Origin of the sequence: Paraburkholderia sp. GAS38 (assembly GCF_050434965.1) — a bacterium.
Lineage (GTDB): Bacteria > Pseudomonadota > Gammaproteobacteria > Burkholderiales > Burkholderiaceae > Paraburkholderia > Paraburkholderia phenazinium_A.
The window spans coordinates 344,162-396,728 of sequence record NZ_JBNDJO010000007.1 but is presented as its reverse complement, the minus strand read 5'-3'; the positions used below and the strand labels follow the sequence as shown (position 1 = coordinate 396,728).

Sequence of the window (52,567 nt, the reverse complement as noted above, 5' to 3'; positions counted from 1 at the left end):
TCCCGACGTGCCGCGAAGCCGATACAGAGCGTTTTGATAGGTCGACTTTCTCGCTCGATGTCGAAGTCGCACGTTTTGACACAGCCTCGGCCGATAGCAGCGACCGTTTGCGCCTTTCAGTAGCAGACTGGCCGGATCGGGCTGAGTTATGCCCAATGCATAGACAACGTCCTGGACAAACGGCGGGTGCGGTCGTGAGACGCCGTGCGGCCATGAGCGGTCGTTGGAACAGTGCTCATAAATCGGCGACAATCGGACATTCTGGAAAGCCATTCTTGCAACTGCGCTGATGTCCTGTCCACTGCGGGCTTAAAGTGCAGCCAGATTCGCGCCGCTCTTGTCCACCGTAACTATCTCGGGCTCGCCGTTCTGTTCGCCTTCTCGAAGTAACAGCGAGCTACTTGACCGCGCTAACGCGACAAAGCCTTCCAGATCTTCAAGGACGTACGGCCCGAGACACATCGAACCAGTTCGCCACATCATGACCACAACCAGAAGCCTGGCGCTCATTCTGGCATGCGTGTTTGCCTTTTCTCAGCACGGCCACGCGCAATGTGTCGACCTGGTCGCCAGTCTTGACGACGGTCAGTTGATGCAGTCGCGGATTGCGCTGGTCGACCGTGCCACGCCTACCGAGCAGATCAGCATCCTCGCCTACATCTTCGAAATCGATCAGACCGGCGGCCTGCTGTTGCGTCATCTGGTCGACGCCGCGCGCCGAGGCGTGCCGGTCAAGCTGCTGATCGACGGCATCGGCCCCGAGCCGCACTTCCCGTTCGAGGACGAGTTCATCGTCGCCCTGCACGAGGTGGCTCCCGGCATCGAACTCCGAATCTTCCATCCACGATCAGACCTCGTCGAGATTTCGCATCGCATGCACGACAAGCTGTTCCTGGTTGGCGACACGGCCGTAATCGGCAGTACCTCGATCTGGGATGCGAGCTTCCGCAACTGGCTCAGCGAGCGCGATCTGATGGTGTCGGGCGACGCCGGCCAGGATGCTTCCTCCCTGCACGCCATGTACCAGCATTTCGCCTTGTTCTGGAATAGCCCGGAAGTGGTTCGCCCCGAGCCGGAAAAATTCCTCAAAGTCGCAAGTCCTTATCGCGTCTCGCAGGGTTATGCGACGCTGGACCCGGCGCGCATCCGTCATTGGCGCGAATGGCTGCTGGCTCCGCTCGACGCTGCAGCCCGGGCGACGGACCTGGCCGCTACCGATACACCAACTGCCTCCGATACGCCCAATGATCCCGCCGCTCTGCCCGCACCCGAGGGGTATTTTGATCCCGCCTGGATGCCGATCGCCTGCGAGCGCCTGCGCTATGTCCACGACTGGCCCGACAAGCGCTCGCCAGGCACGTTGCAGGACATGCTACAAGCGTTCGATACGGCGCAGCACGAGATCCTGATCATCAACCCCTACCTGATCCTGGTGCCGGAACTGCGCGAGGCGCTTGAGCGCAAGCGGCGCGAAGGTGTCCACGTGATCCTGGTGAGCGCCTCGCTGGCGAGCATCACGCAGGAATTCCCAGCAGTCGGGCGCGCCTATGCCGACGATCTGCCCGGCCTGGTGAATGCCGGGATCGAGGTGCGCGAATATTCCGACCGAGAGAACCGCATGATGCACGCCAAGCTGGTCCTCATCGACGGCCATCGATATTATCTCGGCAGTTTCAATTTCGATTCGCTGTCGGCCCGCTTAAATACCGAAAACGGCCTGTGGATAGATATCCCTGAGGACGGGCTCGATCCCTTGCAAGACAGCGTGGCGTACTTCCTGCGCAACTCAAGTTCGGTGAGCGACCCCAATGGCCGCCTTCTGGCGGATCCCGATGCGCGCTGCCGGGCCGACGGCTGCGGCGGTGCCTGGCGATGGGTGACGATGCTGATCAGGAACTTCCTCTGAGCGCGGCGTGCCCTGTCGCTAAACTACGTGGCCAGTTCGGGTCGCCGAGCAAACCCGCGGAAGCGTGTAAGTTTGGATCAAGGCAGCGGGGCTCTTGCCTTCAGACTTCCTGTTTCCGGGCCGCATTCATGCGTCGCCCCATCTGTCGACGCGTCCGTACGCGCGGCTCGTGCATCGCTGGATACGGTCGATTGGACTGGACGACGCCGCGTACGGCACGCACACGATGCGCCGGACCAAAGCGTCGCTGATTTATCGCCGGACAAAAAACCTCCGGGCCGTCCAGCTGCTGCTTGGCCATACCAAACTTGAGAGCACAGTCCGGTACCTCGGCATCGAGGTCGACGACGCGCTCGAAATGGCGGAACGGACCGAGGTTTGAGCCGCGATCCCGCCGGACGGTAACAGACACTGTCCGGCCAGGAGCGGTCTTTGGACAGGCACCCACGAATCGTCGACAATCGTGGTTACCCATTTGCTCAAGTTGAATACCGATGAAAGTATCGAGAGACTTCGGAATCGTTGTCCGACGGGCTGCGCTTGTGTCCAAGGATGTCGACCTATCGACGGTCATGGCCGAATTCAATTTTCAGACATACTTTGACGAATCCAGCAATCTGATATCGCTCGGTCCGTTTTTTGGAGGCGATGCAGCCGACGAGTGCATGAGGTCATTGGAAAGGCTTGGTCTCGCATACGTCGACGACTTTTTTATCTTTGAGGGGTTTGTGCCCGACTGGTGTTCATTCGAAGTCTTTTGAGGCGCGACGGCTGACGAGCAGCTTCTGCTGTCGGCCACAACCTGCCGTTCAGCGAGTTGAGGAATTTGCAGTTTGAACGGCAGCCGCACTCCGGAACCCGATGCTCGCGCTATGCGCGCGATTCGACCATTGCGTATCCGTCAATCCAATGTCAGCTACTCTAAACGCACGATAACGGTTGAACTGTTCAGCGGCCCAACTCGCCGTTGCGGCCCCTCAATCTTCTATCGAGCGGGTAAGATTGGGTTCCACACTGCGGGCATATATGCGCGATGAGTATGTTTTCGAGGAGGCCGAGCCTGTGATCAATCATATAGACATAGAAAACTTTGGTAGCTTCCAAGGTTTGGAGTGGAAAAAGACAGTTCGAGACAACGGGAAGAACGTCAAGCCTTTCCAGCGCCTGAACATCCTCTACGGACGCAACTACTCTGGAAAGACGACCCTCTCTCGTGTTTTTCGTGCGCTGGAGACGCGCAAGCTCCCGCTGAACTATGTGGGCTCGTCGTTCACCGTGACGGGTGAAAAAGGTGCGGTCACTAATGCTGACCTTTTGACCCACAACTATGACGTGCGCGTCTACAACCGCGACTTTGTAACTGACAACCTGAGTTTTCTGGTCAACCAAGAGATCGGCGGCGTTATCAAGACCTTTGCCATCGTCGGTGAGCAGAACAGGGAGATCGACGACGCCATTGCTGCCATCGAAACCAAGCTTGGCAGTGTGGAGGCCAAGGCTGGACTGCGCTTTGACCTAGAGAACAAGAAGAAAGAACGCGATCGCACCAAGACTGCCCATAGCACGGCTTTGAGTGGATTAGAAGGCAAGCTGCGCTCGCATGCTGCTGAGAAGATAAAGAAGAATCCGCAGTACCTCGTGCCCGTCTACACCATAGAGCACATCAGACGCGACATTGCTTCTACCAGTAAGCCCGGCTTCATCGCGCTGACCACCGAGGAACAAGCAGGTAAGCTCACCTTGCTCAAGCAAGAAGCCTTACCCGACATTACAGGCACTCTGGCCGTCACCCTCAAGCTGGAGTCGCTGAAGGCCACTGCTGGCCCTCTTCTGTCCAAGGCGATAACGCCTACCAAAGCGATTGAAGAACTGCTTAAGGACAGCGCTTTGCAGCTTTGGGTCAAACAAGGTATCGGGCACCACCGGGACAAGCGGAACACCTGTGCTTTCTGCCGACAGGACTTGCCGTACGACATTTGGCAGGTGCTGGACGAACACTTCAGCAAAGAGTCGGATGACCTAGAAACGGCCTTGGATGCTGCTATCGCGTCAGTCACGAACGAGATCAAGTCCATTGCTAGACTCAATACCTTCACAGGAGCTCAGTTTTATGCGGATGAGCGTATCGCGTTTGAAGCGAGCAGCAAGGCACTATCGGAAGCACTTGGTGTCTACCAAGACGATTTGGATGCCCTGAAGAAATCGCTTGAGACTCGCAAGAGCAACCTGTTCCAGCCCGTGCTTCTGAAGGCCACTTCACATGACGCCAAGGAGATCGAGAAGCATGTTCAGGACATCAATTCGCTGATTGTCACGAGCAACGGAAAGACAAAAACCCTGGAAGACGACAAAAACACTGCTAGAGATGCACTTCGCTTGGCTGACGTGTTTGCGTTTGCTGAGGCGATCACCTATGAGAAGGAGGTTGCGCGCATAGCTAAGCTCAAGACCGACGCCAACACGGCAGATACGGCCCATACGGACACTGAAAGAGATATCCGTGAAGCTGAGGCAGAAGTCCAAGCCTTGAGAGCCAAGCAAAAAGATGAGCGGAAGGGGGCCGAGAGAGTCAACTCTTTGCTCAACAACTTCTTCGGCCATGACGGTATAAAGCTTGAGGCCCGTGACGGCGCAGACAAAGCCACGGTCAAGTTTGAAATCACACGAAACGGTACGGCCGCGTACAACCTCAGCGAAGGCGAGTGCAGCTTGATTGCCTTTTGCTATTTCATTGCCAAGCTAGACGACCCGGAGAGCAAAGGCAAAGAACTGATCATCTACATTGATGATCCAATTTCTAGCCTCGACGGAAACCATATCTTCTTCATGTTCAGCTTGATAGAGAGTTTAATTGCGAAGCCGATTAAGAATGCTGACGGTTCAAACGTCTACCGCTACAAGCAGCTTTTCATCTCGACCCATAACCTGGACTTCCTGAAGTACCTCAAGCGCCTGTCCATTCCGAAGAAGAAAATCCCTGCTGGTGAAGGCAAGACGAAAAGTGTCGATGACCATGAGCATTTCATGATTGAGCGCAACGGCGCTTCAAGCAACATCTTGCTCATGCCGTCTTATCTTAAAGACTACATAACTGAGTTTCACTACCTCTTTCATCAAATCTACAAGTGCAAAGATCAAGCTGCCGCAGCAGATAGCCATGAGCCATTTTTCGGCTTTGGCAACAACCTGCGAAAATTTCTAGAAGCCTTCTTGTTCTTCAAGTACCCTTATCATGATGATAGGAACGACGCCTTTGAACGGATCAAGAAATTCTTCGGGGAAGAGGAAGATGCAGCAGTTGCGCTGGTCAACCGCCTTAACAACGAGTTTTCGCACCTAGAATCTGCTCCAGACAGAGGCTTTAAGCCCGTGGAAATTCCTGAGATCGCCAAGGTGGCAAACTATGTCTTGGACAAGATTTACGCTGCTGACAAGGTGCAATACAACGCTCTGTTGAAGAGCATAGGAGAGCCTGAGCGAGCAGGCTAAAGGATCGCTTCCGATGTCGGATTGTTGGACGGAAGCCGCCACTTAACTCGATCTATACCGAATGGCCGTGCCGGGGCGCGTTGAGCCGGTCAACGGGTCCACGTGCCGACGTGCCAATGCAAAACGCATGAAGCCGTGCTCGACCAATTTCGGTCTTTCGACATAGGTGTTGCAAATCATTGGCAACCTATCCGGGGCAATTGCCCGTCTCCTAAGCGGCCTCGTCGGAGATAACACGTTTGATTAGCACCAGACAACAGACAGGTTAGGATATCAACCCGGCGAGGAGGCGCAATACGCTCGTTGTCCCATTCAAATAAGTGTTTCGGGTAAAGAGAATGCAACCGACCTACATTTCTGTTGGAAAGCTGTTTGGGGACCAAGTTCGCCACACGGTGCCGCTGTTTCAGCGGCCGTACGTCTGGGTTAGGGAGGATCAGTGGGAGCCATTATGGGAAGACATTGCCGGTCTGCTGGACCGCATCGAGCGCCGTGTCGACGGGCAGTCGGTCGCCGGCCATTTTCTCGGCACGGTAGTCCTCGAGCAAACACCGAACGCTACCGGCAGTCTGCCGCGTCGAGAAGTCATCGACGGGCAGCAACGCTTGACCACGCTGCAGCTTATGTTGAAAGCAGCCGAGCATGCGTTGTCGCACGCGCTCGACTCAGCCGATGAATCGCAGCGCCGGCCGATTGATGTCGCCCATCGACAGATTGCGCCGCTGACGATAAATCCAGGTTGGTCTACCGAAGATGAACAGTATAAGGTCTGGCCGACCAATGAAGATCGTGCACCGTTCACGTCAGTCATGGATTCCAAGGCGACCGACACGTGGGCGAAGCCCACAAACCGAATGGCCGAAGCTTACGCCTATTTCCGCGATATGTTTCAGACGTACCTGTCGGGCGCGGACGTCGGCCAGCGTGCACAACGTTTCGCAGCCGCTCTCAAGGACCACCTGCGTCTCATCGTTCTAGATCTCGATACGGAAGACGAGCCACAAGCCATCTTCGAGACGCTGAACGCGCACGGGACGCCACTGCTGCCGGCGGATCTGATCAAGAACTGGCTGCTGTGGGAAGCCAATCGCCAGCAAGTGAACATCGCGCCGCTCTACGACGCGTATTGGAAGCAGTTCGATCGCGACCACGGTTATTGGCGCGCGCGCGTCGGTGTTGGCCATGCGGCGCGCGCACGTATTGACACCTTCCTACAGAACTGGCTGTCGAAAGAAACACTCGAGCAGGTCTCGCCGAAGCATCTCTACGATCGCTTCCTACGATACATGGCGGTTTTGAAGAAACGATCGCTTGGTGAATTAATTGATGTTGCGCAGCTGATGTCGGCTGTCAAAGCGGATGCGCTTCGATACCAGCGAATCGCTAACGCCACTGGCACTACACGTTTCGATGCATTTCTGCGGCGCTTGGCGGTGCTGGATGTGACTGTATTCCAGCCGCTGCTGCTCTTTATCATGGGCCGACCGAACATCACGATCGCCGATCTCGACGACGTGGCGGTCGTGTTGGAGAGCTACTTCGTGCGCCGCATGGTCTGCGGCATGCAAACGCGTGGGGCTGGATCAATGGCACTGGCGTTGGTGAGGGTTGTTGCTCAGATTCCCGAAGGAATGGGCATCGCCGCGTCTTTGGAGAGCTATCTGCTGGCCGCGGCAGGGGCTGACCAATGGCCTAACGACAGCGTGTTCCAACTGGACTGGAGAACCCGGCGCTTTTATGGCGGGTTGAAGCGCGAACGCGTCAATATGATTCTGCAGGCTATCGAGGAGGCCTACCAGAAGTCGACGTCCAGCAAGGCCGAACCGCTATTGACATTCGATTTTTCCCAGCTCGAGATTGAACACATCATGCCGCAAAAATGGCGGGAACATTGGCCACTGGGCGACGGTCAAATTGCAGACGGTCGCGATATTGTTGTGCATGGAATCGGGAACTTGACGCTGGTGAGCAAGAAACTGAATCCGAACCTATCGAACGCTCCGTGGATATCGGAGAACGGTGGCAAGTCGAAGCGCGAAGGATTGGAAGAGCACAGCAAGCTCGAGCTAAATCGTTGGCTGCTTAAGCACAACGGGATATGGGACGAGACATCGATAGCAACCCGGGCCGATGAGCTGTTCAAACAGGCAATGATATTGTGGCCGATTCCGAGCAAATCTGCTCCCGATACAAGTACATCGGATACAGGTACCACACCGCCAATTGAAAGCAGCACGCGCAGCGCACCGATCATGACGAACACCGACCTGGCCACTGCGGTAAGTCGCGCCTCTAGTTCCGCGGGCGTGTCCGCGGCCGATTCCATCTCTAACTTCTACGTGACGTTGCAACCGACTTATTTCAACATGGGATTCTTCAACGTCACCGTCAAGGCGTCAGATCTGTTTCCGGCGGCCGGTGGCAGTATAAAAATCGTCTGCGGTTCCGAGAAACTGGTTGTCGACGGGCGCTTCGATCGGTCGACCAATACCAACGGTGCGCCGCGCGTGTTTGGCTATGCCCCGTTGAAAAATTGGTTTCAACAAAACCTAGCGCCGATGGAAGAATTTGTAGTCGAGATGATCGGCCCTTCCACGATAAGCGTGAACAAGTCTCAGCCCGGCGCCTCGACCTCTTCTCTTCGATGAACGACTGCTTTCGGCAAGAGCGACTGTCTCTTTGGGGTCGAGTACGGAAGTTCAGCGTCGGACCGGGTTCGGCCAGAAGCGGTCAGACGACAACCCGGCACGGATCGCTGACAATCGGATCGCAGTACCATCCGCTCGATAACGGCCGCCAGTAGATGATCTGGACGGCCGAACCGTCGGCCCATGCCGCCAGGAAGCGGAGTCCGAGTGTCCGATACAATCTCGTACTCCCATCGGTCCCTGACAGTGAGCCCAAATGGCAAATCGCCGAATAACTGAGTTGGTACAGGAGGCGCTCGCGATTCGTGCAAGAGCTTACGGCCTGGACAGTGATTCGACTTGGGCGGGGGTAAAAAAGCGAATGCACGAACTTAAAGGCCTCGCAGCGACAGTCGACAGCAACGAAGTTCGTCGGCACGTGATTGTTGCGTCGATTGCAACGCTTCAAACGTTCGTTCGCTTTTCAATCTCCGAACTCGTCAATTCCGAAGCGCAATATCGCGTACGTGCGGCGGAAAGGATTCCGGAGAAATATTCGGTGAAGGACGCGCTCACGCTGTTGGACGATCAGACCATCAGCTTTGGCGAGCTAGTGGCGCATATCGCTTCGTACAATTCGGTTACGGATGTAGTGTCTTGGCTCGGTGCGATCCTCGGACTTGATCTTAAAAGTGCGCTATCTAACGCCCGTAGTCATTACATGCTGCGCAGAGGTTCGAAGGGGGCACCTCTTCTGATTGCCGATGTCGATCAGTTGTTAGGTGACGTAGAAAACGCCTTCCGGCTCCGGCACATATTGGCCCACGAAATGGCCTACGGACTTTCTATCGAAACCGAAGAGTGCCGACGCTTGGTAGGAGCGGTGGACCGATTTATCGCCGCTCTCAACGCAGTTATCTGGAACACCGCTTACACGGAAGTGCCATTGGTTCCGGAGGAATACCGCGAGCGAGCAAGCGAAACGCGATGCGCTGCTAGGAGCGAACTCGCCAAGAGCCTATTCCGAGCAAGGGAGGTGGCGCGAATACTGGGATTTTCATCATGGCTCCGCAACAGTCACCTCCACTGGGTGCGGTTCGGACGAGCGTGGGCGGGAGGAGGACTGCAAGACCAGCTTGTGGGACCCATACCAGAATTTCTTCGATTTGGAGAAACAGACATGATCCTTCGACGATCTGCGCAGGTAGCAGAATGGGTCACCTTTTGGGGAGACCCACTTACGCTTCAGGATCGTTGGCGCAAATAGCGTCACAGAACTGGGGCGCGCTCGGCGACGGTGCGTTCGCGCGACAAGCCAATGTACTGAGAGATGCGTGTCGGGGTTAGATGTCCGCTATGTAGATACGGGTCCGACTGCTCAGGGTCGCGTGCCGACCATCGCCGTCGGGCAGTGACCGGCCTGTAGCCGCCCATCGTGAACGTCTTCTTTCGGGTATGCTGGGATCCCTACGATTTCAAGTCTTGCAGGGGCGATCGTCATCGGCCTGGTGGGTGCGATACGAATCATCGAAATCGCCCGCAACGTGTCGATTCGACAGCCCTTCGTTCGTCGTGGTTTTGAAGCACCATTCAACTCAGGAGAACGACGATGCGATTCATCATCACAGCCCAGGCAAGTGCAGACAATGTGAAGCCGGATGCCGGCAGCGGTTTGGACGAGGCCCTTCTCACGGCATACATGAGATTCAACGAAGAGATGTACAAGGCCGGTGTCCTGGTGGCTTCCGAAGGCTTGAACCCAGCAGCGCCCGGAGCGCGAATTGCGGTTAGCAAGGGGAAACGCTACATCGTTGATGGCCCATTTGCCGAGTCCAAGGAACTGGTCGGTGGCTTTTACATCGTCGAAGTTGGATCGCTCGAGGAAGCGATTTCCTGGGCATTGCGCGCGCCATCCGGTCTCGGCTCGGACGATGTACTGGAGGTGCGCCAACTCACCGGAGCGGGCGACGTCCCGCCCGACGTCCTCGACATCATCCGGGCAGCGGCACCGACCTGGAGCGAGTCGGTTTGGCAGGCGCGGAAGTGAAGGCCACAGACGGAACCGCCGAGTTGCCGCCCAGCCGCGTGCTCGAGTCGACGACCGCCGGCTTCAGGTCGGTGGCGTTACGTTCGGCCTGACCGATTTCAGGCTGGACTCGACCACAAAGGGACATCCACACATGCAAGTAGAATCGTCAACAATCGGCCCAGGCGATTTGATGGCCGTTCCTCTTTCGTGAGACACAGCGATGAAGGTAACGATTGCCTATATCGAGGAACCACCGTTCGGTTGGACGGAAGCGAACCGTACCGTTACCGGCGCTGACATCGAGTTGGCCGAAGCGGTTCTTCGGGAGATTGGCGCCACCCGGATCGAGCATCGTCTGACGATATTCAGCGAACTGCTCCCAGGCGTCGAAGCCGGCCGGTGGGACATGAACGTTCCGCTGTTCGTGACACCCGAACGCGCCGCCCGGGTGGCGTTCAGCCTGCCCGTCTGGGCGATCGGGGACGGCTTCCTGGTTCGGGCGGGCAATCCAAAGTCGCTCAAGAGCTATGCGTCACTTGCTGAACGCCAGGATGCGCGCCTTGGCATCATTGCCGGCCAGGTTCAGCACGACTCGGCAAGAGAATCGGGAGTAACCGAGAACCAAATAGTCATCTTCGAACATCAGAACGACGCTATCGCGGCAGTACGTTCGGGCGCGATCGACGCGTACGCAAGCACTGCGCTGGGAAATCGCATACTTGCGGATCGGATCGGCGGCTCTGTCCTCGAGGCCGTGGAGCACGAGAGGGGAACGAGTGAGAAGCAACAACATCTCCCTCTCGGAGCGTTCTCGTTTAGTAGACGAAATAGCGAATTGCTTAATGCGGTAAACGAGCGCCTGCGTTCATATCTGGGCTCATCAGACCATCGCGCTCGTATGGCGAGATTCGGCCTGACTCACAACGAGATCGATCCTGCTCTCCCACGTCGAGCATGAGACGGCCTTCGGCCGACGGGATACAAATTCTCCGGGTCGACAAAGGAAGTTCGCGTCGAGGTTACGTAAACGATTGACGGACGCTGACTAAACTTCCGGGTTCGGCCACGAAGAGACGGTCAAACGCGACGCGTAGGTCGTCAACAATTCACCGTTGCAGTGTTGGTGTGCCACCCATGTGGCAAACTTAGCAGCCCAGCATCTAAAGCGGAGTGATATGCGAGTCGTCGTACTCGGTGGTTACGGTAATTTTGGTGCGCGGATCTGCCGTGGGCTTGCAGAAGATGCGGCGATAGAGCTCGTGGTTGCCGGGCGGGACGAGGCGCAAGCTGCTGCCTTTGCGAGGACACTCGGGAAAAACGTATCGGCAATGTCACTCGACGCATGCGCTTTGGATTTCTCTGAACGTCTAGGCGTGCTCAAACCCGATTTGGTAATCCACACAGCGGGGCCGTTTCAGGGACAAGGTTACGATGCCGCTCGAGCGATCGCAGAGTGCGGAGCACACTACATCGATCTCGCAGACGGCCGGCGGTTTGTGTGTGACTTCTCCGAAGCACTGGACGCGTCGTTCAAGGCCGCCAAGCGCACAGCCTTCAGCGGCGTGAGCACGCTACCCACCCTGTCGGCGGCGGTCGTCGATGATTTGCGTCATCGTTTCGCCGAACTATCTTCGATTGAGATTTGCATCGCACCGGGGCAGCAGGCTCCGCGCGGCAAGGCGACTTTGGCAGCGGTGTTGTCATACTGTGGCGAGATCGTTCAAGTATGGCAAGGTGGCCGCTGGACATCGCAAACGGGGTGGTCGAACCCAATACGAATTTCGTTTGCGAAACTGAAGTCGCGCCTCGGAGCCTTATGCGACGTTCCAGACCTCGAGCTATTCCCGCAACGGTATCCGGGCGTGACCAACGTCATTTTCCATGCCGCGCTTGAAGTTGAGCTAACGCAGCGTGTGTTCGCCTTGATCGCATGGGCAAGGCGTCGACGATTAATTTCGCGTGCAAGTCTGCTGGCCCCTGTGCTATACCGCACGGGGACGTGGCTTGATCGTTTCGGCTCAGGGCTCGGCGGCATGGTAATTCGGCTCGATGGGCTTTCCTCGCAAAGGCAGCCTCTTCATCTTGAGTGGCACCTTACCGTAGACAATAACTACGGGCCGGAAATCCCTTGCATGGCGGCGATCTTGTTGGCACGAAGGTTGGCACATGGCGACACGTTCGCGTCTGGTGCGCAGACTAGCGCGGGCTCGCTACTCCTGCGGGAGTTTGAGCCGGAATTCGCACGGTGGGGCATCCAGACTGAGGTGATCGAACGCGTTGGTTGATGATTGCGCGCGGTATCGCAAAGGGCAGCCATGTCGAAACTGGGAGGGCGGCCTCGGGTCGCCCCGAAGCAATCGTCGCCGGCCCGCGTTCGACCAGTTCAGGTGGCATGTATTCCTGAAGATGGTTCCGGGTGGCTTGGCCTTCGTTTCCCACGAATTTGCAGAAAACGTGGTTTCAGTGACACCCATCTGCTATCGCTCTGTTCGTTGATTTTTGGGGCAATCAACGTATTTTTAGTGATCCTACGGACGTCTGGTGCGGTCTAACCTATGGCAACATAGTACGTCCGTGGCGACCGTCGAACGACTCCAAATTTCTATGGCGTTTTCAACATGCTAAAGCTTGTGCCGATGTCGAAAAGTGAGTTCGCTGAATACAAGTCCGTAGCGCTGTCTAACTACGCGTCCGATCTGCAGCGAGCGGATCGCTGTAATCCCGACACAGCGGCGGCACGCGCGAACGAAGCCTTCGACAAGATACTGTCAGAAGGTCAGGACACCCCGAATCAACATTTCTTCACGCTGTTCGAATCGGATGTGTCGGCAACCGTTGGTTGGCTATGGTTGAGCGAAGCCATATCGGAGCACAGGCGCTCGGCCTTTATCTACGACATTCTTGTTCGGCCAGAATATCGCGGTCAAGGCCATGGAACGCGGGCGTTGCAAGCCACCGAAGCATGGGCAAGCGCACTGGGGATGCAACACATCGACCTTCATGTGTTCGGGCATAACACCGGTGCGCAGCGTCTTTACGACAGAGCTGGATATCGCGCGACGAATATTCGTATGAGAAGGTTGCTTCCGGGAACATCGCAGTAGCGCAATCGCGTCTGGCCAATGCTAGCTGATGTGAACGTGCATCAGCGGCTACGGGTCGGGTGCAGCCGATCGCGGCTCGGGGTGACTTTGGTTGCGTATGCCTATCGCAGGACTTTGAATGTGACGCCCATGAAAAAACTCACAAAACGTGTGTTGATCACAGGCATGTCTGGGAGCGGAAAATCCGCCGTAACCCAGGAGCTGATCGCGCGGGGATTTTTGGCTATTGATCTGGACACCGCCGAATGGTCCGAGTGGGTCGACACCGATTCGGACGCGCTGACTCCGGGGCGAGGCAAGGATTGGATCTGGCGCGAGGGTCGCGTCCGCACGCTCCTGTCCGAGCCGAAAGATGTGCCGCTATTTGTTAGCGGCACTGCAGCGAACATGGGGCAATTCTATTCCTTGATCGATCTTGTGATTCTTCTCTCCGCTCCGGTCGCAACGATTATGGAACGACTCGAGGCGCGCCCCGCTGGGGTATATGGCCATTCAGTGGAGGATCGTCGAAAGGTCAACACGCTGATCTCCACCATCGAGCCCTTGCTCAGGAAATCTGCCGATCATGAGATCGACACCCGTTCACCCACTCACACCACTGTCGATGAAATCCTGCGGCTAGCAAATGTTTTCGGGGCGGGGGCCGCCAAAATGTGGCAAGAGGCCGCGCCGTAGAAGTTGACCACGCGTGCTACTTCAATAAACTTGCGTCGATACTATGGCCATGATGAGACGTTCGACATCAACGGGTAAATCATCGGCAATCGAGGAGATTGCGTTCCCACTCGTTATAAATGTTGACGAGACTGCAAGCGCGCAGATGCGCTCCGCTATCGCGGAGCAGTTTCCCGAGATCGTTCTTGATCCCATCGCAGACTACATTGTCCAGACCATCAATGCCGGCACCTAAGCACTCAGCGAGATGAACAGAAGAAAGAGACTGACTTTTTGGGGCGCTGACGAAAACGACGACAGTCTTCCGCGCGCTGTCATGGAGGGTCGAAAGACCGTCACCGCCGACACGGTCGCGGACTACCACACGCCGTACGGCGAATACGGCGACGGTGGCTATGTGCCTGGTGACATCATCGAGGTTTACGATTTGAAGCAGCGGCTTCGCTGCATCATCAAGGCGACCAAGGTGTATACGATCGAATTCGGAGACATCCCGGAGGAAGTCTGGCGCGGCGAAACGTTTTCCAGTGCGGAGGAGTTCCGCGAATGCCATATTCGGTGCATGCCGCACCTTGAACTGCATGATCACTTCGAACTGGTGACGCTGCACTTTGAATTGATTGAGATCATCGCGCGCGAAGTAGTGGACTGACGCTAAACGCGCGTCGCGATGAAGTTACTCGGCAGGCCCGCTTCTCCAGAGCGTCCTCGCGAACCTCAACAGCTCACGATTTCGTTCACTGAGCTAAAACAGGTTAGAACAGGTACTTCGCACGGAGGTAATAGAACCCACCGTCCATACCGATAGCAGACGTCGTGGGGTCGAAATCAGCCCCTGCGTATTGAGCTGCCGCAGGTAGTTTGTTCGGATACTCATTGAACAGGTTCTTCGCGCCCACCGCCACCTCAAAGCGCTTTGTCACGTCGTAACGTGCTTCGACATCCGTGGTGTATTCCACCTTGTTGGTGAACGGTATGAATACGGTGACCGAACCGGCATTCGGTCCGGTACGGTACGACTCCTCCGCCGAGGTGGTGCCGAAGCGCGTCTCGTGCAGAGATACGCCCCATTTGCCATAGTTCCAGACTCCCCCAGCAACGATCTTGCTCTTCGGTGTCCCACTGGTCAGATAGGCAATCTGCTGAGCATTGAGCAGCGGCTGGCCATTCGTTCCGGGAGCCAGATGCGTCAACGTCGTGTTGTTGAAGTTGACGCCGAGGTCCCAATCGATCGTGCCATATTGTCCAATGTACGTATGGTACGTCGCCGCCAGATCGATGCCGTCGGTTCGCGTGTTCGCGCCGTTGGTGAAATAACTGGCTGAGATCGCCGAGGCCGGAATGCCCAGCGGGGTCGAGAATCCCGCCAGGCCAATCGCGTTGATTGCGGCCTCGCCGGCCTGCGAGCCGCCTTCGACGATACGGTTGCGGATATCGATCTCATAGGCGTCGAGCGTGACGTTGATATCGTGCGTCGGCGTCAACACAAGACCCAGGTTGTAGCTGGTCGATTCCTCCGGCTTCAGCGGCTGCGCACCGAGCGCTCTGGCGGCCGCTGAATTCGCCGCAAGCAATGCGAACGCCGAGGTCGGCGTCGGACTAATCGTTGTGTAATATTGTTCGGCCAGCGTCGGCGCACGGAACCCCGTGCCGACACTCCCGCGCAACGCGATCCATGGAGTGAAGTCGTAGCGGGTCGATATCTTGCCGTTCGTGGTGTCGCCCACGTCGCTATAGTGCTCGAATCGTCCCGCGAGATCGAGCTGCCACTTTTGGGTTAGCCTGGTCGCCAGATCGATATACGTGCCGAGCACGTCACGCGTATTGTCGCTCGCGCTCGCCGGTGTCAGACCGACCAGTGCCGGCGTCCCTCCGTATAGATACGCATCCGGCTCGCCTGCGCCGACCGAATAGCCCTCGGTGCGCTGTTCGAAGCCGAACGACACAGTCACAGGCGCCGGCAAGCCAGGCAAACTGAACGGGCGCGTGAAATCAAGGTTATTGGTCCACTCGGTGTTCTCCTGATTGCCGATATAAAACTGCGTCGGCGTGTGACCCGTCGCGTCGTACAAGCCGATGTTCTCCGACGTCACCTGACTAAAGCCAGCGTAATCGCCGCCGTATGTCGTGCTCAGATCCCACTTCCAGCCCAACAGATCGTCCCCTTTCACGCCGACCGTCACCGAGAAGTCGTTTTCGTTAATGAGGTCCTGCGGAATGAAGCCGTTTGGATAAACCGCGGGAAGAACAACGGAGCCCCGGATCGACTGATAACTGGCCGCATCCCGATGGGCATAGGTGCCGAACCCGTAGAGCTCCACACTGTCGCTCACGTAATAGCCGGCGTTGAATCCGACAACCTCACGCGTGCTTGACGGATCGCCAAAGTAAGCATTGCTTACCGACCCGGCGAGCGCGCCGGTGTGGGCGTACTGCCCCGTCCGGTCCGTATGATTCTCCCGAGACACCTCTGCGCTCAAATCCAGAAACCCGCCTACTCCCAGCGCAAGCCCGTAATGGGCGGACTCGTCCTGATGGAGGCCATCTCCCTGATAGGTCTGCCCCGTCGACGTTTCGATTGAACCACCCTTGGTGTCCGACTTGAGAATGATGTTGATCACCCCCGCGATGGCATCGGAGCCGTACTGCGCGGCCGCACCGTCACGCAGAATTTCCACGTGGTCGACGGCACTCACCGGGATCAGATCGATGTCGACACCGGTGGAACCTTGCTGCGGCCCCGGGTTAAGCGCAATCGTCGCGGTCGAATGCCGGCGCTTACCGTTGACGAGCACCAGCACCTGGTCAGGCGTCAGGCCATGGAGTGTCAGCACATCGACCAAGGCGGCTTGCGCCCCACCCATGGCCTGACGCTGGATCGACGGCGACAGTGAAACCAGCGCATCGCGCAGGTCGGTCTGGCCAGTGCTCTGCAACTGGGCAGCCGTAATCACATCCACCGGCGTCAGGCTCTTTGTGGCCTTGGTCGCCGTACGGGTCCCCGTAATCACCAGTTGATCTTGAACCTGCACGCCATTCGTCCCACTTTGCTGCGGCACGGCGCCCGCCGGTTGCGCCGCGGGCGGCACGGCCGCACTCTGCGCGAAGGCGGCGCCGGTGCATGCGAACGCGGCCACCGCCGCCGAAATCGCCTTGCACCGAGCCCCTACTCTGGCCTTGCTACCCAGCATTGCTGAACGTCTGTCACGCATGGTCAGTCTCTACAAGTCAGAAATGCAATCGGCTCAATGCGGGCCGCGCACAGGTTCAATCCCCGGTCTTTTCGCGTATCGGGTAATTGAACAAAAATCCCGCTCCACTCGATCAGGAATCCTTATATCCTGGCGGATTGGTCTCCGAGTGCGAGATTGCTTCGGCTTCAAGCCCCCACCGGGCGAGCGCCGCCTGATATTGCCCTCCCGCGATCAAACCATTGGTCGCCTCGGTCAGAGCATCAGCGAGTCCAGCGCCCTTGCGCGATGCAATCGCTACGTCGGCCCTGAGCGGCCAACCCGCATTGACGGTTCCGACGAGACGAATCTTTCCTTGCGTCGCCGCCGCATAGGCGAGCGGTGCGTGGGGATTGAAAATCGCATCGGCGCGATTGGACAACAATGCGAGCGAGGCCGTGTCCAGATCGTCGAAATACTGGAGCGAGGTTTCCTTGAGTCCCTGCGCTACGTTCTGCTTGTTCCATTCCAGCAGGATGCGCTCCTGGATCGTTCCCGAACCCGTGATGACGCGAAGCCCGGCGATATCCTTCGGCTCGCGAATTGACTGGATTGAGCTGGCCACCGGTACATAGAAGGCATGCAAACCGAGCCGATAGGTCGTGAAATCGAATTTCTGCTTGCGCTGCTCCGTCACGCCCACATTCGAGATCACCGCGTCGTACTTGCCGGAAGCGAGCCCCAACGGCCAATCCGGCCATGCGACAGGCACGAATACCAGTTTCAGGCCAAGCGCGTCAGCCACGAGCAGAGCGTAGTCGGGATCCGAACCGACAATCGAGCGCGCGTCGGTGGCATAGCTTGCAATCGGCGCAGCGAATGGCGCGACGGCAACCGTCAGCACGCCAGCCTCGACAAAACGGTATCCATTGCTCAAGCGTTGCACTGCCGCGGGATTCTTCCGGGCTCTCACCCGTCCGCGCTGTTCCGGGCTGAAGTCGAATGAGTGGGTATCGGCTAGCGCCCGTTGCACCGGCCAGAGAGTCGATGCGGCAGCAAGCGCCACAAGATTCGAGAGGAATTTTCTGCGTCGTGTCATAAGTTGGGCTCTTTGGATGGCAATGCATGCCAGGTGCGCTGACGCTCGGAATCAAAACAGGTAATGCGCGCACGTAACAGAAGCCACCGTTCGGGCAGATCTGCGAGGCGTAGATAATCAATCAATAGTGCTTAGCATATTAAGACCACGCAATCCGGCTAGATCCGTCATGAAACATGGGCTGCCGGAATAGTGCAGGAGCATCACTCTGGAGCAAACCAAGTATTTGGCAGATCGTTATACACACCTAATTCAATACCTAAGCCCGCGCGCATCCCAATGGCCACGTCCAATCAAGCGTCGCCGCTACCGCCATTAAATGAACAATATTTGATCCGCCACACCTCATCCGGCACCGGTTCGGCGAGATGGAACAGACAGTCAACTGATTGGCCAGCGATTGCATTGCACAGCGCAATACGTTGGGTTTAGGCACGACGAGCTTGACCGTTCTGCGCGCTGAATCCGTGGGACGGCCTCGCTTACCTGTCTTTCAGCTTTCAACCATCAAAACAAAGGGTTGGTAAGGAAGTTTGTCAACGAATCAAAACTTATTAACTTGTATCTAAAAAATTTTGATCCGCTAATCCGGGCCTGCTATGTTCCTTTCCGCTATTGGCTTCTACGACATGGGTCCGGGGCGCAGTTCGCGCACATCGTGCCATTACACGCGAGGGGAACGTAAACATGAAAAAACGAGCACTGGCGGTCGCCGCCAGACACCTGATCTGGACACATGTTGCGCTAGGTGCAACGCTGGCAGGACCGGTATTCGCACAGACCGCACAGACCGCACCGGCCACCGGCAGCGGGACCAACCCGGCTGCCGGTGCTGCGGCAGCGCCTGCGGCCGCTTCCGGCTCGTCGACCATCACCACCACCACCGACGAACACGGCACACAGGCGAAACTCAAGACGTTTGAAGTCACCGGCTCGCTGATCCGTCAGACGGACAAGACCGGCTTCAACGCGGTGCAGACCGTCACTCAGAAAGACATCACGCAGAGCGGCGAGACGACGGTCGCGGGTTACCTGCAATCGCTCTCGGCAAACTCGGCCAGCAGTTGGGGAGAAACCACACCGTTCAATCTCGCGCCGGGCGGCGCGGGTATCGCCCTGCGCGGCCTCAGCGAAAAGTACACGCTGGTGCTGATCGACGGGCAGCGGGCGGCGCCCTACGCGTTCGGATCGAACGGCACGGATACCTTCTTCGACATCGACACGATTCCGACCAACATGGTCGACCGCATCGAAGTGGTCAAGTCAGGCGGCGTGTCGCAGTACGGTTCGGACGCCATCGCCGGTGTCGTCAACATCATCACCAAGCACGATTACCAGGGTCTGCAACTGGACGGCAGCCTGGGCGGCGCAGCGCAAGGCGTGGATGGAACCGTCAAGTTCAATGTGCTGGGCGGTTTCGGCAACCTGGCCTCCGACGGCTATAACGTCACCGCGGCAGCAAGCTTCTATCGCGCGAGCGGCTTGACGCTCGGCGATCGCTCGACGACGGATGCGCTCGACTATTCGGCGCTGGGCGGCCCCAATGTCTCGCCGCTTTCGTATCTGGCGTCGCCGACCGGGGTGTTGCAGGCGCCCAAGAACTGCTTTGGCTCGGTCGGCTCGCCGAACCCTGCGAGCGAATTCGCCGGCGGCTCGACGGGCACGGTCTGCCAACCGCCCAACGCGGCTTCCGCGTATAGCCTGGCGCCGCAGGTCGATCGGTCGAACCTCAAGGTTCACGCGGACTTCAAGATCAACGATACGACCCAGGCATGGGTGGACGCGTGGGAAAGCTACGACACCACGCAACTCAGCAAGGGGTACGCCTATCTGGGCACGGCTGCGCCGGGTGTGACCGCGCCGACCGTCTATTCGCCTTCGGCGGGCTATGGCCTGTTCAACAACCAGACGAGCGACGGTTATACGGTCAACTACGCCTTCCCGAACCAGGTGGTGCAGAACACGGACTCGAACTTCTATCGCGTGTCGACCGGTGTGAAGGGCGAGATCGATACCAGCTCGATCGGTAACTGGAACTGGGAGGCTTCGGCGGGTCACTCGCAGAGCACGGTGACGAATACCGTCAGCAATCAGCTCAACGCAAACGTGCTGGGCACTTACCTGAGCGGCGTGACCGCCTCGACGTTCGACGGCAACACCCTGCAAAATCTGCCCGGCCTTTACGGCACGACCTCGCAGCTCGCGATTTCCAAGCTCGAAACGGTGGATGCGTCGATCTCGACGCCAAACCTGTTTCATTTGCCGACGGGTGACGTGGGCGCGGGCTTCGGTACGCAGTTCCAGCACCAGTCCGAATACGTCGGACCGGGTTCTTACAATTACCTGAACCCGTATCTGCAGTCGGTGGATGGCGAGCGCAACGTTGCCGCCGTGTTCTATCAGTTCGATATCCCGCTGCTGGATAACCTGAAGTTCAGCCAGTCCGGCCGCTACGACCACTATAGCGACGTGGGCGGCGCCTTCTCGCCCCGCTTCGCATTGCGTTACCAGCCCATCCAGGCGCTGACGGCTTATGCGAGCTACGACCGCGGCTTCCGCGCTCCGACGCTGATCGAGGCAGACCAGAAGGTCAATGCGGTGTTCCAGAGCGTCACGGTAAACGGTTCCAACTACAACGTGCCGGAGTTCATCACCGGCAACCCGAACCTGGCGCCGGAACGCACGAAGAACTACAACCTTGGCTTCGAACTGTCGCCGACGCGCAACACGGACGTGGGCCTGGATTGGTATCGAATCTCGGTTTCGAACGTGATCGGCACGCCGAACCCGACTAGCGAGGTGGCGGCGGACATCGCTCAAACGGGATCTGCGCCGGCCTTCATCACCGAGCAATTCGAGAACCTTGGCACGATGCGCACGGACGGATTCGAGGCGACCTTCCGCCAGGCGCTGCCGACGCAACTGGGCACGTTCACGCTGGCAGCCGATTGGGCGTGGGTGTGGCACTTCGATCTGGCCAATGGCCCGGGTCAACCGAGCGTGAACCTGGCCGGCAACAACCTTGGCATCGATACGGTGTTCGGTGCATCGTTCCCGCGCTGGAAGGGCAACACGAGCGTGAACTGGGTTTCGACAAACCGCAACTGGAACGCGACGCTCACGTGGCAATACACGGGGCCGTATGCGCAAGCGGCCGGAAGCCCTGGCTCAGTCGGTTCGTACAGCCAGTTCAATCTGTTTGCGTCTTACTCGGGCATCAAGCATTGGACGCTGTATGCCGGCATCAACAACATCTTCAACCACAAGCCGCCGTATGACGCGCTGTGGCCGTATGTTGACGGCAGCTTCTACGACTCGTCGCTTTACAGCGATCTCGGTGTCTACGCGCAGATCGGGGCAACGTATAAGTTTTGACGGATCGCTGGCCGGTTGAGGTTGGATCTGATAACCCGGCAAGAGAATGCGCGGCCCAGTGCGGCCGCGCAGCAAAGAACAACACCCGTACATCGTCTTCTGGCAAGCGGTCGCAACCTGTCGCTGCCGCGCGCCTCTTACGCGGATTTCCTCTCGCTATCGAAGCCGTCGCGAGCCGCGGTAACCGCATCGTGATTGTCCTCCGCCCACTGCAGCAGCACGTGTAGCGCTTCGAACATCGAATGGCCGAGGTCGGTCAGGCTGTATTCCACGCCTGGCGGTTTGGTCGGAAAGACCTCTCGATGCACATAGCCGTCGCGTTGCAACTCCTGAAGCGTCTGCGTGAGCATGCGCTGCGATATGTCAGGCACGAGCCGGCGAAGTTCTCCGAACCGGTAGGGTTGCTCGGCCAGTGCAGTCATCAGCAACGAACTCCACCTGCCGCTAATGACGTCAATGACGTCGCGCACGGGGCAATTCACGAACGCCCCGTATTTTGCCTTGGCCCCTTCAAGCTTCGCTCTGAGCGTACTCGTCGTCGCCGTGGTGGTTCCCATTTGGTAACTATCTCCTGAAAAACTGCCTTCTTTACGATTGCCCGCGAACGCCCGATTATCGAGGCGCTCTCGAATTGAGAGTAACACTCAAAATGGGGTTCGCGCATGAACGACAGTATTTTTGTGACCGGTGCTGCCGGTCAACTCGGGCAACTCGTCATCAAGCACCTGCTGGCACGCGGCGTAGCGCCCAGCCGCATCGTCGCCGGTACCCGCAGCCCTGAGAAGCTGGCCGGCCCCGCTGCGGCAGGCATCGAGGTGCGCAAGGCGGACTTCGAAGACTTACATGGCCTGACCGAGGCTTTCAACGGCGCCGGCACCGTCCTCATTATTTCTACGGATGCCTTGGACGGAACCGATACGCGCCTGCAGCAGCATCGCAATGCGGTCGCGGCGGCCGTCGCCGCGGACGTGAAGCGTCTCGCCTATACGTCTCAGCCCAATCCAGCCAGTTCGCTTTTGACCTTCGCGCCCGACCACCTGGGAACCGAGCAGGCCATCAAGGCCACCGGTCTGCCCTATGTGATTTTCCGGAACAGCTGGTATCACGAGAATCTGCTCCGGTCGCTTCCCAATGCGCTGAAGAGCGGACAGTGGCACTCCGCGGCCGAAGGCGGGAGAACGTCGTACGTTGGACGTGAGGACATTGCCGAAGCGATTGCCGCAGCGCTCACCACTTCAACATTGGAAAGCAGGACATATACCCTCACGGGTTCTGAGGCACTGTCTACCGAAGAAGTTGCCCGCCTCGCCAGTCAGGCGACAGGCCAGCCCATTTCCGTCGTTCACGTGACCGACGGACAACTCGCTACGGGGCTGAAGGCCGCCGGCGTTCCTGAGATATTCGTCTCTGTCCTGGTGTCGGCTGAAGCGGAGACGCGGGCGGGCAATCTCTCCATCGTCACGGACCATGTCGAGTCGCTTATCGGTCGCACTCCAAAACGTCTCGCCGAGTATCTCAAGGAAGCAAAGGCCGCTTTCGGAGCTTGAGAGCCTAAGGCGCGATGCGAGCCGCCCGGGCTGCACCGCGATGCAGTTCGCGTGGACAGCCTGAGCCCGCGACGACCCGTTCAGTCCAACTCAAAAAAATCTTTGAATATATCTGCGAAGTCAGATATATTCCGCATCAGAAACAGAGGAATCAGAGATGAATCATGAGTTCGACAACTTTCTTTGGCCGGGTCAGAGCATCGTCTTTGCGTTGAGCAAAGCCCGCCATCTGCTCACGGCGGAAATGGACGTGGCGCTTGCGGGCACAGGCGTCACCAGTTCGCAAGTCGGTACGCTGCTGCTCCTGTTGCAGGACATGACGCACACCTCGGCGGGCTTGTCCAGGCTGCTGCGCATCGATTCGGGATTCGTCACACGGACGGTGGATCGACTGGAGAAGCAGGGTCTCGTGCGCCGGACTCGCGACAGCGAGGACCGGCGAGTGGTCAGCCTGACGCTGACCGAAGCGGGACGGGACGCCGCCGCGCGGATCGCGGAGATTGCGCCGGAGATTTTGAACCAGCACTTGTCAGGCTTTACCCCGGCAGAATTCGCAAGCTTGTGCAGGCTCCTCGGCAAGTTGCTGGATGGGTAGGCCATTTTTTTTACCCATATAACTGACTTGTCAGATAAAAGGCGCCGGCTTCAGGACAGCCGGCCGTCACCCCCCTTAAAGGACGCAACATGAATCCGCCAAAAACCGCAAGCGCGCCTGCCCCATTGGTTGGCTGGCAGTTCGCACTGGGCACCTTCGCCGTGGCCCTCGCTACCTTCATGAATGTGCTGGACTCGTCGATCGCCAACGTCGCGATCCCGACGCTCTCCGGCGACCTTGGCGTGTCAGTCGATGAAGGCACGTGGGTCATCACGATGTTCTCCGCGGCCAACGCGGTGTCGATTCCGCTGACCGGCTGGCTCACGCAGCGGGTCGGGCAGGTCAAGCTTTTCGTGGCGGCGATCCTGCTGTTCGTGGTGTCGTCAGCGGCGTGTGGCCTGGCGCCGAACCTGCCCGTGCTGCTCCTCGCGCGTATCGTGCAGGGCGCGGTGGCGGGGCCGCTGGTGCCGCTGTCGCAATCGCTCCTGCTCGCTTCGTTTCCGCGGGAAAAAAGCTCGAGCGCGCTGTCGCTGTGGGCGATGACCGCAACGGTCGGGCCGATCGCCGGGCCGGCTCTCGGCGGCTGGATCACCGACAACTACAACTGGTCGTGGATCTTCTACATCAACGTGCCTGTCGGCCTCTTTGCCGCCGCAGTGATCTGGGCGCTCTACCGCAAGAGCGAAACGCCGGCGCGCAAGCTGCCGGTCGACAAGGTGGGGCTCCTCTCGCTGATCGTCTGGGTGGGTGCGCTGCAGGTCATGCTCGACAAGGGCAAGGATCTCGACTGGTTTAATTCGCCGACGATCTGGGCGCTGACGATCGTCGCGCTGATCGCGTTCCTGTTCTTCGTGATCTGGGAACTGACGGAGGCCAAACCGATCGTCGATTTGCGCCTCTTTGCAGGGCGTAACTTCCTCGGCGGCACGGCGGCGATATCGGTCGCATACGCGGTCTTCTTCGCCAACCTCGTGATCCTGCCGACGTGGATTCAGGAGTATCTGGGCTACCGGGCCGTCGATGCGGGGCTGGTGACCGCGCCGCTCGGCATCTTCGCCGTGCTCCTTGCGCCCGTGATGGGCAAGATCATGCCGAAGTCGGACACGCGGGTGCTGGCGACGCTCGCCTTCCTCGGCTTTGCGGGCGTGTTCCTGATGCGTTCGTGGTACACGACGGGCGTCGACTCCTACACGCTCATTCTGCCGACGCTGCTGCAGGGCATCCCGATGGCGCTGTTCTTTACGCCGCTCACGGCAATCATCCTGTCGGGCTTGCCGCAGGAGAAGATCCCGGCCGCCGCGGGGCTGTCGAACTTCGCGCGGATCTTCGCCGGCGCGGCGGGCACGTCGCTCCTGAGCACCATCTGGAACGACCGGACAATCCAGCACCATTCGCAGCTCGCCGAGCAGACCAGTTTGACGAACCCGAACTACGTGCACGCGCTCGCCAATATTCAGACGACGCTGCACGCGAGTCTCTTCAAAGCCCAGGCCTTTTTCGAAACGCAATTGAGCGCGCAGGCGTCGATGCTCGGCCTGAACGACGTGTTCTGGCTGTCGGCGGTGATCTTTGTGCTGATCATTCCACTCATCTGGATCACCAAGCCCAGCAAGGACGGCGCGGCGAACGCAGCGGGGGCCGGCGGTCACTGAGTAGCGCGCCGTCCGGACGGGAAGAAATCGCAGAAATTCTTCTTGACAATATCTGACTTTACAGTCATTGTAGAAGTCACTTGAATTGAGGATGCGCCATGAAGCACTACACGTCGGAAAGTTTTTCCCTGACGCACAGCGTCGGGTTCTTGCTGACCAAGGCTCGCAACCTGATCACGGCGGAAATGGACACGGCCCTCAAGGATCTCGACATCACCGGCCCGCAGATGGGCATTCTGCTCGGCATGCAGCGCGGTTTGGCCTCAACGCCGTTCGAGCTGTCGAAGATGTTGTCCGTCGACACGGGCCTGATGACGCGGATGCTGGACAAGCTGGAAACGAAGGGGTTGCTGGAACGCTCGCGCAGCGTGGACGATCGCCGGGTGGTAAACCTGGTGCTGACGAAGCAGGGCAAACAGATCGCGGCCGAGATTCCGAATATCGCACCGGAAGTGCTGAACGCGCGGTTGAAGAAGTTCACGAAGGCAGAGTTCGAAGAGCTGTGCCGTCTACTTAACAAGTTCATTGGAGAGTGAGCGCTGCGGCGCTCCCCCTTTTTTTAACCATTAATCTGACAGGTCAGAAAATGAAAGAGCAGATTACTCAACCCGGCAGCGGTGCCCGTGCGATAAAAGCGGGGCTGTCGGCGATCATGGCGGCGGTGCTCTCGGCATGCGTCAACTATGCGGGCATCCACAGCGACAAGCAGATGGCCCAACCGCAACAGTACGAGACGACGCAAAGCCTGCCGGCCGAAAGCGGTCACTGGCCGGCGGCCGACTGGGCCGACCAGTTCGGCGATGCGCAACTTAAGGCCTTGCTCGAGGAAGCGCTTAAGGGCAGCCCGACGATCGCGCAGGCGCGCGCCCGCCTCGCCGGGGCGCAAGCCTATGCGGACACCGCGAAGGCCAGCACGATGCCGCGCGTCGACGCCGAGTATTCGCTGCAACGCCAGCAGTTCAGCGGCACGGCGGAAGTGCCGCCGCCCTACGCGGGCACCTGGCAAACCCAGAACACCGGACTGCTGAGCGCCTCATACGATCTGGATCTGTGGGGCAAGAATCGCGAATCGATGAAGGTCGCCGTCTCCCAGGTAGAAGCAAGCGAGGCCGATGCGGAAGTCGTCAAGCTCACGCTCACCACCGCGATCGCCCGCACCTATAACCAGCTGGCGCGGCTTTACGTGCTGCACGATATTGCCCAGCAGGAAGTCGGCCGCCGCGAACAGATCGACCGCATCACGGCCGGCCGCATCGCAACCGGGCTGGATACCGAAGTCGAGCGCAAGACGGCCCAGGCGAATCTCGCGACCGCCCGCTCGGCGCTCGCCGGGCTTGACGGCAGCATCCTGACGACCCGCTACCAGTTAGCCGCGCTGATGGGTGAAGGTCCGGACCGCGGGCTCGCGATCACGCGGCCGGCGCTTGGTGTCGGCGACGAGGTGCGTCTGCCGGACAACCTGCCCGCCAACCTCGTGAGCCGCCGCCCGGATATCGTCGCGGCCCGCTGGCGCGTCGATGCGATCACGCACGAAGTGAAGGAAGCGAAGGCCGAGTTCTACCCGGACATCAACCTGAGCGCCGCAATCGGTCTGGACGCGTTCGGCTTCGGCCGCTTTCTGACGGCGGCGAGCCGCACGGCCAATGTAGGTCCGGCGATCAATCTGCCGATTTTCGACGCCGGTGCATTGCGTGCGCAATTGAAGGGCCGTTACGCCGATTTCGACGACGCGGTCGCGACCTACAACCAGACGTTGATCACCGCCTTGAGCAACGTGGCGACGCAACTTGCGCAGATCCGCTCGAGCGACGTGCAGCTTGGCGATGCGCAAACGGCGCAACAGGCCGCACGCGAGGCCGACGATCTGGCGATCACACAGTACAAGGGCGGCCTGACGAATCAGCTGACCGTGCTCAACGCCGACATGAACGCGCTGCAAGCCGATCAGGCCGTCGCCAACCTGCTGATGAACCGGCGCGACCAGCAGATCGCGCTCGCATCGGCGCTCGGCGGCGGCTACGTCGATACGTCATCCGAATCAATACACAGTGCGGCTGCAGCCGCGCCTTCCAACCCTGTCGTCGCCGCGCGTTGAACCGGCACGTTCGCAAACTCTCTGGAGAATTGACATGAGCGATACCACCACGACCGACCGCACGAGCGCGGACCCGGTGTCATCGAAAAGCAACGGGGCACACGCTGCTCCCGCCGGGACCTCGCCGAACGCGCCGCCGCCCGGCGCCTCAGGCAAGCGCAAGCTATGGCTTGCACTGCTGGGCATGGGCGTGGTGGCCGCGGGTGCCGCGTATGGTGCGTACTATTTCACGTATGCGCAATATCACGAGTCGACCGACGACGCGTACGTCAACGGCAATCTCGTGCAGCTCACGCCGCAGGTAACCGGCACGGTTAACGCAGTCGACACGGACGATACGCAGATCGTGAAAGTGGGCGACCCGGTTGTCACGCTGGACCCGGCCGATTCGAGGATCGCACTCCTGAACGCCGAGGCGGCGCTCGGCCAGGCCGTGCGCCAGGTGAGCACGCTCTACGTGAACAACGACTACTACGCAGCCAACGTCGCGCAGCGCGCGTCGGACCTGGCCCGAGCAGAGGACGATCTGAAGCGCCGCGTCGCGGTGCAGAACACCGGCGCGGTATCGGCGGAAGACGTCTCGCACGCCCACGACGCCGTGGCCGTCGCTCAGGCCGCGCTCGACGCCGCCCGCCAGCAGGCGCAATCGAACCATGCGCTGACCGACCGCACGTCGGTCGAAAACCATCCGGACGTGCAAGCCGCCGCCGCGAAGGTCCGCGACGCCTACCTCAACTACGCGCGCAATACGCTGCCGGCGCCGGTGACGGGCTACGTGGCGCAGCGCTCGGTGCAAGTGGGCGAGCGCGTCGCACCGGGCACGCCGCTGATGTCGATCGTGCCGCTCGACGGCGTGTGGATCGACGCAAACTTCAAGGAAGTGCAATTGCGGCGGATGCGCATCGGTCAGCCGGTCACGATGACGGCGGATATCTACGGTTCGAGCGTCAAGTACCACGGGCGGGTGATCGGTTTCTCGGCCGGCACGGGCAGCGCGTTCGCGACGCTGCCGGCACAGGACGCGACCGGCAACTGGATCAAGATCGTGCAGCGCCTGCCGGTGCGTATTGCCCTCGACCAGAAGGAGCTGGAGGCGCATCCGCTTCGTATCGGGCTGTCGATGGTGGTTGACGCCGACACGCGCGACGAGTCCGGCACGCAGCTCGGCGCTGCTGTGAACACGACCTATCACACGGATGTGTTTGCGCAGTACGGCGCGCAGGCCGATGCGGAGATCGCGAAGATCATCGGGCAGAACGAGATCGCGGCGCAGGCGAAGGTGGCGACGTCGGCGGCAGGGAAAGCGGTGATGCGGGATCCTGCGCGCGGTTAGGCGCCGATCACTCTGGTCGCCATGACAGCCAGGCGTCTGAGAACGCAGGCAGCTAAAGTCCCAATCCGCTAAGGAATGCATCGATCTGCCGCTCGAAACGAGGCCGGTCGTAGTCCACCAGCGCCATACGCCAGATGCCCTGCAGATAGGTGACAACAACTGATGCGGTAACGTGCGGATCCAGCGTTGCAGACAATCGACCCTCGTCTCGGTCCTGGCTCAACCGCTCGACGAGACAAGCGTGAAAACTTCCCAGGCCATCCTCGACAAGCTTGCGCAGCTCGGGCTCCGACAGCACCTCTTCGGAGGCCATCGCCGCCATCATGCAGAGCCTCGACGGCGTGGACGGATTGTCCAGGCAGTCGAGCACCGCACCGAACAGCGCGCGAATCCCCTGGCTAGCCGTCGGGGCGCTCATCAGAGCCTGCCCGCGCTTGCGCCCTTCCGTCTCTTCGTAGCGCCTCACGCATGCCAGATAAAGCTGCTTCTTGCTCTTGAGGGTGTTGTAAAAGGAGCCTTCGCCGATGTCCATGATCTTCAGCAGATCGCGCAGCGACGTGCCGGCATAGCCGCTCTTCCAGAACAGCCACGTCGCCCGCTCCAGAGCCCGATCGTAGTCGAATGCAATTGTTCGTGCCATGGCGCCATCATAGCTTATTTGTAGCAGTAGCTAAAAATTGCATTGACAGGCTGGGCGGGCGTGAGCGATATTTGTATCGACCGCTACAAACCAGCATGTGGCGAAACATCGAGGCGCGCCGAACATCAAGGCGGATGTGCCCTTCTCAACCCTGTGCCCGGCGATGTCAGCCGGTCATTCACCGTGTCAACGAATATAAGGAGTACGGCATGTCGGTCAAACAGGCCTCGGCGGAATACAAGGCAATGGTTCAGGAAAAGCTAGGCGAGAAGTTCAATATCATTGCCGGCGATATGGAGCGCGTCCGCGCATCCGGCGCGATCGACGGCGCGTTGAAGAGCGGACAATCCGCACCTGACTTCACGCTGCCCGACGCGTTCGGCAATCAGGTCTCGCTCAAGACTCTGCTGGCCAAGGGGCCGGTAGTGATCAGTTTCTATCGCGGCGAATGGTGTCCGTTCTGCAATCTCGAACTACGCGGCTTGCAAGAAGCACTGCCGAAGATCGAAGCGCTTGGCGCAAGCCTGATTGCCATCTCTCCGGAGAAGCCGGATCACAGCATCGTGGCAACCGAGAAGAGCAAGCTGACGTTTCCGGTGCTCAGCGATTTCGGCAACGCGGTGGCACGGCAGTTCGGCATCGTGTTCCGGGTTGGGGATGAGTTACAGGCATTTTCGAAGAACGTCTTCAAGAACGATATCGCGCTGCGTAACGGGGAGGATTCGTACGAACTTCCGGTTCCGGCAACCTATGTGATCGATGCGGCCGGCGTCATTCGCTTCACGCATGTCGACGTGGATTACATGACAGGTCGAGCGGAACCCGATGAGGTGGTCGCCGCGCTGGCAACCTTGAAATAAGCTCGACGGATCCTGAAAACGGATCCTGTCAATCCATCATCTTGTCTCGCGTATCGCGTGTAATGAGCCGCGTGCTGCGCCGGTAGGTGAGATACGCCCAGAGCCAATCGAGAATGACGATGGCCCGGTTCCGTCCGCCGACCAGAAAGGCGATATAAGCAGCGCCGGCTGAACGCAGTTTGACCTTCCAACGGTCCAACTCACCAGTCCAGCAGCCGTGGGCCCAGCGCCACGCCAGCAAGCGTGGGAATCAGCATGCCGAGGAGATACCAGACGGCCCAGAATGGCACGCCCATCTCGGGACAGTGGAAACAGTAAGCAACCGCTGCAGTCGCTCCCGCCAGCAGGCCGCCTGCGGCGCCGGCCAGCCTGGGACGCGTGGGTGCCAGACCTCGCATCGCCCAGAACACCGTGATGAACACGGGCACCGAAAGCAACGCGATATTACGCGGACATACGCGCCACGTACTGCCCATGACCAGCGGCAAACGCGCGTCGGAAGGGGTCAACCACAACAGGACGAGCGTCGCAATCCAGACGGCGAGCACTGGCGCAGCAAGCGCGGCCCACGCGCGGCCTACCGCCACGCCTGGCCGGGATAGCCGCGCCGTCGCCAGCAACGCAGCGAGTGTGAGGCACAGAGGCAGAGCCAGCTTGATCCAGAACAGCGGCATCTTCATCGCCGCGCCGATATCGGGGCGAACGCCATAAACGATTGCCATGAGCACCGTGGAACCGACACCGCCGCATAACATCGCCCGGCTGAATCGCTTTGCCGACACGTTATGATCGATAGCGGGCACCCCCGCGGCCAGCAGTGAAACAAGATCCTCTGTCTTCATGATGCGCCTTGAAACTTCAGTGCCAATGCTTTTAAACCGCGGTGCACGCCAACCTTGACCGCCGACTCCGACAGGCCGGTGAGCTTTGCGGTTTCAGTCACCGACAGCCCCTCCAGCTTCATGTGCAGAATCGGCAGACGCTGGCGATCGGGCAACTGTTCGAGCAGCTTGCTCAGATCACGCCGGGCCTCCGCCGGTTCGACATCGCAGGTGGCGAATATCTCGAGCTCGTCGTCCAGCGGCGTGTGCAAGGCTTCCCGGCGCGATCGGGCGCGAAAAAAGTCCGCCAGTTTGTAACCTGCGATCGCATGCACCCAGGCAGTCAACGGCTGGTCCTGACGATAGGTATGGCGCCCATTATGCACTGCCAGCAAAATCTCCTGAACCAGGTCCTCGATATCGTCTTGCAGATAAAAGAGACGCTTTCTCAGGAACCCGCGCAGATGCCCGGTCAGGTCGCCGAGAAATGCCTGATAAGCCGCTGCGTCCCCATCCAGACCACGCACGAATAGGGCCTTCAGCCGCTCTTCGACGGGACGCGCCGGTCCATCTTCGGTAGTTCGGTTCATTGCGGGTTCTGGTTACAGTTGGCACGAAATAAACTGCGTGAACAGCGTTGACGCGGGTAGTAGAGAAGTGCTTTTCCACACGCCATGATCTCCAGCGGGACGGTCGTTGATCGTTAAAACGGGCACTTTTCTTCCGTCCTTTAGTCGTGGCTCGCCGCCAAACATGACACGAGGTATAACCGGAATCGTTCCGCCTTCCCGGTTTTCCACTAACAACAGATGCTGCTCAAGAGGTTCCTCAGTTTTTTCTCATCGGGCTGTCATATCGCCTTCCCCGCTGCGACTAATGCATGAACGATCCTCACCAGGAGTCAACTCATGCTATCCCGTCTGCTTGCGTCCATTTCACTGCTTGTGGCCCTCCCGGTTGCTGCGGCAATGCCCCGACCGGTGGTTGTCGAACTGTTTACGTCCGAAGGCTGTTCATCCTGTCCGCCGGCTGACGCCTATCTGTCGGAGTTAAGTCAGCAGCGAAGCGACATTCTCCCTTTGGCTTTTCATGTCACCTACTGGAACAGCCTCGGATGGAAGGATCCTTTTTCCCTCGATATCGCCACCCAACGTCAGGCTGAATACGGGCGACGCTTCGGCGACGGCTCCTACACGCCCGAAATGGTCGTCGACGGAACAACGGCCTTCGTGGGTTCAGACCGCTCGTCCGCCGAGGTCGCGATTCAGAAAGCGAAGGACGCGGATTCAACGTCCGCGCCGTTGTCCGCGGTGCGCAAGGGCAACGCCATTACTGTTTCTGTCGGCGCCGGCTCCGGAAGCGCGCGCGTGATTCTGGTTGGTTACGACGCGCAGCACATGACCGCCGTCGGGCGTGGTGAAAACGGAGGGCGAACGCTGAAGGAGTCCAACATCGTTCGCTCGTTCCAACAGATTGGGCAATGGACCGGCGAACCGGCTGTGTTCGACCCGCAGTTACCTGCCGGCGAGAAGTCCGCGGTATTGCTCGAGGCGCCGGACGGACACATTGTCGGCGCTGCCCGCGTGACAGATGCGCCTTAGCGTGCTCTCGCCCCGTCTCGGACAGACGCATTGTAAAAGTCCTATGTGCTTACCATCTCTTCGGGAGAAGCAAGCGATGTCGCGCGTCACACGCATCAGTACCTTCTTTGCCGTTGTCGCAACACTTGTTCTTGCTCCATCGTTCGCGTCTCATGCGGCGTCGTCCAACTGGTCCGGCGATCAGCGGGCCAGTGTGCGCATCATCACAGCAACCAACGGCGTACAAGGCAGCACGCTTCAGATAGGTGTCGAGTTCCGGTATCCGAACGGGTGGCATGGTTACTGGCGCACCCCTGGCGATGCCGGCATCGCGCCGATTTTCGACTGGTCTCGGTCCCGCAATGTCGCATCGGCATCCGTGTCCTGGCCGGCGCCGTCCCGCCTCGTTATCTCGGGTCTGCAAAACAGTGTCTATACAGGCGATTTGATTCTGCCAGTGAGCCTTAAGCTAGACCATCCGCTCGAGGCGACCCGCATTGCGCTGACTCTCGACTATGCGAGTTGCGCGAATGTCTGCGTGCCCGAACATGCGGAGGTGACGCTCACGTTGCCGCCGGGCACGGACGAACCATCAAGTGAAGCAGCGGAGATCGTCGCAGCGGCGCAAAGGGTGCCGCAGACGCCCACAGAGGCCGGCATCGGCGTGGTGCATAACACGCTGGAGCAAACCTCCGGCGGCCGGCGCCTGAAGGTCGATCTGCTTAGCGAGGGTACCCCGTTTCGGTCGCCCGACCTGTTCGTCGAAGGAGCCGAGGCCGGTCTGCCCGCAGCGCCGCAGGTACACCTTTCAAACCACGGGCACCGGGCTGCACTGGAAGTCGAACTGCCACCTGCCGGTGCAGCGAAAGACCCGCTGCGCCTGACCGTGGTGGACGGATCCAGAGCGGCCGAGTTCATGGCCGCACCCGTCATCGCCACGGGAGGCGACGATCGCGGCATCGTCGTTATTCTGGCCTTGGCGCTTCTTGGCGGCCTGATTCTGAACTTCATGCCATGCGTGTTGCCCGTTCTTTCAATCAAGGTTTTCTCGGTAGCGAAAGCCGCAGGCACCGAACGCAAAACGGCAAGGCGGGTGGCGCTCGCGACGGCACTTGGGATTGTCACGTCATTCGGATTGCTTGCGGCCGTGCTGTCGGTGCTCAAACTCGCGGGTGCGTCACTTGGTTGGGGCATACAGTTCCAGCAACCATGGTTCCTCGCAGGCATGGCGGTCTTCACAACGCTGTTCGCGGCAAGCTTCTTTGACTGGCTCCCGATCGGTCTTCCGCCAATCCTTTCCGGAGGTGCAAGCGGCGCAACGAGTCGGGGGCCGATTGTCGAGGCGTTCGTCGGCGGCATGCTTTCCACGCTTCTGGCGACACCGTGCTCGGCTCCGCTCGTCGGTACGGTGGTCGGCTTTGCGTTGGCACGTAGCCCGCTCGAGATTACCGCGGTGCTTCTCGCACTTGGGGTAGGAATGGCACTCCCGTTCCTGACGTTGGCGCTCGCTCCGTTGCTCGCGACGTGGCTTCCGCGCCCCGGCCAATGGATGATCCAGTTGCGCAAAATCATGGGCCTAATGCTGCTCACGACTTCGGTCTGGCTGATCGTGTCGCTGTGGAATATCGCGGGTATGGCAGTCGCGTCACTCGTCGGCATCGTGCTGATTGCCATTCTCGCCGTACGGGCCGTCGTTACCCGATTGGGAAGCCTGCGGACCCACCGATGGTCAGGCGCGACGACTGCGCTCCTTGCGTGCAGTGCCATTGCAATGGCCTCGCTTACCCCTTCCGGAGCAGCAGATCGCAGCGCTCCACCCTCCGAATGGCAAGCGTTCGATCCAAATGCAATCAGCCCGCTGGTCGCCAGCGGCAAGACTGTGCTCGTCGACGTAACGGCAAGCTGGTGTCTCACCTGTAAGATCAATGAGCTGTCTGTTCTGGACACGGCTGCCGTGCGCACTCGGCTCAGACAGGACAATATCGTGCGCATGCGAGCCGACTGGAGCCGGTATAACCCCGGAGTCCTCGCCTACATTCAGGATTTCGGTCGCTTTGGCATTCCGCTCGACGTCGTATATGGGCCTCGCATGCCACAGGGGCAATTGCTGCCGGAGGTCTTGCAAACTTCGACGCTCTTCCGTGCGCTCGACAATGCCAGCCTCCCGCAAACGGCGAAGAGCCATTCATCCGCCGGTTGAAATGGCGCAATTTCTTCAGAAGCTATTCAGACTTACGACCAACTGAAGGTAAGGGCTCGTTGAGATAGGGGGTGTAAGCCGCCACATGCTTCGAGTGGGCGCCTCGACTCAGGAAAGTCTTCTCCATGTTCTTCGTACATGGTCTGCCCTCGTTCGTGTAACCCGAAGCACTTTTTGGACGAATTTAAAGGGCGAGGTCGAACCGGCACAACACGTCTACCGCATAAAACAAAATGGACAATCCGTCGTGTGTAGCGGCTTCACTTGACGTTGGGCTCCAGAAGCGCCAGCGCTGGCCGTACAACTCCCTCCAGCAGCGCACGCTCCGGTCTTACCCGGGCAAGCACCCGTATGCCCAGGTGTACGCCCAGCAGCAACCGGGCAAGATCATCAGCAGGCTGTGCAGTCGAAATCTCGCCAGCCTGCTGACCAGCGCGCACACAACGCAGGAAAAACGCTTCGACCGCGATCAGTACGTTTGCGATCATCGCCTGAAAATCGGCGTCGTGTGGTGCAACCTCAAGCGCCGAATTCACCAGCAGGCATCCCTTACGGTCCCTGTCGCAGACCGACCGCTCGACAATCTCGCGGAAGAATGCCTTGATGGCGTCCAACGGTGGGAGGCTTCGCTCAAATCTCGATACCCGGTCACCAAAGCTTCTTTCAATGTAATGTGCCAGCGCTCGTTCAAACAGCGACCGTTTGTCCCCGAACGCGTTGAACAGGCTTGCCCCCGTAATTCCCATACCCTGCGCGAGATCCCGGACGGACGTAGCTGTATAGCCATAGATCCAAAACTGGTGGGCGGCTGCATCAAGGACCGCATTTTCATCAAATTCCCGTGGTCGAGCCATGTTAACTCCTGCCATCGAGTAACGTTTTGCCGGTCGGCATTGCAACGTCACACACGTTACGATATTCTAAATCAATTGATCTAAAATGACCTGAGGCGATAGCAAACCTCCCCTGGGGTGCTACGAAAGCCATGACGCACGCATCAGGCGGTCTGAACGCCACGCACAGTACATCATGATCGACTTCTATTTTCACCCTACGCCCCACCCTGCAAAGCTTGCCCTGATGCTTGCCGGCATAAAAGCCGTGCTTGACGCAGCGGTTCGGGACCACTCTGCTCTTTGACCCGGGAGTCAGAACCGTGTATTCCGCAGAGCAGCGTCTGAAAACATTGTTTGTCGCGGGCCTCGCGGGCAACGCATCCGAATATCGCTCGTTCCTGTCCGAACTGACGCGTCACCTGCGAGGCTATCTTCGCAAGCGGATTCCACAACTCCACGACGACGTCGAGGATCTCGTTCAGGACATCCTGCTTGCCGTGCACAATGCACGTCATACATACCGCCCAGATGAACCTCTCACCGCGTGGGTCCACGCGATCGCGCGTTATAAGCTGATGGATTTCTTCAGGACACGTGCGCGACGCGAGTCGTTGCACGAACCGCTTGACGAGCACGACGACATTTTCGCCGAATCCGACGACGAGCCGGCAGATGCCCGTCGTGATGTCGGGAAACTACTTGGTCATCTGCCCGACAAACAGAGGCTCTCGATCCTGCACGTCAAGTTGCAGGGACTTTCGGTTGCCGAAGCCGCCCAGTTGACAGGGCTATCGGAGTCGGCCGTCAAGGTCAGTATCCATAGGGGACTCAAGGCTCTGGCCGCACACGTGCGGAGAATCGCATGAGAACAGATGATCTTGTCGGGTTGCTCTCGACCGGCATAACACCTGTAAGAAGAGGCGCTGCAGCCCGTCGGTTCGGCATCTCACTGCCTATCGCCGCTCTTGGCGCAACGGCGTTGATGGCTACAGTGTTTGGCCTTCGCCCCGATCTGGATGCCGTCGTCAAAACCCCGATCTTCTGGGAGAAGCTCGCGTTCCCGCTATGCCTCGCGATCGGTGCCCTGCTTGCGACCGTTCGGCTGGCGCGCCCCGGCGCCAAGGTTGGAGCCGGATGGCCCGTCATGACGACACCGGTGCTAGTCGTCTGGATCGCTGCAATTATGATTGTCGTCACCGCGGCACCCAAAGACCGCCTGCCTGCAATACTCGGGCACTCGTGGCGGTCATGTCCGTTCAATATTCTTCTGCTCGCCGTTCCAGGTTTCATCGCCATATTCTGGGCCGTCAAAGGTTTGGCGCCCACGAGTCTCCGGCTTGCCGGTGCTGCCTCCGGGCTGCTCGCGAGTTCGATCGCCACAGTCGCGTACTGCTTTCATTGCCCTGAGATGAGTCCGGCATTCTGGAGCGTCTGGTATATGGCTGGCATGTTGCTCCCAGCCGCGCTCGGGGCGGTGCTTGGTCACAAATTCCTTCGCTGGTGAGCAACGCTCCGAGACTATGCAGTGGTGTCCCTGATCAAATGGCTGATGTCGACCACCACAGGCAAAAAAAGAAAGCTCCCCTGTAACCGGACGTCTGTGACCCACGAATTAGATGACGTATCCATCACGGATACCTTCTAACTTCTGGAGAAATTCGATGTCCACAAAAGCCACTGTTAGTTCCACCCTGCTCGTCGGCGTTGTTGCGAGCCTGCTTGCATCAGTCGCCCACGCAGCGCCGCTCACAAAAGCGGAAGAAGGTGCAGCCATTGCGGCCCACAAGGAAAAGTGCTACGGCGTCGCCCTGAAGGGGCAGAACGATTGCGCCGCCGGTCCCGGCACCACGTGCCAGGGAACGTCGGCAACGGACTTCCAGGGTAACTCGTGGAAGTTCGTTCAAGGCGGCACCTGCACGAGTATCGAAGTGCCGGGCGGTGGCCATGGCTCGCTCACGCCGCTAAAGTCCTGAACCGGCCAACGGCTTGATGAACGGGAGCGGCCATGAACGATACCTCAAGGACAACGGCGGTTTGCGAGCCTGGCTGTTCGAGTGGCACATCATGGCTGAAGAAGCGGTGTCACTCGCTGAGGAGGCCGGCCATGCAGCCGGAAAATCCTTCGGGCGGCCACGCCACCGCGTTTGCACTGGGTTTGACGGACCCATCGATCACCGCACCTGAAGACGTGATCGCCGCGCCGGGCAAGCGTGTGGTCAAGCGTTACAACGTTTATCGCAACAACGTCACGGTCAGCCTCATTGACGCGCTGGCAGCGGTCTATCCTGCTATCCAGCGCATCACGGGCGTCGACTTCTTCAGGGCGATGGCCCGTTTCCATCTCCGCGCGACGCCTCCCACTTCGCCGCTGCTGTTCGAGTACGGACGGGACTTTCCTGCGTTCATCGAATCCTACGAATATGCGCGTGAAATGCCCTGGCTTGCGGACACCGCGCGCATCGAGCGGGCGTGGCTGGATGCTTATCACGCAGCCGACATGCCTGTGCTCGCTGCCGAGGCGTTAGCCACGATCGAACCGGCGTCTCTCGCTGAAGTCCGTTTCACACCACACCCCGCCGCGCGGGTGGTGCGATCACGCTATCCCGCCGTCGCCATCTTTGCGATGAACCGGACCGATGGCCCCGTTACGCCGCTCCGCTCAGGCGAAGCGGAAGACGCGCTCGTGACGCGACCCGGACACGAGGTGCTGGTATCGCGCCTGCCGGCTGGCGGTGCGGCCTTCCTGACCCATCTTCTCGAAGCTGCATCACTGGGCGAAGCGGTCGCGGCGGCGTTACAGGAGGCGCCCTCCTTCGACATCCGGGCCAACCTGGCAGGGATGCTTTCAGCCGGCGTATTGACCGGCATTCAACACGGAGATTGACCAGGATGTCGAATCAACAAAACCTGAAACTGCCCTTTCCGGAGCCGCTCGTCTCCGCCATTGGCGCGGCGAAGCGACTGATCCAGACGCTCGCGCAACCGTGGCTGGTTCAGCTCGTGCTGCGGCTTGCGCTGGCTGTGCCATTCTGGAAGTCGGGGATTCTGAAGTGGCACGGCTTCCTGCAACTCAACGATACGGCGATCGACCTGTTCACGCAGGAGTTTCAGTTGCATCTTCCGGGCGGTCCCTATCCGTTTCCTGCTCCCGCAGTTTTCGCGTTTCTGTCGGGCTGCGGCGAAGTCACATTTCCGGTGCTGCTCGTGCTTGGCCTTGGAACCCGCTTCGCCGCAGCCGGCCTGATATTGATGACCTGCATCATCGAACTGACCGTGCCTGAGGGCTGGCCGATTCACCTGACCTGGGTGGCAATGGCACTGGGTATTGCGGCGTGGGGACCAGGGCTGATATCGATCGACTATCTGCTGGGTGACCAGTCGTTCAGGTCGTGATCCGGTGAACGTATCTGACCGGACAAGCGAGGTGGTATCACGAATGCCGGGTTCGAAGTATTGCATGCCCCGGACTGAGAGCTTGCCCGACAGCCGGTTCTCGTATTGCATCACGTATCCGCTTTAAAAACGTTGCGGCAACATGAGAACTTCAGATCTGATACTCAGGCTAACTAACAATCTGACACCGATTGAGTCGAATTTTTCTTCGAAGCGACTCAATCGCGCGCTTAGTGTTGGCATGGCCAGCAGCACGGTTTTGCTGGTGGTACTTTACGGCATCCGCAGCGACATGCCGGAATTGCTACTGACGACGATGTTCTGGGTACGGCTCGCGTTTCCAGTAACGACACTCATCGCTGCATTGAATCTCGCTGGACGTCTTGGTCGGCCCGGTGCACCCGTCAGGCTGGCATGGTTAGTGGTCACACTACCATTCATTACCATGTTGCTCGCTGCCACGTTCATGGTATTCGCGACCCCGCCAGGTTATCGCCTGCAACTGATGCTGGGTACAACATGGAGAGTCACCACAGCGAATATTGTTCTGCTCTCCCTACCATCGCTTGCCGCCGTGATGCACGCCTTGAAGGGACTCGCTCCCATCCACCTGATATTGGCAGGGACAGGCGCCGGACTGCTCGCCGGCGCGCAAGGTCTGCTCGTATATTCGCTTTACTGTTCAGAGATGTCGGTACCGTTCTGGGGTGTCTGGTACGTACTGGGCATCAGCATCACCGCCGGTATCGGCGCCCTAATGGGTCCGCTCTATTTGAGGTGGTAGCCTGGGAAGAGCACCAGGAGAAATCACGTCGCAGGAAAGCAGGTTTCCTGATCAATACAGGTTGTCTGTGTTGATTCGACGCTGAGTCAACCGTTGCAACCTACATGCGAAGGAAAAGTCGTGAAAACCATTGGCAGTCTCAGGATAGGCGCTCGCCTTGGAATTGGATTTGGCGTGACGCTCGTTTTGCTATGTCTTGTAGGCGCTCTAGGCCTCGCCCAGACTTCCCGCATTTATGCTGGTACGCAAGATCTTGCAACCAATCTGCTTCCCAGTGTCCAGCGGCTGGGCAATATACGGGCGCTGGCTGATGAAACGCGCCAGGCGTCCTTAAGTTACCTGATTGCAACCAGCTCTTCGGAACGTCAGTTTCAGCGGTCGAAACACGACGCAGCGCTAAATGAGTTATCGCGGGTGTGGCCACAGTACGAGGCGGTGGTCGGCTCGGCTGAAGAACTGCAATTGTCGAACCAGATCAAGGCAGCATGGAGCGCCTATCTCTCCCTGGACAAACGGCTGAACGAGCTTGCCGACAGTGGAGATGAGCATTTCAGCGACGCCCGGTCTTTCGCTGGAGGCGAGTCTTTGCGCGCGTTCACCAAAGTCACTGACCTCATTGCGCAGGACATTGCCCTCAATAGTCAGGGAGCGGACGACTCCAGTACCGAGGCTGCGGCCGCCTTCCACAGCGCCTTGCTGTTTACGTGCGTGCTGATCGGAATAGCCATCGCGTTGAGCCTGCTTGTTGCGTTCATCATCGCTCGCTCCATCACGGCCCCAATCCGCATGTCCGTGAAGATTGCCCAAACGGTCGCACAAGGCGACCTCACCTCGAAAATCGAAGTACGCGGCAAGGACGAAACGAGCCAGCTACTGCGAGCGCTCAAACACATGAATGAGCGACTCGCGGAACTGGTTGGACAGGTACGATCCGGCAGCGAGACCATTGCCACGGGCGCTGCGCAGATCGCAGCAGGCAATACCGATCTGAGCCAGCGCACGGAAGAACAGGCTGCGTCGATTGAGGAAACCGCAGCGAGCATGGAGGAGCTGACTTCCACCGTCAGGCAAAACACGGAAAGTGCCCGGCAAGGCAGCGCGCTTGCGGCGAACGCGTCCGACATCGCGCAGCGTGGCGGCAATGTTGTAGGACGGGTGATCGAGACCATGCATGCGATATCGGAAAGTTCGGCCAAGGTGAGCGATATCATCGCCGTGATCGAAGGTATCGCTTTCCAAACCAATATTCTCGCGCTCAACGCGGCAGTCGAGGCGGCACGTGCGGGCGATCAGGGGCGCGGTTTTGCCGTTGTCGCGGCAGAAGTGCGGACCCTTGCGCAACGAAGTGCCAGCGCCGCGAAAGAGATTAAAGGACTCATCACACACTCAGTCGAGCGCGTAAAAGCCGGTTCGGATCTGGTGAACGAAGCAGGCATGACCATGGGTGAGGTAGTCCAGGCGGTCAAGCGCGTCGCCGACCTGATGGAAGAGATTACGACAGCCTCGCTCGAACAGCATACTGGTATCGAACAGGTCAATACGGCCGTTGCGCAGATGGACCAGGTGACGCAGCAAAACGCCGCATTGGTTGAGGAAGCCTCGGCCGCCGCGCAATCGATGTCAGCGCAATCCGGCACGCTGCGCGAAATTGTGTCAATTTTCAAGCTGGCAGTTGACCCTTCGAAGACCGCCCCTGCGACGCCTCGAGTTGAAGTTGCTGCTGTACAACCATTCAAACCGGGCCAGAAAAGAACGGCAGCGGAACCGCGTACGGAATGGGCTTCGTTTTAGCCGACGTTTGCTATTTACGCGTGACCAATGTGCGCGAAAGCCCGCGCCAGTTACCGTTGAGAGCATCACGCCGTGGCAATACGACAGCAACGGAAAATCCAAACGCGGAGCGTGTGAGAAAAGCGTGAAAGTCAGACGAAAGCGAGCCTTTCGCTATCAAAGATCAAGCACAAGCCGCTCATTCCGCCTCGAGGAACATGTACCGTGAGATACGCACATGTACATCACTTCATTGGCCTCGCGCTGCGCCGCGTTCAGGATGCTGTCGCGATGCACTGGTTGTCCGGCCACGACACGGACCTCGCACGCCCCGCAGATACCTTCCCTGCAACTATAGTCAATGTCGACACCTTCCTTGAGCAACGTATCCAATAGGCTGGCGCCCGGAGCTACCTCGATTGTCCGGCCGCTGCGCGCCAGTTCGACCACATAGGTTTCCGTTAAAGCAGCCACGGCGCCTTCGACGGGATGAAACCGCTCAAGATGCACGTCACGAATCGACGCTCGCTCGCACGCCAGTTCGAATGCATCGATCATCGACTTCGGGCCGCAGCAATACGCATGCGTGCCATCAGGCTGCGTAGCAAGCCATGCATCCATGTCGAACCGTCGACCATGGTGCTCGTCGCTAAAGTGCAATTCGACCTCGATGCCGAGCAACTTCAGATCATCGACAAACGCTGCATCCACGCGAGAGCGCGCCGCATACGCGACGCGAACATCACGGCGTAGCGCGCGCAACCGACGCGCCATGCAGAGAATCGCGGTAATTCCGATGCCCCCCGCGATCAATGCGCTCGAGGTCGCCGACTCGTCGAGTGCGAACTGATTACGCGGCGAACCGATTTCGATCTGTGCGCCACAACGCAACAACTCGTGGATATAACGGGATCCGCCGCGGCTATCCGGCTCGTCGAGGACAGCAATCACATACCGGTCAACTTCGGTTTGCGCGTTCACGAGTGAATAGCTTCGTACGATTCCATTGGGCAGATGCAGATCGATATGCGCGCCAGCAGTGAAAGATGGAAACGTCGTGTTGCCGGTCGGCACGAGTTCCACGCTCACAATGCGCGTCGCTTCGTATCGCAGCGTCCTCACCCGTGCTTTGAGTCGTTCAGCACTCATGGTTTCCACACTCAAAAGTTCATGGCGAGATTTTTATTGGCGGACAAAAATGGATTCGACAATTCATTCCTCGTCATCATTAGCCAACTATGCGGACTTACAGGATCACGATAGGTTTCGAAGACCCACCGGAGGGCGGCGTCAACGCCGATGCTGTTGCTGCGACGCTAGCCACGGCTTTTCCCGGTTCAATCTACCAGGTAGAGCAAATAAGCGGCAACACCCACACGCAAAACCCCCTTAAAAACAGGCTCGACTTGCCGCGCGATCAAAAGATCTACCTGTCACTGGCTCATTTCATCCAGACGTCGCCACGCTTTGACGACCAGATGTTTCGCCTCGACGCGCATCGCGGCGTGGCCAGGGTTGAACTCATCGAGCCCGCATCAAAGTCGGCGCTGCGCTCCAGGTCGTACGCGTACGAAACTTCAGATGAGCACGAGATCGCATCGCTTGAAGCCGCGATTGCCACCGACTTCGCTGTCGGCGCCACAACCTCCGATACTTGAGAGGTACAGGTCACAGCGGAGCGCGCAACCCGCGCTCCGCCCTGCTCGATGCCTCCCCGCCGTCTCTAGACGACGATCCCCCCGTCGATCACCAGTTCCTGCCCCGTGATATTTCGTCCACCCTCGCTGGCAAGAAACGACACCATTGCAGCGATATCCCAAGGCTCGTTCAGCTTGCCCAATGCGGGACCCATCTCGGCCGTATAGCGCGCAACCGCAGTGGACGTATCCACCCCATCGCGACGACCGCGCTCGGCCCACCCGCGTTTCATGCGATCGACGGCAATCGGTCCCGGCGCAATGTAGTTGACCGTCACCCCTGAACGTCCCGCTTCGAGCGCGGCGCAACGCGTCAGTCCACGCAGTCCCCACTTCGACGACGTGTAGCCGACCCGCCCTGCCCGTCCACGCATGCCGTGATTGCCGCCAATGTTGATGATCCGCCCGTAGCCCCGCTCGATCATCACAGGCAGAAGATACGTCATCGTCAGGAACGGGCCGCGCAGGTTGGTGCTGATCATGGCGTCGAATTCGGCGATCGGCAGTTTTCCAATCGGCACTTCAACGGCCCCTGGAATAGCCGCGGCATTCACCAGTACATCGATGCGCCTGTCAGACCACTCGAGAACCGCCCCCAATGCGTCGGCCACCGCCTGCTCGTTCATCAGGTCGAACGCAAAGGCCTGCGCCGTACCGCCCGCTTCGATGATGCAAGCCGCCGTCTCGTTGAGCGCATCGAGGCGGCGTCCTGCCAACGCGACGCGATATCCTTCAGACGCCAGCGTCAACGCGATTTCGCGTCCCGTTCCGCTCGATGCGCCGGTGATCAGCGCGACGGGCATCTCCTGCTTCGCTCCAGAGGTGTTCATCATGGGTTCGTAACCGTGTCGAAGAAACGCGAGCGCGCCATCGTCTGCGTCTTGTAGATCGAACTGCCTTCACTCGGGAACGGTAAGGTCAGCGGGTTTGGTTCGATACGCACGCGGCTCGTCGGCTCACCCAGCACGATTCGCGAGTTATATTCGTTCCAGTCGACGTGATAGAACAACGGCCACGCGTCCACTGCGGCGAACTCCAGAAACAGTATGCGGCGCGGCGAGCCCGACCGGTTCAGGCCAGAACCGTGCACCGTCATCGGATGATGAAACGCAACCGTCCCCGCCTTTCCCACCAGCGGTTGCGCAGTCGAAAAATCAAGACCCTTGGTTGACGGATCAATCGCGCCGACGAACCGGTCCTCGCTGTCATGATGCTCATGCAAGGGTCCAAGGTGACTGCCCGACAACACCTGCATGGCACCGTTTTCGACAAACGCGTCGTCGATCATCACCGACGCCACGCAGGTCGACATATTGGTGTGCGGCGCAAACGCCCAGTCCTGATGCCACTCGAGGGTCGAACCGACCCGTGCAGCCTTCACATTGATCTTGCTGTGATTGAGGCGCACCGCGTCGCCCACCACACGGCGGACAAAACCTAGCACGCCCGGATTGCGAGCGAGTTCGAAATAGAACGGGTCCACGCGATGGGGCTTCTTCATTCGCTGGATCGGCGGCTTTTCGCCGCCCTGCGCGTCTTCGAAATCGAAAATCGCCCGATGCGCATCGTCATCCACCGCATCGGCCATTAACCGGTCGGTCAGCGCGCGCAGCGCCTGGGTCACGTGATCGCCGAGCAAGCCCGGCATCACGACGTAGCCGCGTTCCTGATAATGTTCGACCGCAGCGTCGAATGTTTCGCTATTCAAGTTCATCTCCTTTAGTGCAGACGGCTCTCGCCACGTCGCGCCAGCCATCACGCGGACGCAGCCAATTCCTCGATGCGCAGATCGGTCACGACCATATGCGCCTTGTAATGGGTAATGCAAAACGGCAGACGGGCATGCATTGCTGCAAGTTGCGCAGTCGCACCACACGCCCAGAACACCGGCAGCTCGTCTTCGCGCAACGTGGTCAGGCCGTGACCGCCATAGGACTGCGAAAGATCCTCAATGCCGATCAGTTGCGGCAGTCCAATATGCACGGGCGCGCCATGAAACATCGTGTGGCGGCTCGATACGAGCGTCGCGCGTATCGCGTCAGCCGGCGACAATGCGCGCATCGACACGACAAGCGGTCCTTTGAACGGCTCGCACGCTTTGGTTTGCAACGAGGTCACGTACATCGCGGAGACATTGCCTTCGTCGAGATGACGCAGCCGTACACCGTGATTTCGCAACAGCGTCTCGAACGAAAACGAGCAGCCCAGCACGAACGCAACCAGGTCGTCACGCCAGATATCGGTGATCGACTCAGGCGTGCTGCTTAGTTCGCCATCGCGAAACACCATGTAGCCGCCCACGTCCGTGCGCAGATCAAGGTCGGCGCCCAGCGCGGGCATGAACGGCACGCCCGGCTCCGATCGCGCCAGCAACGGCAACGCCTGAGCGTTAGCCGCGCAAAACGCGGCGAATGCATCGGCATAGGCAGCAGGCACGATCATCAGGTTGCCCTGTACGTGATGCGGCGCGATATGGTTCGTGTATCCGGTCCAGCGCCGCTCACGGATCGCATGACGCAGGGCGAGCGGTGTATCGAACGTCGTGGTTGAGTTCATGGCGCGCTGAACTCCACGGTCACCGTGAACGCATGCGCGTTTTCGCCGGTCCATGCATCGGCGGGGATGGCCGGATAACTGCCGCTTTCGACAATTGCGACTGCCTGCTTGTCGAGAATCGGCGAGTTGGACGTCCGCACCACGCTGACGTTGCTGACCGCACCCGCGCGGCTCAACGTGAAGCTCACCTCAACCGCACCCTCCGGGCGCAAGCGGCGTGCTTCACCGGACGGCGGGTATTGCGTGATGGACCGAATATACGAGCGTAACTTGCCCACGAAGCTGTTCTCGAGCGACGCGTTGTTCACTGGCGGCGCCACCGGGGCGGGCGGCGTCGGTTCGGCCTTCAGCGGCGCAGGTTGCGACGGCGGCGTAGCCTGAGGCGGTGGCACGGGCGCGGGTTTGGGCGCTGCAACCGGCGTCGGTGTGGTCGTCGCATGCACCGATGCCGGCACAGGTACCGGCCGGGGCTTAGGCGGCGGTGGAACCGGTTTGGGCGGCGGCGGCATTGGAGCGGGGGGGTGTACCGGCGCGGGAGGCTCGGGCGGCGGTGCCTGCAACGCCACCACGAACGTCTCCTGCTTCGGCGGAGCGGGCAACGGCGGGATAGGTCGCAGCGCGCCGAGCACGAGCAGCACGGACACAGCCACTACCATCCCGAACCCGGCCCCTTGACTCACTCGCTCCATCGGATCGGCACGCATCGCTTATTTCGCCTTCGTGATGATCGACGCGGCCGGCAGGCCCGCATCCTTCAGCTGATCGAGCACGTCGACCAACACCTGCAGATTCGAGTGACCGTCGCCCGCGATGATCACGCTCGGCTTGTCGTTACCCGCAATACTGCGCAAGGCCGCCGCAACCTGCGCAACCGGCGTCGGCTTGCCGTCGACCAGCACGTCGCCGCCCTGATCGATCGTCAACGTAATGCGCTTTTGCTCCTGCACCTTCTCAGGGCTCGCCGAACTCGGCAACGCCACTTTCAATCCGAGCGCCGGCAACACATTCATGCTGATCAGCACGAAGAACGCGAGCAAAAACATCATGACGTCGATCATCGGAATGATCTCGATGCGTGCCCGCCGTACTTCCCTTTGTGGAAATTGCCTCATTTAAAGCCTCCATCGACCTGGCTGGATAGTCGGCTCAAGCCGCGCGCTGACCGCGCATCTCGGCGCGCGGCGCCTGCCCCGACAAAGTCGCTTCAAGCAGGAAGGACTTGAATTCGTCGCTCAGGCTCTCGCCGAACCGGTGCAGGATGTTGTATCCGAGCAGGCCATACAGCGCCGTACCGATACCGATGGCAGTGGCGAAAAGCGCTGAGCCGATGCCACGGCTCACCGCGCCAGGGTCCGAAATCCCGCCTGCCGACAACGCATTGAACGTATCCATGATGCCGAGAATCGTACCGAGCAGGCCCAGCAGCGGCGCTGCCGTTACGATCGTGTCGAGAATCCACAAGCCGCGATTGATCTTGCGATCCACCCGCAGGAACAGCGCCGTCGACACGTCTTCGACACGTTCGCGCGGCGCGTTCCCTTCACGCTGCACGTCCATATACTCGGACATGGCACGTGTCATCACGTCGGCGGCCGACTTGTCGAACTGCGGCTGCGGCCACGCTGGATCCTGCGCGACAGCCAACGCTAACGCCTTCGCAATGCGCGCCCGCCTGGCGGTCAGGTAAAAGTAAAAGACGAGTCGTTCGACGATCACGAAGGTGAGGATCACCATCCCTGCATAGAGCAGGTGGATCGACGCGGCATGGAGAAATTCTCGATTGATTGGCATGATGTTCCGTCAGAAGGCAGTTGCGAAAGTAACCATTGCGGTGACGCCGTTGCCCACGAGATACGTCGGGGCAGAGCCTGCGACCGACGAGCCGTCGAGGGCTTCGGTGGTCCTGGCATTCGTTGTCGCGCTATACACGCCCGACAGGTAGTGACGATTGAGCAAGTTCAGCATGTTGAGACGGATCTCAGGCTTCTTCAGGAACGCCGTGTTCGCGAAGCGCATGCCGAGCGTGCCGTCCATCGTCATGTACGAAGGGATCTTTTCGTCGTTCATGAAGGTCGAGTATTGCGAGCCCACATACTTGACGCCCAGGTTGGCGAAATAGCGGCCGGTGTCGTAGTCGACTGCAAACGCGGCCTGCATGCGCGGCGATTCGACAGCTTCTTTCCCCGCCGTCGGGAGGTACGACGTACCCGTTTGAATGTTGTCCTCGATTTCCGTATGCAGATATTCAAACGACACATACGGACGGAAGTTGTGGATCGGCTGCATGCCCAGTTCGAAGTCCACACCTTCGCCCATCTGACGTCCACCATTGATCGGTTCGCTCAGGCAACCCGGATCGCAGATGCTCGACGAGATCTGACGGTTCTTGAAGTCATAGCGGAACAGCGTGGTGGACGACGTGAAATACGGTCCCTGGTAACGGTAGCCGAGCTCGAACGACGTGGAGCTTTCGCCCGGTTGATGCGGGTTTGCCTTCGTCGTCTGCGTGCCGTTGTAGTAGTACGGATAGAGCGAGTTTTCCGGCAAGAGGCCGTAGCTCTCGGTCACGCTCGCGAAAAACTGGTGGCGTTCGGCCGGTTTGAAACTCACAGCGAAAGTCGGCAATGTCGCCATGTGCACGACTTCGTCACGCGGATCCGGATTCGGTTCGAGATCGTTACCCACACGGCGCAGCCACAGTTCCTTGAGACCCGCGCTGATCTTGAGCGAGTCGCCCAGGTAGCTCAGCGTATCGCCGAAGAAGAGTGCGCCGGAGTCGTCAATGGTGTTCCGGTTCAAGCCGGTAATCACCTGCCCGTTCGACAGGCGGATCTGGTCGCTGCTACCCGAGTAGTCGAGCGGCGTGGTGCCGTTCGTGTAGCTATACGGTTGATACAGGTGGTCTTGCGAGTGCTCGAACCACGCACCGGCGACGATGTCGTTGTTGCCAATCGTGTATTCGCCCTTGAGCGTCGTGCCTTCGCGAACCGTGCTTTCGATATACGGCGTGTAGACGAGAACGTTAGTGTCGGTGGTCGTACCATTGCGGTTGAGGTCGACCGGTTGAACCGTGTCGCCGTAACCCACCGCGCTTTCGTTCATCAGCGAGGCATCGCCCGAAGCACCGTAGCCGTAGTAGACATATGGCGTGAAGGTCACGCGCAACGCCGGATTCACAACGAACGTGGACGGCATCGACACGAGCAGGTTGCGCCACGGGTTCTTCAGCAATGCGTAATACGACGTGCCGCCGGCCGCATAGCTCGCGGCGTAGTTCGACGCCGAGCCAAAGCCGCGATCCTGACTGTACTCCGCGAGCGTCGGGTTCTTATACGTATCGCGCACGATCTCCGAATAGGTCAGCGCGAGCTTTGTCGAACTGCCGCCGCCCCAGTCCTTCACAATACCCATGTCGACGTGTTGCTTCTTGTCCTCGCCTTCGCCGCGGAAATGGTTGGCGTCGATGTTCGAAAACGAAATGAAGCCACGCAAACCGGTATCGCCAATGTCGCCGCTTTCGAGTCGCACGAACTCACGACGCGCATCGTCCGTACCGTACGACATATCGACGAGTCCGCCGGCCTCGTGAGACGGGTTATGCAGGAACAGATCGACCACGCCGCCCGTCGCGTTGACGTTCGGCGAAGCGAGGTCGGGCGTGCCCTGGTTCAACGTCACGACATCGGTGTTCTCCGTATCGATCCACTCACCCGGAAACACGGACCAGTTCGACACGACACTCAACGGCATGCCTTCGAAGTTGAAACCCATTTGCGAGCCCTGCAGACCGCGCACTGCGATCACGCCCTGGTTGAGACCGTATGCATCGCCGGTGCCTGTCGTCGCACCCGGCGAGTACTTCAGAATCTGAAATACATCCGCGGACGGAGCCTGCTTCTGAATGAAATCGCGCGTGACCGAGCTCTTTGACTTCGGCACGTCTTCGTCGACGATCAGACCGCCACCAGGCTCTTTACGCGTCACGCCCGTTGCCGAGGGCGTGTTGTCTGCGGTGGCCGTACTCGTACCCGTTGCGCTGACTTTGCCGATGTCGGTCGTGTCTTTGTCGGGTGTAGTCGTCTGAGCGAACACCGATGCCGGAACTGTGGCACCTACGACCATCCATTTGATAAGCGTCTTGTTCTTCAATGCAGACCCCTGAGCATGCGAGTGGAAATGTCGGCGTGCAACTGAAGCTCAGCGTCACACCTTTCGGATTCGAGTGACGTCCCGCTGCTGCGGACGTTTCGTGCGATTGAATGTATCGAGGTCAATTTCTTCCCACGAGTGCTTTTTTCGCAGGGCAACGACACCGAACTGTCTACGCACACCAAAGTGTTTTCCCACCCATCTGTCGTATCGAACAACGTACGCGAGCGACGTCCATCCTTCGATGAAGCGCCGCTCATGCTCCCCTTGAAGTCACCGTATCGGCGCCGTCAATCGCGCCGGATCCACACGCCTTTGACGTTCAGGTAATCGTCGAGTTGTTGTGTTCCCGACTCGCGTCCATACCCACTCATCTTGTAGCCGCCGAACGGCATCGCGGGGTCCATCGCGTTGTAGCAGTTCACCCACACTGAGCCGGACCGAATGCGGCTCGCGAGCGTATGCGCGCGCCCCACATCGCGCGTCCACACCCCTGCGCCGAGGCCGAACGGCGTTGCGTTCGCCCGCGCGACGACCTCGTCCACCGTATCGAATGGAATGGCCGCTACCACGGGCCCAAAGATTTCCTCTCGCGCGATGCGCATGTCGTCGCTCACGTTACGGAAGACGGTGGGTGGCACAAAGAAGCCACCGTCGTAGCCTGCGCCCGCCAGCCGTCGCCCACCCGCAAGCGCATGCGCGCCCTCCTGTTCTCCCGCGGACAGATAGCCGAGTACCCGGTCAAGCTGTCTCTTCGAGACGAGCGGTCCGATATCGGTCTCGCCATCCACGCCATGCCCCACCTTCAGACTGCGTGCGGTATAGGCAACGGCTTCGACGAAAGCATCGAAGATGGGACGCTGGATAAAAAGCCGCGTGCCGGCGCTGCAGATCTGCCCTGCATTGGCAAAGGCAGCCATCGCCGCGGCAGGCGCCGCGCGATCGATGTCGGCGTCCGCGAACACGATGTTGGGCGATTTACCGCCCAACTCGAGTGAAAGCCGCTTCAGATTGCCCGCCGACGCCTTGACGATCTGCTGTCCCGTCACATGCGACCCCGTGAACGAGACCTTGTCGACGTCCATATGCGCGGCCAATGCCGCACCCGCCGTTGCGCCGTAGCCCGGCACGATATTGACGACACCTGGCGGCACGCCCGCTTCGAGCAACAACTCGCCGAAGCGCAGCGGCGTCAGCGACGCGTCCTCCGCCGGTTTGAGCACCAGCGTGCAACCCGTGGCGAGCACCGGTCCGGTCTTCCAGATCGCGGCCATCAACGGGCCGTTCCAGGGCACGATGGCGCCGACGACGCCAACCGGCTCCTTGATTGCGCAGGCAAAGAGGTCGCCACCGAGCGACGTGTCCACCGTCTGCCCATGCAGCGTCACGGCCATCGACGCGAAATAGCGCAGCAGGCCGACCATATGGCGCTTGCTACCGCGCGTGTGGCGAATCGGCGCGCCCATATCCAGCGTGTCGAGCAGGCTTAGTTCGTCGAAGTGCGCGTCCACCAGGTCGGCGAGACGCAGCAGGATCGACTGGCGCTCATCGGGCTTCATCGCCCGCCACGGTCCTTCGAAGGCACGCCGCGCCGCACGCACGGCGCGATCGATGTCCGCCGCGTCGCCTTCGGCGATAGTGGCGAGCCATTCGCCGGTCGCGGGATTGCGCGAATCGAACGTCTTGCCGGACAGCGCGGTCACCCATTCGCCGTCGATCAGCATGTGCTTGACGCGGCCATCGAGAAACCCGGGCTTGCCGCCCGTCGGATCAGCAGAAGTCATCGGAACTCAATATGAAGGTCGGTTGAGGTGTTACGCTGCGGCCGCGAGACGTTGGAAACCGCGTTCGAGATCGTCGATCAGATCGTCGACGTCCTCCAGACCCACATGCAGCCGCAAGCCCCGGCCATCCGAAGCCCACGGACGCGCCGTGCGCAACGTGCCCGGATAGGTAGGCACAACGAGGCTCTCGTAGCCACCCCATGAATAGCCCATCTGAAACAACGTCATGTGGTCGAGCATCGCGGCGAACTGCGCATCCGAACAAGGCTTCAGCACCAGACCGAAGAGACCCGAGGCCGCTTCGAAATCGCGCTTCCAGATGGCGTGTCCAGGATCGTCGGGAAGTGCCGGATACATCACGCTGTCCACCTCCGGGCGCTGCTGTAACCACTGCGCGACCTTGAGTGCGCTACGTTGATGCCGCTCCATGCGGATCGGCAACGTGCGCAGACCACGAAGCGCCATATACACGTCGTCGGGTCCGCCGCAATAGCCGGCTCCCGAAGCCGTCTGCTTGAGACGCACGAACACTTCTTCGGTCGTGACGGCAATGCCGAGCATCAGGTCCGAATGACCCGAGATGTATTTGGTGGCCGCATGAAGCGATACATCTATGCCGTGTCGCAAAGGCCGGAAGCCGATAGGTGACGCCCACGTGTTGTCCATGACCGACACGATGTCGCGCGCGTGGCATGCCTTGGCGATAGCAGGCACATCGCATACCTCGAACGTCAAGGAACACGGCGACTCGAGGTAGACCACTCGCGTGTTCGGGCGAAACAGCGCTTCGATGCCCGCGCC

General features: G+C 59.5%; 46 protein-coding genes and 2 pseudogenes (1 of these 48 only partly in view). 29 read left to right on the top strand and 19 right to left on the bottom strand.

What is annotated here, in order from left to right; genetic code table 11:
* Positions 1–312 precede the first annotated feature (312 nt).
* Positions 313–398: pseudogene (locus P3T42_RS19470) on the bottom strand (IS6 family transposase); the annotation flags it as partial.
* Positions 399–481: 83 nt separating this feature from the next.
* On the opposite strand from P3T42_RS19470, the gene P3T42_RS19465 reads away from it, so the two are divergent.
* From P3T42_RS19465 to P3T42_RS19415, 11 genes and pseudogenes are all read left to right on the top strand, one after another.
* Positions 482–1,906, top strand: coding sequence for a phospholipase D-like domain-containing protein (locus P3T42_RS19465; protein WP_429306964.1), 1,425 nt, complete (start codon positions 482–484; stop codon positions 1,904–1,906).
* A 40-nt stretch (positions 1,907–1,946) separates the two neighbouring features.
* Positions 1,947–2,288 (top strand): annotated as a pseudogene (locus P3T42_RS19460) (tyrosine-type recombinase/integrase); the annotation flags it as partial.
* A gap of 620 nt (positions 2,289–2,908) precedes the next feature.
* Complete coding sequence (locus P3T42_RS19455; RefSeq protein ID WP_429306963.1) at positions 2,909–5,395, top strand: AAA family ATPase; 2,487 nt, start codon at positions 2,909–2,911, stop codon at positions 5,393–5,395.
* Between the two features lie 338 nt (positions 5,396–5,733).
* Positions 5,734–8,043 carry a DUF262 domain-containing protein gene (locus tag P3T42_RS19450; protein ID WP_074296046.1) on the top strand — a complete coding sequence of 770 codons (2,310 nt, stop codon included), beginning with the start codon at positions 5,734–5,736 and terminating at the stop codon, positions 8,041–8,043.
* A 256-nt stretch (positions 8,044–8,299) separates the two neighbouring features.
* Positions 8,300–9,289 (top strand): hypothetical protein, encoded by a 990-nt coding sequence (locus tag P3T42_RS19445; protein ID WP_074296047.1) that lies wholly within the window; start codon positions 8,300–8,302, stop codon positions 9,287–9,289.
* Between the two features lie 342 nt (positions 9,290–9,631).
* On the top strand, positions 9,632–10,069 hold the full coding sequence (locus tag P3T42_RS19440; protein WP_429306962.1) for a YciI family protein: 438 nt from the start codon (positions 9,632–9,634) through the stop codon (positions 10,067–10,069).
* Positions 10,070–10,271: 202 nt separating this feature from the next.
* Positions 10,272–11,009, top strand: a complete 738-nt coding sequence (locus P3T42_RS19435) for a transporter substrate-binding domain-containing protein (protein ID WP_429306961.1) — start codon at positions 10,272–10,274, stop codon at positions 11,007–11,009.
* Between the two features lie 217 nt (positions 11,010–11,226).
* Positions 11,227–12,336 (top strand): saccharopine dehydrogenase family protein, encoded by a 1,110-nt coding sequence (locus tag P3T42_RS19430; RefSeq protein WP_429306960.1) that lies wholly within the window; start codon positions 11,227–11,229, stop codon positions 12,334–12,336.
* 333 nt (positions 12,337–12,669) lie between these two features.
* Entirely contained in the window at positions 12,670–13,155 is a 486-nt protein-coding gene (locus P3T42_RS19425) for a GNAT family N-acetyltransferase (protein WP_429306959.1), read from the top strand.
* Positions 13,156–13,284: 129 nt separating this feature from the next.
* Positions 13,285–13,830 carry an AAA family ATPase gene (locus P3T42_RS19420; protein WP_429306958.1) on the top strand — a complete coding sequence of 182 codons (546 nt, stop codon included), beginning with the start codon at positions 13,285–13,287 and terminating at the stop codon, positions 13,828–13,830.
* Between the two features lie 247 nt (positions 13,831–14,077).
* On the top strand, positions 14,078–14,482 hold the full coding sequence (locus P3T42_RS19415; protein WP_429306957.1) for an ASCH domain-containing protein: 405 nt from the start codon (positions 14,078–14,080) through the stop codon (positions 14,480–14,482).
* A 103-nt stretch (positions 14,483–14,585) separates the two neighbouring features.
* Here the strand turns inward: P3T42_RS19415 and P3T42_RS19410 are convergent, their stop codons facing one another.
* Positions 14,586–17,042 (bottom strand): TonB-dependent receptor plug domain-containing protein, encoded by a 2,457-nt coding sequence (locus P3T42_RS19410; RefSeq protein WP_429306956.1) that lies wholly within the window; start codon positions 17,040–17,042, stop codon positions 14,586–14,588.
* A 112-nt stretch (positions 17,043–17,154) separates the two neighbouring features.
* Positions 17,155–18,099 (bottom strand): ABC transporter substrate-binding protein, encoded by a 945-nt coding sequence (locus P3T42_RS19405; protein WP_429306955.1) that lies wholly within the window; start codon positions 18,097–18,099, stop codon positions 17,155–17,157.
* 687 nt (positions 18,100–18,786) lie between these two features.
* Here P3T42_RS19405 and P3T42_RS19400 point away from each other — a divergent pair.
* Positions 18,787–21,474, top strand: coding sequence for a TonB-dependent receptor (locus P3T42_RS19400; protein ID WP_429306954.1), 2,688 nt, complete (start codon positions 18,787–18,789; stop codon positions 21,472–21,474).
* Between the two features lie 137 nt (positions 21,475–21,611).
* Here the strand turns inward: P3T42_RS19400 and P3T42_RS19395 are convergent, their stop codons facing one another.
* The gene (locus P3T42_RS19395) at positions 21,612–22,031 is read right to left on the bottom strand and encodes a winged helix-turn-helix transcriptional regulator (RefSeq protein ID WP_074296055.1); all 420 of its coding nucleotides are present in this window, start codon (positions 22,029–22,031) and stop codon (positions 21,612–21,614) included.
* A 105-nt stretch (positions 22,032–22,136) separates the two neighbouring features.
* On the opposite strand from P3T42_RS19395, the gene P3T42_RS19390 reads away from it, so the two are divergent.
* From P3T42_RS19390 to P3T42_RS19365, 6 genes are all read left to right on the top strand, one after another.
* The gene (locus tag P3T42_RS19390; RefSeq protein ID WP_429306953.1) at positions 22,137–23,021 is read left to right on the top strand and encodes an NAD(P)H-binding protein; all 885 of its coding nucleotides are present in this window, start codon (positions 22,137–22,139) and stop codon (positions 23,019–23,021) included.
* Positions 23,022–23,178: 157 nt separating this feature from the next.
* Positions 23,179–23,616: a MarR family winged helix-turn-helix transcriptional regulator gene (locus P3T42_RS19385; RefSeq protein WP_429306952.1), complete on the top strand. Its 438-nt coding sequence runs from the start codon at positions 23,179–23,181 to the stop codon at positions 23,614–23,616.
* 89 nt (positions 23,617–23,705) lie between these two features.
* Positions 23,706–25,268: a DHA2 family efflux MFS transporter permease subunit gene (locus P3T42_RS19380; RefSeq protein WP_429306951.1), complete on the top strand. Its 1,563-nt coding sequence runs from the start codon at positions 23,706–23,708 to the stop codon at positions 25,266–25,268.
* 98 nt (positions 25,269–25,366) lie between these two features.
* Positions 25,367–25,804, top strand: a complete 438-nt coding sequence (locus tag P3T42_RS19375) for a MarR family winged helix-turn-helix transcriptional regulator (protein WP_429306950.1) — start codon at positions 25,367–25,369, stop codon at positions 25,802–25,804.
* A gap of 50 nt (positions 25,805–25,854) precedes the next feature.
* A complete protein-coding gene (locus P3T42_RS19370; protein ID WP_429306949.1) occupies positions 25,855–27,363 on the top strand; it encodes an efflux transporter outer membrane subunit in 1,509 nt (502 codons plus the stop codon).
* Between the two features lie 34 nt (positions 27,364–27,397).
* Entirely contained in the window at positions 27,398–28,696 is a 1,299-nt protein-coding gene (locus P3T42_RS19365; protein ID WP_429306948.1) for an HlyD family efflux transporter periplasmic adaptor subunit, read from the top strand.
* 52 nt (positions 28,697–28,748) lie between these two features.
* Here P3T42_RS19365 and P3T42_RS19360 read toward each other — a convergent pair whose 3' ends face one another.
* Positions 28,749–29,336: a TetR/AcrR family transcriptional regulator gene (locus tag P3T42_RS19360; RefSeq protein ID WP_074296062.1), complete on the bottom strand. Its 588-nt coding sequence runs from the start codon at positions 29,334–29,336 to the stop codon at positions 28,749–28,751.
* A 95-nt stretch (positions 29,337–29,431) separates the two neighbouring features.
* Here P3T42_RS19360 and P3T42_RS19355 point away from each other — a divergent pair, with 95 nt between their 5' ends.
* The gene (locus tag P3T42_RS19355; protein WP_429306947.1) at positions 29,432–30,196 is read left to right on the top strand and encodes a peroxiredoxin-like family protein; all 765 of its coding nucleotides are present in this window, start codon (positions 29,432–29,434) and stop codon (positions 30,194–30,196) included.
* Between the two features lie 28 nt (positions 30,197–30,224).
* On the opposite strand, the gene P3T42_RS19350 is transcribed toward P3T42_RS19355, so the two are convergent.
* The 3 genes from P3T42_RS19350 to P3T42_RS19340 are packed head-to-tail and all read right to left on the bottom strand — an operon-like array spanning position 30,225 to position 31,607.
* The gene (locus tag P3T42_RS19350) at positions 30,225–30,395 is read right to left on the bottom strand and encodes a hypothetical protein (protein ID WP_429306946.1); all 171 of its coding nucleotides are present in this window, start codon (positions 30,393–30,395) and stop codon (positions 30,225–30,227) included.
* 1 nt (position 30,396) lies between these two features.
* Entirely contained in the window at positions 30,397–31,038 is a 642-nt protein-coding gene (locus P3T42_RS19345) for a DUF1109 domain-containing protein (RefSeq protein ID WP_429306945.1), read from the bottom strand.
* The gene (locus P3T42_RS19340; protein ID WP_429306944.1) at positions 31,035–31,607 is read right to left on the bottom strand and encodes a sigma-70 family RNA polymerase sigma factor; all 573 of its coding nucleotides are present in this window, start codon (positions 31,605–31,607) and stop codon (positions 31,035–31,037) included. Before P3T42_RS19340 ends, P3T42_RS19345 begins: the two co-directional genes overlap by 4 nt.
* 318 nt (positions 31,608–31,925) lie before the next feature.
* Between P3T42_RS19340 and P3T42_RS19335 the strand changes: the two genes are divergently transcribed.
* Both P3T42_RS19335 and P3T42_RS19330 read left to right on the top strand, forming a co-directional pair.
* On the top strand, positions 31,926–32,618 hold the full coding sequence (locus P3T42_RS19335) for a DUF1223 domain-containing protein (RefSeq protein WP_074296065.1): 693 nt from the start codon (positions 31,926–31,928) through the stop codon (positions 32,616–32,618).
* A gap of 76 nt (positions 32,619–32,694) precedes the next feature.
* Positions 32,695–34,797, top strand: coding sequence for a protein-disulfide reductase DsbD family protein (locus tag P3T42_RS19330; RefSeq protein ID WP_429306943.1), 2,103 nt, complete (start codon positions 32,695–32,697; stop codon positions 34,795–34,797).
* Positions 34,798–35,057: 260 nt separating this feature from the next.
* Here P3T42_RS19330 and P3T42_RS19325 read toward each other — a convergent pair whose 3' ends face one another.
* Positions 35,058–35,651, bottom strand: coding sequence for a TetR/AcrR family transcriptional regulator (locus P3T42_RS19325; RefSeq protein ID WP_429306942.1), 594 nt, complete (start codon positions 35,649–35,651; stop codon positions 35,058–35,060).
* A gap of 302 nt (positions 35,652–35,953) precedes the next feature.
* Here P3T42_RS19325 and P3T42_RS19320 point away from each other — a divergent pair, with 302 nt between their 5' ends.
* The 7 genes from P3T42_RS19320 (at position 35,954) to P3T42_RS19290 (ending at position 41,601) form a co-directional block, all read left to right on the top strand.
* The gene (locus P3T42_RS19320; RefSeq protein WP_180727729.1) at positions 35,954–36,499 is read left to right on the top strand and encodes a sigma-70 family RNA polymerase sigma factor; all 546 of its coding nucleotides are present in this window, start codon (positions 35,954–35,956) and stop codon (positions 36,497–36,499) included.
* Positions 36,496–37,137: a DUF1109 domain-containing protein gene (locus P3T42_RS19315; RefSeq protein WP_429306941.1), complete on the top strand. Its 642-nt coding sequence runs from the start codon at positions 36,496–36,498 to the stop codon at positions 37,135–37,137. The genes P3T42_RS19320 and P3T42_RS19315 overlap by 4 nt, the downstream gene beginning before the upstream one ends.
* A 157-nt stretch (positions 37,138–37,294) precedes the next feature.
* Positions 37,295–37,606, top strand: coding sequence for a BufA1 family periplasmic bufferin-type metallophore (locus P3T42_RS19310; RefSeq protein ID WP_429306940.1), 312 nt, complete (start codon positions 37,295–37,297; stop codon positions 37,604–37,606).
* A gap of 131 nt (positions 37,607–37,737) precedes the next feature.
* On the top strand, positions 37,738–38,517 hold the full coding sequence (locus P3T42_RS19305) for a DNA-binding domain-containing protein (protein ID WP_429306939.1): 780 nt from the start codon (positions 37,738–37,740) through the stop codon (positions 38,515–38,517).
* Positions 38,518–38,522: 5 nt separating this feature from the next.
* Positions 38,523–39,026 (top strand): DoxX family protein, encoded by a 504-nt coding sequence (locus P3T42_RS19300; protein ID WP_429306938.1) that lies wholly within the window; start codon positions 38,523–38,525, stop codon positions 39,024–39,026.
* Between the two features lie 142 nt (positions 39,027–39,168).
* A complete protein-coding gene (locus tag P3T42_RS19295) occupies positions 39,169–39,810 on the top strand; it encodes a DUF1109 domain-containing protein (protein WP_429306937.1) in 642 nt (213 codons plus the stop codon).
* A 120-nt stretch (positions 39,811–39,930) separates the two neighbouring features.
* Positions 39,931–41,601 carry a methyl-accepting chemotaxis protein gene (locus tag P3T42_RS19290; RefSeq protein WP_429306936.1) on the top strand — a complete coding sequence of 557 codons (1,671 nt, stop codon included), beginning with the start codon at positions 39,931–39,933 and terminating at the stop codon, positions 41,599–41,601.
* Between the two features lie 156 nt (positions 41,602–41,757).
* Here P3T42_RS19290 and P3T42_RS19285 read toward each other — a convergent pair whose 3' ends face one another.
* The gene (locus tag P3T42_RS19285; protein WP_429306935.1) at positions 41,758–42,729 is read right to left on the bottom strand and encodes a PDR/VanB family oxidoreductase; all 972 of its coding nucleotides are present in this window, start codon (positions 42,727–42,729) and stop codon (positions 41,758–41,760) included.
* 89 nt (positions 42,730–42,818) lie between these two features.
* On the opposite strand from P3T42_RS19285, the gene P3T42_RS19280 reads away from it, so the two are divergent.
* Positions 42,819–43,238, top strand: coding sequence for a hypothetical protein (locus tag P3T42_RS19280; protein ID WP_429306934.1), 420 nt, complete (start codon positions 42,819–42,821; stop codon positions 43,236–43,238).
* 65 nt (positions 43,239–43,303) lie between these two features.
* On the opposite strand, the gene P3T42_RS19275 is transcribed toward P3T42_RS19280, so the two are convergent.
* The 9 genes from P3T42_RS19275 to metC all read right to left on the bottom strand — a co-directional run.
* Positions 43,304–44,110, bottom strand: coding sequence for an SDR family NAD(P)-dependent oxidoreductase (locus P3T42_RS19275; protein ID WP_429306933.1), 807 nt, complete (start codon positions 44,108–44,110; stop codon positions 43,304–43,306).
* The gene (locus P3T42_RS19270; protein ID WP_429306932.1) at positions 44,107–44,985 is read right to left on the bottom strand and encodes a phytanoyl-CoA dioxygenase family protein; all 879 of its coding nucleotides are present in this window, start codon (positions 44,983–44,985) and stop codon (positions 44,107–44,109) included. Before P3T42_RS19270 ends, P3T42_RS19275 begins: the two co-directional genes overlap by 4 nt.
* A gap of 47 nt (positions 44,986–45,032) precedes the next feature.
* Positions 45,033–45,833 carry a D-glutamate cyclase family protein gene (locus P3T42_RS19265; protein WP_429306931.1) on the bottom strand — a complete coding sequence of 267 codons (801 nt, stop codon included), beginning with the start codon at positions 45,831–45,833 and terminating at the stop codon, positions 45,033–45,035.
* The gene (locus tag P3T42_RS19260; RefSeq protein WP_429306930.1) at positions 45,830–46,537 is read right to left on the bottom strand and encodes an energy transducer TonB; all 708 of its coding nucleotides are present in this window, start codon (positions 46,535–46,537) and stop codon (positions 45,830–45,832) included. Before P3T42_RS19260 ends, P3T42_RS19265 begins: the two co-directional genes overlap by 4 nt.
* A 3-nt stretch (positions 46,538–46,540) precedes the next feature.
* On the bottom strand, positions 46,541–46,945 hold the full coding sequence (locus tag P3T42_RS19255; RefSeq protein WP_074296079.1) for an ExbD/TolR family protein: 405 nt from the start codon (positions 46,943–46,945) through the stop codon (positions 46,541–46,543).
* A 34-nt stretch (positions 46,946–46,979) separates the two neighbouring features.
* Positions 46,980–47,624, bottom strand: a complete 645-nt coding sequence (locus P3T42_RS19250; protein WP_429306929.1) for a MotA/TolQ/ExbB proton channel family protein — start codon at positions 47,622–47,624, stop codon at positions 46,980–46,982.
* 9 nt (positions 47,625–47,633) lie between these two features.
* Complete coding sequence (locus P3T42_RS19245; RefSeq protein WP_143788315.1) at positions 47,634–49,982, bottom strand: TonB-dependent receptor; 2,349 nt, start codon at positions 49,980–49,982, stop codon at positions 47,634–47,636.
* Positions 49,983–50,272: 290 nt separating this feature from the next.
* The gene (locus P3T42_RS19240; protein ID WP_429306928.1) at positions 50,273–51,766 is read right to left on the bottom strand and encodes an aldehyde dehydrogenase family protein; all 1,494 of its coding nucleotides are present in this window, start codon (positions 51,764–51,766) and stop codon (positions 50,273–50,275) included.
* A gap of 30 nt (positions 51,767–51,796) precedes the next feature.
* A protein-coding gene (gene metC / locus P3T42_RS19235) for a cystathionine beta-lyase (RefSeq protein WP_429306927.1) crosses the window boundary here: on the bottom strand, positions 51,797–52,567 show its 3' portion. Its footprint extends 432 nt past the window's final position; only the last 771 of its 1,203 coding nucleotides appear in the window; its start codon lies off the right edge, out of view; the stop codon is at positions 51,797–51,799.

Coding starts and splice junctions, on each gene's coding strand:
- P3T42_RS19465 (WP_429306964.1), top strand. CDS start 482: ATGACCACAACCAGAAGCCTGGCGCTCATTCTGGCATGCGTGTTTGCC.
- P3T42_RS19450 (WP_074296046.1), top strand. CDS start 5,734: ATGCAACCGACCTACATTTCTGTTGGAAAGCTGTTTGGGGACCAAGTT.
- P3T42_RS19445 (WP_074296047.1), top strand. CDS start 8,300: ATGGCAAATCGCCGAATAACTGAGTTGGTACAGGAGGCGCTCGCGATT.
- P3T42_RS19440 (WP_429306962.1), top strand. CDS start 9,632: ATGCGATTCATCATCACAGCCCAGGCAAGTGCAGACAATGTGAAGCCG.
- P3T42_RS19435 (WP_429306961.1), top strand. CDS start 10,272: ATGAAGGTAACGATTGCCTATATCGAGGAACCACCGTTCGGTTGGACG.
- P3T42_RS19430 (WP_429306960.1), top strand. CDS start 11,227: ATGCGAGTCGTCGTACTCGGTGGTTACGGTAATTTTGGTGCGCGGATC.
- P3T42_RS19425 (WP_429306959.1), top strand. CDS start 12,670: ATGCTAAAGCTTGTGCCGATGTCGAAAAGTGAGTTCGCTGAATACAAG.
- P3T42_RS19420 (WP_429306958.1), top strand. CDS start 13,285: ATGAAAAAACTCACAAAACGTGTGTTGATCACAGGCATGTCTGGGAGC.
- P3T42_RS19415 (WP_429306957.1), top strand. CDS start 14,078: ATGAACAGAAGAAAGAGACTGACTTTTTGGGGCGCTGACGAAAACGAC.
- P3T42_RS19410 (WP_429306956.1), bottom strand. CDS start 17,042: ATGCGTGACAGACGTTCAGCAATGCTGGGTAGCAAGGCCAGAGTAGGG.
- P3T42_RS19405 (WP_429306955.1), bottom strand. CDS start 18,099: ATGACACGACGCAGAAAATTCCTCTCGAATCTTGTGGCGCTTGCTGCC.
- P3T42_RS19400 (WP_429306954.1), top strand. CDS start 18,787: ATGAAAAAACGAGCACTGGCGGTCGCCGCCAGACACCTGATCTGGACA.
- P3T42_RS19395 (WP_074296055.1), bottom strand. CDS start 22,031: ATGGGAACCACCACGGCGACGACGAGTACGCTCAGAGCGAAGCTTGAA.
- P3T42_RS19390 (WP_429306953.1), top strand. CDS start 22,137: ATGAACGACAGTATTTTTGTGACCGGTGCTGCCGGTCAACTCGGGCAA.
- P3T42_RS19385 (WP_429306952.1), top strand. CDS start 23,179: ATGAATCATGAGTTCGACAACTTTCTTTGGCCGGGTCAGAGCATCGTC.
- P3T42_RS19380 (WP_429306951.1), top strand. CDS start 23,706: ATGAATCCGCCAAAAACCGCAAGCGCGCCTGCCCCATTGGTTGGCTGG.
- P3T42_RS19375 (WP_429306950.1), top strand. CDS start 25,367: ATGAAGCACTACACGTCGGAAAGTTTTTCCCTGACGCACAGCGTCGGG.
- P3T42_RS19370 (WP_429306949.1), top strand. CDS start 25,855: ATGAAAGAGCAGATTACTCAACCCGGCAGCGGTGCCCGTGCGATAAAA.
- P3T42_RS19365 (WP_429306948.1), top strand. CDS start 27,398: ATGAGCGATACCACCACGACCGACCGCACGAGCGCGGACCCGGTGTCA.
- P3T42_RS19360 (WP_074296062.1), bottom strand. CDS start 29,336: ATGGCACGAACAATTGCATTCGACTACGATCGGGCTCTGGAGCGGGCG.
- P3T42_RS19355 (WP_429306947.1), top strand. CDS start 29,432: ATGTGGCGAAACATCGAGGCGCGCCGAACATCAAGGCGGATGTGCCCT.
- P3T42_RS19345 (WP_429306945.1), bottom strand. CDS start 31,038: ATGAAGACAGAGGATCTTGTTTCACTGCTGGCCGCGGGGGTGCCCGCT.
- P3T42_RS19340 (WP_429306944.1), bottom strand. CDS start 31,607: ATGAACCGAACTACCGAAGATGGACCGGCGCGTCCCGTCGAAGAGCGG.
- P3T42_RS19335 (WP_074296065.1), top strand. CDS start 31,926: ATGCTATCCCGTCTGCTTGCGTCCATTTCACTGCTTGTGGCCCTCCCG.
- P3T42_RS19330 (WP_429306943.1), top strand. CDS start 32,695: ATGTCGCGCGTCACACGCATCAGTACCTTCTTTGCCGTTGTCGCAACA.
- P3T42_RS19325 (WP_429306942.1), bottom strand. CDS start 35,651: ATGGCTCGACCACGGGAATTTGATGAAAATGCGGTCCTTGATGCAGCC.
- P3T42_RS19315 (WP_429306941.1), top strand. CDS start 36,496: ATGAGAACAGATGATCTTGTCGGGTTGCTCTCGACCGGCATAACACCT.
- P3T42_RS19310 (WP_429306940.1), top strand. CDS start 37,295: ATGTCCACAAAAGCCACTGTTAGTTCCACCCTGCTCGTCGGCGTTGTT.
- P3T42_RS19305 (WP_429306939.1), top strand. CDS start 37,738: ATGCAGCCGGAAAATCCTTCGGGCGGCCACGCCACCGCGTTTGCACTG.
- P3T42_RS19300 (WP_429306938.1), top strand. CDS start 38,523: ATGTCGAATCAACAAAACCTGAAACTGCCCTTTCCGGAGCCGCTCGTC.
- P3T42_RS19295 (WP_429306937.1), top strand. CDS start 39,169: ATGAGAACTTCAGATCTGATACTCAGGCTAACTAACAATCTGACACCG.
- P3T42_RS19285 (WP_429306935.1), bottom strand. CDS start 42,729: ATGAGTGCTGAACGACTCAAAGCACGGGTGAGGACGCTGCGATACGAA.
- P3T42_RS19280 (WP_429306934.1), top strand. CDS start 42,819: ATGCGGACTTACAGGATCACGATAGGTTTCGAAGACCCACCGGAGGGC.
- P3T42_RS19275 (WP_429306933.1), bottom strand. CDS start 44,110: ATGATGAACACCTCTGGAGCGAAGCAGGAGATGCCCGTCGCGCTGATC.
- P3T42_RS19265 (WP_429306931.1), bottom strand. CDS start 45,833: ATGAACTCAACCACGACGTTCGATACACCGCTCGCCCTGCGTCATGCG.
- P3T42_RS19260 (WP_429306930.1), bottom strand. CDS start 46,537: ATGCGTGCCGATCCGATGGAGCGAGTGAGTCAAGGGGCCGGGTTCGGG.
- P3T42_RS19255 (WP_074296079.1), bottom strand. CDS start 46,945: ATGAGGCAATTTCCACAAAGGGAAGTACGGCGGGCACGCATCGAGATC.
- P3T42_RS19250 (WP_429306929.1), bottom strand. CDS start 47,624: ATGCCAATCAATCGAGAATTTCTCCATGCCGCGTCGATCCACCTGCTC.
- P3T42_RS19240 (WP_429306928.1), bottom strand. CDS start 51,766: ATGACTTCTGCTGATCCGACGGGCGGCAAGCCCGGGTTTCTCGATGGC.